This window comes from Streptacidiphilus sp. MAP5-3 (assembly GCF_041262505.1).
Classification (GTDB): domain Bacteria; phylum Actinomycetota; class Actinomycetes; order Streptomycetales; family Streptomycetaceae; genus Streptacidiphilus.
Map to the genome: position 1 here is coordinate 1 of NZ_JBGCCL010000013.1, position 57,671 is coordinate 57,671.

Genomic DNA, 57,671 nt, shown 5'->3' on the forward strand with positions numbered 1-57,671 from the left:
TGGTTGTCACCCCCGCCCGCGGGGGTGTGGGGGGGGGGGGGGGGGTGGGGCCCGCCACTGCCCCGGGGGGGGGGGGGGGGTTTGGGGGGCCCCCCCCCCGGGGGGGGGGGGGCGGGGGCCCCCCCCCCCACTGTTTCGGACAGCTCTGTTCAGCTCGTCGTCAGGTGACCGGGATCACCTCAGTGCTCGTCGGCTCCTGCAGTCGCCGGGGTGGACGTGAGGCGACCGCTCTCGTCCTGTATCTCAGCGGCGATCTTCTTCAGCTCCGGCTCGAACTTACGGCCGTGGTGAGCGCAGAAGAGCAGCTCGCCGCCGGATGCCAGCACGACCCGGAGGTACGCCTGGGCGCCGCAGCGGTCGCAGCGGTCGGCAGCGGTCAGCGGGGTCACGGGGGTGAGAACGTTAGTAGTCACGTCGCCTCTTCTCTAGCTCGACGAGCTGTCTTACCAGGGTCAACATCCAACCAGTCTGGATTCGTTCCCGCTCGGTCTTTCTTTTTCGCGAGCGGTGGTTCCGGGGCTTGGCGGGTGGAGACGGCGGTCGTCGGTGGTGATGCTGTCTCGTGTTGCGTTGTTGTAGTGGAGGACGTGCCCGGAGCGCGAACGGTTCATGCCTGCCGCCGTCAGTGACCTTTGCTTCACTCGAACGTGTTATCGAACGCTCGTGCGAGGTGCGCGTAGCATAAGCCACGACGAGTGGGACGCAATAGCCCCAGCCCACGCACCGGTAGCCTGCACTCCGGCAGCATTGTTGCCATGGTGCCTTGGCACACCCGGTGGAAGCCAGGGAATGTGTCTTTGTTCGCAGCCAGCAGAAGTCGAAAAAAGAAGACGCAGAGTAGAGGAGCACCACGCGCGTGACCGCCGAACCCACCGTGCCCGCCAGCGCTCAGAAGGACGGGTCCAACTACACCGCGCGGCACCTCCTCGTTCTCGAGGGCCTGGAGGCGGTCCGGAAGCGCCCCGGCATGTACATCGGGTCGACCGACAGCCGGGGCCTGATGCACTGCCTGTGGGAGATCATCGACAACTCGGTCGACGAGGCGCTGGCCGGTGTCTGTGACCGGATCGAGGTGCTGCTGCACGCCGACGGTTCGGTCGAGGTCCGTGACAATGGTCGAGGCATCCCGGTCGACATCGAGCCCAAGACGGGGCTGTCCGGCGTCGAGGTCGTGATGACCAAGCTGCATGCCGGCGGCAAGTTCGGCGGCGGCTCGTACGCCGCCTCCGGTGGTCTGCACGGCGTCGGCGCCTCCGTGGTGAACGCGCTGTCGGCGCGCCTGGACGTCGAGGTGGACCGCGGTGGCCACACCCATGCGATCAGCTTCCGGCGGGGCACCCCGGGCGAGTTCAAGGGCGACGGCCCCGACGTCGACTTCACCCCGGCCAACGGTCTGACCAAGGCCAAGAAGGTGCCGCGCGGTCGCACCGGCACGCGGATCCGCTACTGGGCGGACCGGCAGATCTTCCTCAAGGACGCCAAGCTCTCGCTGGAGAACCTGTACAGCCGGGCGCGGCAGACGGCCTTCCTGGTGCCCGGGCTGACCATCGTGGTCCGGGACGACCGGGCGGTCGACGGTGCGCCGGTCGACGAGCAGGTGTTCCACTTCGAGGGCGGCATCACGGAGTTCTGCGAGTTCCTGGCTCCGGACAAGCCGGTCTGTGACACGCTGCGGCTGAGTGGTCACGGTACGTTCAAGGAGACCGTGCCGGTCCTGGACGACCTGGGCCACATGACCCCGACGGAGGTCGTGCGCGAGCTCGGCGTCGAGATCGCGCTGCGCTGGGGCACGGGTTACGACACCACCATGCGCTCGTTCGTGAACATCATCGCCACCCCCAAGGGCGGCACCCACGTGGCCGGGTTCGAGCGGTCGATCACCAAGACGTTCAACGAGGCGCTCCGGGCCGCCAAGCTGCTGCGTGTCGCCGAGGACGACGTCGTCAAGGACGACGTCCTCGAGGGCCTGACCACCGTGGTCACCGTGCGGCTGGCGGAGCCGCAGTTCGAGGGGCAGACCAAGGAGGTGCTCGGCACCTCTGCCGCGCAGCGGATCGTCGCCGCCGTGGTGGCCAAGGAGCTGAAGGAGTTCCTGACCTCCACCAAGCGGGACGCCAAGGCCCAGGCCCGCACGGTGATGGAGAAGGTCGTTGCCGCAGCGCGGACGCGTGTGGCGGCGCGTCAGCACAAGGACGCGCAGCGCCGGAAGACGGCGCTGGAGACCTCGTCGCTGCCCGCCAAGCTGGCGGACTGCCGCAGCGACGACGTGGACCGCAGCGAGCTGTTCATCGTCGAGGGGGACTCGGCGCTCGGCACCGCGAAGGTCGCCCGGAACTCGGAGTTCCAGGCGCTGCTGCCGATCCGCGGCAAGATCCTGAACGTGCAGAAGGCGTCCGTCTCCGACATGCTCAAGAACGCCGAGTGTGCGGCGATCATCCAGGTCATAGGGGCCGGCTCGGGCCGCACCTTCGACATCGACCAGGCGCGCTACGGCAAGGTCATCATGATGGCCGACGCCGACGTCGACGGCTCGCACATCCGCACGCTGCTGCTCACCCTGATGCACCGTTACATGCGGCCGATGGTCGAGGCCGGGCGGGTGTTCGCGGCGGTGCCGCCGCTGCACCGGCTCGAACTGATCAACCCGCGCAAGGGCCAGGAGAAGTACGTCTACACGTACTCCGACAACGAGCTGCGGAACACCTCGCTGGAGCTGCAGCGCAAGGGTCAGCGCTGGAAGGAGCCGATCCAGCGCTACAAGGGTCTGGGCGAGATGGACGCCGACCAGCTGGCCGAGACGACCATGGACCCGCGCCACCGCATCCTGCGCCGGATCAACCTCGGCGACCTGGACGCGGCGGAGAAGACCTTCGACCTGCTCATGGGCAACGACGTCGCGCCCCGCAAGGAGTTCATCGTCGACTCCGCCGCGCTGCTGGACCGCTCCCGCATCGACGTCTGAGCAGGAGCGGGTGGGGACGCGATCCCACGTCCACCCGGGGGTGGAGAGGCGGCCGACGCCGCTTCTCCACCCCCGTCTCCATCCCTGCGCCGAGGTCCGACGGCCCGGTGATCCGTAGTTTCGGAGGTGTCAGCGGGACCCACCCGCAGCCGCCGGACAGGAGACGTGAGATGCCCGCCCTTGCGAACGTTGTCGTGATCATCGCGGTGGTCGGCTTCGTGCTGTTCCGCCAGTTCCAGCCCCGGCTGGTGAACAGCAACCCGCGCAAGCTGCTGATCATCCCGGCCGTCCTGGCCTACATGGCCCTGCGGGACCCGCACCTGCTCGACCCCCACCACCGGGCGCTGTCGGCGGGCTTCCTGATCGTCGGCGTGGTGCTGGAGATCGGTATGGGCGCCGCCTGGGGCTTCACCACCCGGATCTGGCGCGACGCCGACGGGTCGATCTGGGCCAAGGGCACCAAGGCCAGCTTCTTCGCCTGGATCGGCATGGTGGTCGTCCGGATCGCCCTCTTCGCCGGGGCCGCCGCGTTCGGCGTCTCGCAGGGACAGGCCGGGATCCTGCTGTCGCTGGCTGCGCTGCTGCTGGTCCGTGGCATGGTGGTGACCTGGCGGTCCCGGGAGTTCGGCGCGGCGTACGGTAGCCCCGTCGCGGCGCTGTGACCGCCCCGGTCGCGGCACGGGCCTGGGGATCCCGGTGGGCGTCCGCAGTCCGGACGTCCAAGGCCCGGCCCCTCGACGCCCGGACCGCCGACGGCCGGACCGTCGAGGCCCGGACTCCCCGAGCCCGGACCGCCGACGCCACGGAGAACAGGACACCTGACGTGGAAAGCTGGACCGACTGGCCCTCACGGGAGGCGATCTCCCGCGAGGGCCTCGCCACGGGTCGCCGCACAGTGGGGGTCGGCGCGCGCCTCCTGGGTTTCGGGTTCGCGCTCTGGTTCACCTTCCGGAACCCGGTCGAGCCGATGACGGCCGCCAGGGTCGTCACCATCGTCCTGGTGATACTGGCCGGTGGCCTGGGCTTCTGGGGCGCGGTCCAGTTCGCCAAGCGCAGGAACGCGGCGGGGACGCTGATCTGTCTCGCCGTCACCTTGGCACAGGCGATCGTCCTCTCCGTCGACGGGGCGCCCGTTCTGGGGCTGGTGACGATGTGCATCATCGCGATCCGGTCGGTGCAGCAGCTGCCGTTGATCTTCGCCGCGCCGATCGTGATCCTGGGCGGGTCGATCTTCGTCGTGGTCGCCCCTCTCGGGTACTCGAGCTGGGGCAACCTGATCACCGTCTTCGGCCTCGGCGTGCTCGGTTACGTCACCCGGCAGGACTGGGAGGCCCGGGCGCAGACCCAGCGCACGCTCGCCCAGGAGCGCGCGCTGCGCACCGTCGAGGCGGAGTCGGCGGCACTGGCCGAACGGAGCAGGATCGCCCGCGAGATCCACGACGTGCTGGCACACAGTCTCTCAGCCCAGCTGGTGCACCTGGAGGCGGCACGGCTGATGCTGGACAGCGGCGCGGAGCGCGACCAGGTGCGTGAACGGATCGTCGCCGCACGGCGGATGGCCCAGGACGGCCTGCTGGAGACCCGGGCCTCGCTCTCCGCGCTGCGCGGTGAGTTCACCCCCGTGGGCGAGTTCCTGGCCAAGCTGACCAAGGAGGAGTCCGCCCAGCTGGAGGTGGTCGGCACGCCGCGACCGCTCACCGCCGAGGCCGGCGTCGCCGTGCGGCGCACCGCGCAGGAGGCGCTGACCAACGTGCGGAAGCACGCGCCCGGTTCACGCTGCTCGGTCCGGTTGTCGTACCTGGAGGATATGGTCGAACTCGAGGTGGTGAACCTGCGCCGTCCGGGGCGCGGGGAGTTCGCGGCCGGTGGGACGGTCGACGGGGTGATGAGCTCCGAGCTTGCGTCGGAGCTGGCGGGGTCCGGCAGCGGGCTGGGGCTGCTGGGCATGCGCGAACGCGCGGAACTGCTGGGCGGGGAGCTGGAGGCAGGGCCTGTTCCGGGCGGGTTCCGGGTCCTGCTGCGGGTTCCGTGCTGACCGCTGCCTTCAGCGGCTGTTCACGCGATTCGTTCACACGGTCCGTTTACGATGGGGCAGATGGAGAGTCAGCCGGTCAGGGTCGTGGTCGTGGACGACCAACAGGTCGTGCGCGAGGGCATCGTCATGCTGCTGGGGTTGCTGCCCGGGATCGACGTCGTGGCAGCGGCGGCCGACGGCGAGGAGGCGGTCGCCCTGGTGGCGGAGCACACCCCCGAGGTCGTGCTGATGGACCTGCGGATGCCGCGGATGGACGGGGTCGAGGCCACCCGCCGGATCCGGGCCGAGCACCCGCAGACCGCGGTGATCGTGCTGACCACGTACGCGGACGACGACTCGCTCTTCCCGGCTCTCCAGGCGGGTGCGCGGGGCTATCTGACGAAGGACGCGGGCAGCGAGGAGATCGCCCGCGCGATCAAGGACGTCCGCTCGGGGGCGGCGGGTCTCTCGCCGCAGATCCAGGCGCGGCTGCTGGAGCGGCTCTCCACACCGGACGACGCTGCGACTGCCGCCCCCATGGGCCCGCCGACGACGGGTTCGCCGACGACGGGTTCGTCGACGACGGGCCCGGCGTCCGCTCATGACGCAGCGTCAACACAGCCGCAGACTCAGCGCGGCACCCAACCGGCCTCGCTCCCCGACGGGCTGACGGCGCGTGAGGCGGAGGTCCTGGGACTGATCGCGGCCGGGCTCTCCAACGCCGAGATCGCGGCCCGACTGTTCGTCAGCATGGCGACGGTGAAGACCCATATCAACAACCTCTTCGCCAAGACCGGCGTGCGCGACCGGGCCCAGGCGGTGGGTTACGCATACGAACACGGGCTTCATCACCTGATGGGGTGAACGTCCGTACACCGGACCACGCAACCGCGTTCGGCTGCCCATTCTTGTGGCGTGAGTCCTCAAGAACTGGCCGAACGTGAGTCGGCCGCACAAGCCGATCGCGCCGATCCGGCTGCCTCCACTGATGACGCCGAGCGCGTCCCGCCTGACCTCGCGCAGGAGCCCGCCCCTCCCGAGGAGCCCGTCCCTCCCGAGGAGCCGCCGGACGAGTCCGAGCCGGAGCACCGCGGGGGAGGTTTCGACTGGTGGGCGGCGACGCCCGAGGCCCGGGGGAAGCAGCAGGCGCGGCAGGCGCACGACGCCCGCGCCGAACGTGCTGCCTGGGCCGAACCCGTCGAACCCGTCGAGCCCGTCGCCCTCGCCGAGCCTGCCGAGGGGGACGTTCCGGGCCGGGCCGAGGCCGCCGCCGTCTACCGCGCGGCCCACGACAGCGCCGAGTTCCGGGCGATCCGCACCCGGTACCGCCGCTTCGTCTTCCCCGCGACGCTCGCGTTCCTGCTCTGGTACCTGCTCTACGTCGTGCTGGCCGTCACCGCACCGCAGCTGATGGCGCGTCCGATCGCCGGGCCGCTCAACACCGCCTGGTTGCTGGGCCTGCTCCAGTTCGTCAGCACCTTCCTGCTCACCTGGCTCTACGCCCGGCACGCCCGCAACCACCGTGATCGTGCCGCGCTCGGCCTCCGCTGGGAGACCCAGGACCGACTCCGGTGACGCCGCCCACCGGGTCTATCGCCCCCACGGCGTGCGCGCGTCCTCCGAAGGGGGATTGACCATGGCCGCAGGCCTCTTCGTGCTCGTCGTCCTGGTGACGTTGGGCATCACCCTCTGGGCCGGTCGCCGCAGCCGCGCCGCGGAGGACTTCTACGCCGGGGGACGGGAGTTCAGCCCTCTGCAGAACGGTTTCGCCATCAGCGGTGACTACATGTCGGCGGCCTCCTTCCTCGGCGTGACCGGCCTGATCGCGCTCTACGGCTACGACGGCCTGCTCTACACGATCGGGTTCCTGGTCGGCTGGCTCCTGGTGCTGATGCTGGTGGCCGAGCTGGTCCGGAACTGCGGCCGGTACACGCTGGCGGACGTGCTCTCGCTGCGGATGCGGCAGCGGCCGGTCCGGGCGGCGGCGGGGATCTCGTCGATCGTGGTCTCGCTCTTCTACCTGCTCGGACAGATGGTCGGGGCGGGCAGCCTGGTCGCGCTGCTGCTGCACCTGCACTCCGCGGCGTCCCGGGACTGGTCGATCGTCGGGATCGGGGTCCTGATGGTGGTCTACGTGACCGTCGGCGGGATGAAGGCCACCACCTGGATCCAGATCGTCAAGTGTGTGCTGCTGCTTGGCGGAACGCTTCTGCTGACGGTGCTGGTGCTGGTCCGCTTCCACGGCGACCTCGGTACGCTGATGCGCTCCGCCGCGCACGACAGCGGCCAGGGCAGCGCGTACCTCCTGCCGGGGCTGCACTTCGGGCACAGCCTCACCGACCAGCTCGACTTCATCAGTCTCGGCCTGGCCCTGGTCCTGGGCACGGGCGGGCTGCCGCACATCCTGGCCCGGTTCTACACGGTCCCGACGGCACGCGCCGCCAGGCGCTCGGCGATCTGGGCGATCGGCCTGGTCGGCAGCTTCTACCTGATGACCATCGTGCTCGGCCTCGGCGCTGCCGCGGTGATCGGTGGTCCCGCGCTGCGCGCCGCGAACGCCGCCGGGAACACGGCGGTGCCGCAGCTGGCCGGCGCCATGGGAGGAACGGTTCTCCTCGCGCTGACCTCGGCCGTCGCCTTCGCGACGATCCTCGCGGTGGTCGCCGGGCTGACCCTGGCGTCCTCGACGTCCTTCGCCCATGACCTGTGGGCGCGCGCCTTCCGTCACCCCGGGGAGCCACAGCCGAGCGAGCACCAGGAGGTCGTCGTCGCCCGGATCGCCGCCGTCGTGATCGGCGCGCTCGCCATCGTCCTCAGCCTGTACGCACAGAAGCTGAACGTGGCGGTGCTGGTCGGCATCGCCTTCGCGGTCGCCGCCTCGGCCAACCTGCCGGCGCTGATCTTCAACCTCTTCTGGCACCGGTTCACCACGCGCGGCGCGACCTGGGCGATCTACGGCGGGCTGATCCCGTGCCTGGCGCTGGTGGTCATCTCGCCGGTGGTCTCGGGTAACGCGGCGGCGATCTTCCCCACCGCGCACTTCGACTGGTTCCCGCTGCAGAACCCCGGCCTGGTCTCGGTGCCGTGCGGCTTCCTCTTCGGCTGGCTCGGCACGGTCACCTCGCGGAGGCATGCCGACCCCGACGCCTACGCCGAGCTGGAGGTGCGCGCGCTCACCGGCGCGGGAGCGGCGTAGCGGGGGTGGCCCGGGTGAGAAAACACAGGACCCCCGGGCGCGACGGGGGAGGCGCGCCCGGGGGCTGATTACCAGCGTAGTCCTCGGGCGGGGCGTGGGAGGGTTCTTCGCCATTTCCCGCATTTCTTGGCGTTCTGCTCATTCTGCGCAGCGAGACAGGGGTAGGCAAAGCCGTCCTCACCAGGCACAATCGCCGGGACGCGGGCGTGGCAACGGGGCTTTCGCCCCTGGATCACCCGGTGGAGGCCGACTTGTTCTCACGACGCAGGCTCTCCACCCGCATCCTGGTGGGCTCGTTGCTGATCCTGGCCGTGACCAGCGTGATCGGTTTCGTGCTGCTGGGCTTCGCGCAGCGTGACGAGATCGACTCACTGAGCGAGCATCGGGCCGCGTCGATCGCCGACATCGCAGCCACGGATCCGCAGATCGTGGCGGCGATGACCGCGGGCGACCCGCACGGGGGACCGGGCGGTGTGGTCCAGCAGGTCGCCCAGCGGATCGCGCTCGCCTCCGGCGCCAGCTTCGTCGTCGTGATCGACAGCAGGGGCGTGCGCCACTCGCACCCGTTCCCGTCGCTGATCGGGCAGCGGGTCACCGAGCCCATCGTCGCTCTGGACGGGCAGACCCACTTCCGGATCGACCCCGGTTCCACCGGCCGGTCCGCCAACGCGCGCGTGCCCCTCAAGGACAGCACCGGCCGCCACATCATCGGCGAGGTCTCCGTCGGCATCGCCGACAACCAGGTCGTCAAGCAGCTGATCGGTGAGCTCTCGATCTTCGCCCTCTACATCGGTGCCGCGCTGGGCGTCGGCGTGCTGGCCTCCTACGTCCTGGCCTGGCGACTCAAGCGCAGCACCTTCGGGCTGGAGCTGGAGGAGATCGCCGGGCTGCTCCAGGACCGGGAGGCGATGCTGCACGGCATCCGCGAGGGCGTGCTCGCCTTCGACCCGAGCGGGCGGGTCAGCGTCGTCAACGACGAGGCCCGACGGCTGCTGGGCCTCGGCACCGCCCTGGGTTCGCGGCTGGAGGACCTGCTGCCCGACGGCAGACTGCGCCGGGCGCTGGCCGGGGACCTCGGGCCGGACGAGATCCACGTCCTCACCGACAGCCACTGCCTGGCCGTCAATCGGATGCCGGTGGTGCTGCACGGCCGCGCGCTCGGCGCGGTGGTGACGGTCCGGGACCGCACGGAGCTAGTCGGCATGCTGCGCGAGCTCGACTCGGTCCGCGGCCTGACCGACGCGCTCCGCGCCCAGCAGCACGAGTTCGCCAACCGGATGCACACCCTCGCCGGGCTGCTGGAGCTCGGCGAGCAGCAGGAGGCGCTCGACTACGCCGTCGAGCTGGCCTCGGCCGACCGCTCCCGGGCCGAGGAGGTGCGCGAGCGGATCGGCAACTCGCTGATGGTCGGCCTGCTCGTGGCCAAGTGCACGGTCGCCGCCGAACGCGGCGTCGAGATCGTCCTCGACCCGGCCTCCAAGCTGGGCGCCGAGCCCGGCCATCTGCGCCGACTGCTGACGGTCGTCGGCAACCTGCTCGACAACGCGGTCGACGCGACGGCTGCCAGCCACCCGGCAGAGGTCCGGCTGCTGATCGCGGAGACGGAGAAGGCGATCAAGGTCCGGGTCGCCGACTCCGGTCCCGGTGTGCCGGAGGAGGCCGTGGCGCACATCTTCGAGGACGGCTTCTCGACCCGCCCCGACCGGGGCACCGCCCGACGCGGCCTCGGCCTGGCGATGGTGCATCGCCTGGTCACCCGGCATGGTGGGACGATCGACGTGAGCCACGGTCCGGGCGCGGTCTTCACCGTCGTGCTGCCGTTGCCCGACAACGACCCGGCCCCACTCGGGGCCGTCTTCACCGCGGCACCGCCGGTGCTCGCGTTCGACCCGCTCGACGGAGGAGGGAAGCGCTGGTGATCAGAACCCTCGTCGTTGACGACGACTTCCGGGTGAGCGGCATCCACGCCGCATATGTCGCCAAGGTGCCGGGCTTCGAGGTGGTCGGCCAGGTCGCCACGGTCGCGGCGGCGCTGGACGCGGTCCGCGGCCTGCGCCCGGACCTGCTGCTGCTCGACGTCTACCTGCCGGACGGCACCGGTCTCGACGTGCTGCGCCGCCTGGCGGCGACGGCGGCTCCTGCTGCGGCGGCGGGTGTCGCGGGCGTGGCGGGCGTCGGGGGCGCCGCGGGCATGGCGCGCACGGGGGACCTCGGGGACCTCGGGGCGGAGGGGGCTGAGGCGGACGCGGGGTACGGGCGTCCGGACGCGATCATGATCACGGCGGCTCGCGACGTCAGCTCGGTGCGTGAGGCAATGCAGCTCGGCGCGGTCGGCTACCTGGTCAAGCCGTTCGGCTTCGCCGCGCTCGAGCAGCGGCTGGGGGCGTATGCCGAGCTGCGGCAGCGGATGGCCGCGCTGGGCGACGCCGGTGAGACGGACCAGGCGGACGTGGACGCCCTCTTCAGCGTCGGCCGTTCGGCACCGCTCCCTTCGGTCCCGGCCAAGGGCCATTCCGCGCCGACCCTCGCGCTGGTCCGCGACGCGATGCGGACCGCGCGCCGCGACCTTTCCGCGGCGGAGGTCGCGGAGCTGACCGGGGTGTCCCGGGCGACGGCGCAGCGGTACCTGTCGTACCTGGTCAAGGAGGGCCAGGCCCGCCTGGAGCTGCGCTACGGCACGACGGGCCGCCCGGAACACCGCTACCGCGCGACGGCGTGAGGCTGTTCCACGAGGGAGTCGGTTGCACTACCTGGGGGGCGCGGGGCTCTGCTGATGCGCGGCTCCGCCGCCTGGGCGCGCCGAGCCACCCACGCAGGTAGAGCACCGAGCGTCCAGGGCCATTCGCGCACGATGGTTGTTCGCGCGCGCAGTTGATCAAGCAGAGCCTCGCGCCCCTGAAGGTGCAACTACCGGTCAGCGCACAGGTGTGAGGTTGACCACGTCGTAGCGGTCGGGGTTCGTCGGGGCCTTCAGGCAGCTCTCCGGCCGGGCCGGCTCGGAGGCCACGCGGTGGACGAGAGCGTCCCAGGCGCGGCCGTCGGTGTGGCTGACGCGGACGGTCCAGGCGTCCAGGTCTGCGTCCTTCGTCGTGCCGTCGGAGACCGGCTGCTGAACGACCGTCAGCGCGTCCGCGTCCTCCACGCCGTAGTTCTGACGAACAGTCAGCTCCGCTGCCTGGCCCGGGCGTTCCCAGAAGGAACGGCCGCGGCACCACTCCGCGACGACCGAGCCGGAGCGGGTCGCCTCCAGCACCTCCTTGGCGGTGTGAGTGGAGAGGCGGCCGTAGGTGTAGCCGTAGGGCAGCACCAGCATGGTGGGGGAGAAGCGGTGGCCGCCCAGGTGGGTGACCTCCCAGACCTGCGCGTGGCCGGAGGCGGCCAGCTCCGCCGCGAGCGGGCGGCCGAGGAGGGCGCAGCAGCGGTCACGGCGGCCGTTGGTGCAGACGAGAGCGAGCGGGTCGCCCTCGTACGCGGTGCCGAAACCGCCGTGCTCGCCCGCGCCCACCGCGGCGAAGTCGAGCGCGCGCAGCACGTGCGGGTCGTCCAGGTTCGCCTCGCGGACCCAGGAGCCACCGGGGGCGGTGTGGGCGAGGAAAACCGTGTGGGCCTTGGACGGCGGGCAGTCCGCGTGGCGTCCCGGGCGGCGGATCAGGGCGATCTCGACGCCGGTGCCCTTCGTCAACTGCAGCAGCTCGTGGCCGAGCTCCGGGTGGAAGTGGCTCTCGGTGAGCGCGCGGGGTCCCCACGGGCCCGACTGCTCGATCAGCAGCCAGGTGGTGGCCCGGGGCGCGGTGCCGGCGAGGGGCTCAGTCAGCTCCCTGGACGCGGTCGTACACATGCTCACGGAGGCAAGGGTAGCCTTACCAGCTCTGCGGCTGTCCACCGGAGGGGGCGAGCGGGTTGTCCGCGGTGGTCCATCGGTCGCCCGGGGTCGCCCCGTCGAGCCGCATCAGCGTGAGTGCCTTGAGCGGCAGTGGCTCGTGCAGCAGGGCGCGGCGGTCGGCGGGGTCGTGCAGTACCTGCGTCGCGGCTGCCCGTGCCTCGGCGGCGACCGTGTGCCAGAGCCGGGCCTCCACCGACCGGTCTCCGCCCCCGAAGCCGGACACCAGGCCGCCGAAGGCCCCGCCGACCAGTGAGCCGAACAGCTTGCGCCGCAGCTCCACCGGATCGTCGCTGACCACGTGCCCGGTGACGGGCGGGTGGTCGATCCCGGCGCGGGCGAGGCGGGCCGGGCTGACCCGGATGTCGGCGAGGTCCCGGTAGACCAGACGCCGTGGCCGGTCGGACCGGTCCAGCACCACGAGCAGGTTCTGGCCGTGCGCCTCAAGGGCGACGCCCCAGTCCAGCAGGCGGAGCAGCGCGGGCCAGGTGAGCCGGGCGAAGGCGGCCAGCCACTCGGCCGGATCGACGTCCGCCGGCGGACGCTCCGCCAACGCGGCCAGCGGCAGCACCCGCTCGCCGTCGCGCAGGCCTTCAGCCGGGGACTGACGGACGATCACCGCCAGCTCGGGGGCGGGCTCGGCGTCCAGCAGAGCGGCGCAGGACGCCAGGTTGCGGGTGATCCGCAGGCTGCCGCCGAGTCGGCCGACCACGGCGTCGAGCAGACCGGACACGGCGAGCGCGTTGCGTACCGACCCGCCGGAGATGTCGCGGATCGAGGAGGTCATGCGCAGTGACAGCGAGGTCTTGAGGTGCGGGCCTGCGGCGAGCGGCGCGAGGGTGCGCACCGACATCAGCGGCGCGGCGGTCAGGCGGCGACCGCTCGGGGCGAAGCCGAGCGGGTGCAGCACCGTCCTGGCCTGCCACGGGTGGGCCGGAAGCAGCAGCGTGCCGGAGGGGCGATCGCGCAGGGCTTCGGGCCAGGCCCCGACCAGCAGAGCGTCCTGCTCCGGCACAGCGATCAGCTCCAACTCGACGTCGGCACCGTGCTCCGGCGCGTAGGCGAGCTGGTCCGCGACGGAGAAGCCGGGCCTGCTGCGGCAGCACGGATGGTACGGATGACCGTCGACGATCGAACGCTCGGCAGCGATCAGTCCGGCGCCCGCGGAATCGATCGGTCCGATCGGTCCGATCGGTCCGATCGAATTGGTCGAACTGATCGGCTTTCGTTCGCTGTGCGCCCGCGCGCCTGCGCGGGAGAGCGCCAGCGAGACCACGCTGTGCTCGATCTCGCCGAGAAGCGCGTCCGCCCCGGGCAGCCGTACTGCCTCCAGCAGGGCAGCCGGGTGCGTGTACGCGGTGGTGCCCAGACGGACCGCGTAGCCGGGATCCGGCGCGCCGATGTCGTACGCGCGGCGGTCGGGACCGGACAGCCGTGGCCGGTCGACGGGGGAGAGCGGCAGCGGTTCCAGATGCAGCGCCCGCCACAGCCGGGCGAGCACGGCCGCGCGGGCACCCGGGAGCTCGGCGGCGAAGCCCGCGTCCAACTCCGGGCGGACCCGGTGCAGCTCGGCCGCGAACGCGGCCTCCGCGGGACGCGGCCCCGGACTGTCTGTTGCGCGCATGACGTTGAGGTACCCCGGACTGGGAGAGGATGCGTCTGGACAGATCATTCTCTGCCGTCACCGATGGGACAAACCGTCCCAACGGGCGGGGTACGGGTGCGGAGGCGGGCATGGACGGGATCTCCGGGACGGAAGCGGTCGTGCAGCACCGACGCGACGCGGCCGGCCAGAGTGTCGACGCCGGTGACCACGGCGGCGACGGCTGGGCGGGTTGGCGCCCGGAGGAGGCGACGGCGGCCACGGCGCTGCTCAACTGCCTCGTCAGGGAGCTGACCGAGCCCCGCCCCGGTGCCGCGTCCGGCTACCGCCTGACCGGGACCGGTCGCACCCTCACCACGGGCGCCGGACGTTGGCCGCAGCCGCCGCTCGCCGTGGACGGACTGACCCTCGACGGGTTCGACGCCCTGGTCGAGCTGGCCGAGGAGGAGGCGCGCGCCCGGACCGGCGTGGACAACGCCACCCTCGGCGCGGAGATGCGCGACAGCCGGGACGTCGTCGCGGCGCTGCTCGCTGCCCGCGCGGAGGCCGCCGCCAGGGACGAGAAGGTCGTCGCCGATCTCTACCTCCGCTCCGAGCAGGCGCTGTTGGCCGGGCACCGCTACCACCCCGCGCCCAAGACGCGCGGCGGCGCGGTGCCGGAGAGCTGGCTGCCGTACGCGGCCGAGGCGGGCGCCCGGTACCCGCTGACCCTGCTCGGGGTGCGCGAGGACCTTCTCGGCGGAGAGGGCGCGACCGGCGCGATCGACGCGCTCTGGGGCGACGCCGCACCCCCCGGCTACCGGGTGCTGCCCGCCCATCCGTGGCAGCTCGAACTCCTGTGCAGCCACCCGACGCTGGCCCCGGAGACGCTCACCGCCCTTGCCGACGGCCGAATCCGCGACCTTGGCCGGACCGAGGAGAAGGCCTGGGCGACCTCCTCGCTCCGCACGGTCTACCTGCCCGACGCCGACCTGTCGCTGAAGTTCAGCCTGGAGGTGCGGATCACCAACGACATCCGCCGCCTCTGGCTGCGCGACCTGCGCTGGTTGCAGCCTGTGGAGGAGGTGTTGGCGGCGCTGCCGCCCGCTCTCTCCTCGCTGGTCTTCGCCGACCAGGGCTACCGCACCCTCGCCGGGCACGGCGAGGAGGGCTGGGAGGCCTACGCGGTCCTGCAACGAGAGGGCTTCGCGCGCCGCGTCGCACCCGGACTGACGCCGCTGCTCGCGGCGGGCGTGAGCGAGGGCTTCGACGGCAACCCGCTCGACCGGCTCCCCGCCGACCAGGCGCTCGCCTGGTGGTGCCGCTACGTCGAACTCCTGGCCCCGCCCGCGCTGGACGCGCTGCGTGACCATGGCGTCGTGCTGGAGTGCCATCTGCAGAACGTCCTGGTCGCCGTCGACGCGGCCGGGCTCCCTGGACAGGTGCTGTTCCGGGACCATGAAGGCGTCAAGCTCACCACCGACCGCCACGCCTCCCGGCTGACCCGCTTCGGTCCCGAGGTCCCCGACCCGGGGGTGAGCCCCGAGTACGGCAGGGACCGGCTGCTGTACTGCCTGGTCGTCAACAACCTGACGGAGATGGCCGGAGCGATCGCCTCGCGCCACCCGCAGCTCGCCCCCGAGCTGTGGCCGACGGCCCGTCAGCTCCTGTCCGAGTACGAAGACCTCGTCGCGGTCCCGCACATCCCGGCCAAGACCAACCTGCTGCTGCGCTGGCTCGACGCGGACGGCGGCGACTCCACCTACATCCCGCTGCCCAACCCGCTTGCCCGGCCAGGGCGGTAGCACCGGAACCGAAATGCCTTGCACGACGGTGCAGGTGGATGCCAGAGTGACGCCGCCTGTGCAGGGCACAGCAGAGCGACGACAGAGGACTGACGCCAATGATCCCGGCGACCCGCAGCGGCCGCCGTCGGGGCTGAGCACCCGTGCACCTTCCGCGCGCCCGTGCGACCTGCCCCGTCCTGCGGTTCCACGACACCACACCATGCCCTGTGTCGCGCGGTCGTGCGCGTATTCACGTGAGGTCGTCATCACCCATGGACATCGATGTCCAGAGCTTTGCCGTCGCCCATCTCCGCCGCCGTCCCGAAGTCGTGGAGACGGGCGGGTTCGTGATCGGGATCGACCCGGCCACCACCAGTCCCTACGTCAACTACGCCACCCCGCTGCCCGGTTCCGATCCGACGGGCGCGGATGTGCGACAGCTGGTCGCCGCGTTCCGCGAGCGCGGGCTGCTGCCGCGCCTGGAGTTCGCCCCGGATGCGGCGCCCGCCGTCGAGCCTGCGCTGCGCGCTGTCGGGTTCACCACCGAGCAGGAACACGTCTACCTGGTCTGCACGCCGGGGACCCTGCTGGCGTCGGAGAGCCCCCGACCGGCGGTCGAGACGCCCGTCTCGGACACGGACTTCGCCGCCCTCGACTCCGCCCTCGCCGAGGCGTTCGGCAGGGAGTTCGAGCCGTCGCCGGAAGGCGCGGCCCGGCTCCGCCGCACCCAGGAGAACGGCGGTGCGGTCCGCTTCGTCCGTGCCCCGGACGGCAGTTGCGCCGGTGGCGCGCTCTGCTCCGCCCCGGCCGTGGGGACCGCCGAACTGGCGGGTGTGGGTACGCGACCCGCTTTCCGGGGTCGGGGGATCGCGCAGGCCGTGACCGAAGCCTTGGCGCGGGCCGCCTTCGCGCGGGGCGCCGCGTCGGCCTGGCTGGAGTTCTCCGGCGAGGGCTCCCGGCGCGTCTACGAGCGGGTGGGGTTCCGGCCGCAGGGGACCCGCCTCTACCTGTCGCTGCCGACCGAAGCCCATGACCTGCGCTGAGCTGAGCTGAGCTGTGCTGCTGAGCTGACCTGCGCTGAGGCATGGGACGCCGGTGGGGGTGCCGTCGGCAGTCCGCCGTCGACACCCCACCGGGTCATTCCTCAGCCGGGTCACTCCTCAGCCGGTCACACTGGACCGGCCACCGCGGCGATCTCCTTGGCCAGCGGCACGCCCGAACCGTCGCGCCGCGGGTCGCGGCCCGGGAGTTCGGCCGGGGAGCCGTTGGCGGTCGCGGCGCGCGCGGGCGTCGGACCGGCCCAGGCGAAGACGAGGCGGTCCTCGCCCTTGAGGAAGCGCTGGCAGCGCACGCCGCCGGTGGCGCGTCCCTTGCGCGGGTACTGCTCGAACGGCGTGGCCTTGGCGGTGCCCTGGCCCAGGCCGTCGAGCGCGTCCGACGCGCCCGAGACCGTGACCACGAGGGCGTCGGCGGCCGGGTCGACCGCCGTGAAGGAGAGGACCTTCACGCCGTCGGCGAGCTTGACGCCGGCCATGCCGCCCGCCGGGCGGCCCTGCGGACGGACCTGGGAGGCCGGGTAGCGGAGCAGTTGCGCGTCGGTGGTGATGAAGACCAGGTCCTCCTCGCCGGTGCGCAGCTCGACGGCTCCGACGACGCGGTCGCCGTCCTTGAGCGCGACGACCTCGAACTCGTCCTTGTTCTCCGGCCAGTCCGGCACGACGCGCTTGACCACGCCCTGCTCGGTGCCGAGGGCGATGCCGGGGGAGGACTCGTCCAGCGTGGTCAGCGCCAGGACGAGCTCGCCCGCGTCGAGCTTGAGGAACTCGCCGGCCTTGGCGCCGCCCGCCAGGACCGGCGCGTGGGCGCTCGGCGGCAGTTGCGGCAGGTCGATGACGGGCAGCCGCAGCACCCGGCCCGCGCTGGTGACCACGCCGATGTGGCCACGCGCCGTGGCCGGGACGGCGGAGACGATCACGTCGTGACGGGCGCGCTTGCCGCCGTCGTCCGCGGCCGGTTCGGGTTCGGGTGAGGCTGCGTCCGCGCCGGTGTCGGCCGTGCGGGCCAGCAGGCCCGTCGAGGAGAGCAGCACCCGGCACGGGTCGTCCGCGACCTCCAGCGGGACGGCGACGGAGGCGACCGACCCGGCCTCCAGCAGCACCGTCCGGCGCTCGGTGCCGAACTTCTTGGCCACTGCGGCCAGTTCGTCGGAGACGAGCTTGCGCAGCACCGAGTCCGACTCCAGGATCTCGGTCAGCTCGGCGATCTCGGCGTGCAGCTTGTCCTGCTCGGCCTCCAGCTCGACGCGGTCGAAGCGGGTGAGGCGGCGCAGCGGGGTGTCGAGGATGTACGCGGTCTGCGTGTCGCTCAGACCGAAACGCTCGATCAGTCGATCCTTCGCCTGTGTGGCGTTGTCGCTCGATCGAATGATCGCGATGACCTCGTCGATGTCGATCAGCGCGATCAGCAGACCCTCGACCAGGTGCAGCCGGTCCTGCCGCTTGCGGCGACGGAAGTCGGAGCGTCGCCGGACCACCTCGAAGCGGTGGTCGACGTAGACCTCGAGCAGCTCCTTCAGACCCAGCGTCAGCGGCTGGCCGTCGACCAGGGCGACGTTGTTGATGCCGAAGGTCTCCTCCATCGGCGTCAGCTTGTAGAGCTGCTCCAGCAGCGCCTCCGGCACGAAGCCGTTCTTGACCTCGATGACCAGGCGCAGGCCGTGGTTGCGGTCCGTCAGGTCCTTGACGTCGGCGATGCCCTGGATCTTCTTGGCGTTGACCAGGTCCTTGATCTTGGCGATGACCTTCTCCGGGCCGACCGTGAACGGCAGCTCGGTGACGACCAGGCCCTTGCGGCGCGGGGTGACGTCCTCGACCGAGACCCTGGCGCGGATCTTGAAGGTGCCGCGTCCCGTCTCGTAGGCGTCGCGGATGCCGCCGAGGCCGACCACCAGGCCGCCGGTCGGCAGGTCGGGGCCGGGGATGAAGCGCATCAGCGCGTCGAGATCGGCGCCCGGATGCCGGATCAGGTGGCGCGCGGCGGCCACGACCTCGCCCAGGTTGTGCGGCGGCATGTTGGTGGCCATGCCGACCGCGATCCCGGAGACGCCGTTGACCAGCAGGTTCGGGAAGGCCGCCGGCAGGACCTGCGGCTCCTGCTCGCTGCCGTCGTAGTTGGGCGCGAAGTCGACGGTGTCCTCGTCGATGGACTCGACCATCGACATCGCGGCGCTGGTGAGCCGGGCCTCGGTGTAACGCATGGCGGCCGGCGGGTCGTCGTTGCCGAGCGAACCGAAGTTGCCGTGGCCGTCGATCAGCGGCAGCCGCATGGAGAACGGCTGCGCCATGCGCACCAGCGTGTCGTAGATGGCGCTGTCACCGTGCGGGTGCAGCCGGCCCATCACCTCGCCGACGATGCGGGCGCTCTTGACGTGGGCGCGTTCGGGACGCAGGCCCATTTCGTTGGCCTGGTAGAGGACGCGCCGGTGCACCGGCTTGAGGCCGTCCCGCGCGTCGGGGATCGCCCGGGAGTAGATGACCGAGTAGGCGTACTCCAGGTAGGAGCTCTGCATCTCGTCCACCACGTCGATGTCGAGGATGCGCTCCTCGAAATCCTCGGGTGGTGGGGTCGGCGAACTGCGGCGGGCCATCGCGGCGGCGCTCCCTCGGACGGCATGCGGGCCCCCTGGAGGTTCCCGGGGGTGGCATGGGGCTGGCACGGTCGGGACCATTCTGGACCAGGCTGCTGACAAACCCGGCCACCGCGTCCCCTGCCGGTGCAGCACAATGGGGTTTCCCGGGACCTGTGCGGTGTTTTGGTGCGGTGTTTTCCGCACGGACGGCAGGCCCCGGCCCGACGGACAGTAGTGCAGCAGACCGACTGTGCGGCAGCAGTGCCGCAACCAGTTCCGCAACAGCGCAGCAACCGGAAGGAACGACGCGGATGGCCCAAGGATTCACCATCAGCGAGCACACGTTGGCCAACGGCCTGCGGGTGGTGCTCTCCGAGGACCACCTGACACCGGTCGCCGCCGTGTGCCTCTGGTACGACGTGGGTTCTCGTCACGAGGTGCCCGGACGTACGGGTCTGGCACACCTCTTCGAGCACCTGATGTTCCAGGGCTCGGCGCAGGTCCCCGGCAACGGCCACTTCGAGCTGGTCCAGGGCGCGGGCGGTTCGCTCAACGGCACCACCAGCTTCGAGCGCACCAACTACTTCGAGACCATGCCCGCCCACCAGTTGGAGCTGGCACTCTGGCTGGAGGCCGACCGGATGGGCAGCCTGCTCGCCGCGCTCGACCAGGAGAGCCTGGACAACCAGCGTGCCGTGGTCAAGAACGAGCGCCGTCAGCGCTACGACAACGTCCCCTACGGCACCGCCTTCGAGCGGCTGACCGCGATGGCGTTCCCGGACGGCCACCCGTACCACCACACCCCCATCGGTTCGATGGAGGACCTGGACGCCGCCACCCTGACGGACGCCCAGGACTTCTTCCGCACCTACTACGCGCCCAACAACGCGGTGCTGTCGGTGGTCGGCGACATCGACCTGGAGCAGACGCTGGCCTGGGTGGAGAAGTACTTCGGCTCCATCCCGGCGCACGACGGCAAGCGCCCGCCGCGGGACGGCACCACCGTGGTCCGCGACGGCTCCGTGCCGCTGCGCGACCACGTCGTCGCCGAAGTCCCCTCACGCGCGGTCATGCAGGCGTACCTGCTGCCGCTCGACGGCACCCGTGAGGCCGACGTGGCCGACCTCGCGCTGACGGTGCTGGGCTCGGGCGAGTCCAGCCGCCTCTACAACCGGCTGGTCCGGCACGACCGGTCGGCCGTGACCGCGGGCTTCGGCCTGCTGCGGCTCTCCGGCGCGCCCTCGCTGGGCTGGCTGGACGCCAAGACCTCCGGCGAGGCGACGGTCGAGGCCGTCGAGGCCGCGATCGACGACGAGTTGGCCCGTTTCGCGGCCGAGGGCCCGACGGCGGAGGAGCTGGAGCGCGCGCAGGCGCAGATCGAGCGCGAGTGGCTGGACCGGCTGGACACGGTCAGCGGGCGTGCCGACGAACTGTGCCGCTACTCCGTCCTGTTCGGCGATCCGAAGCTGTTGGACACCGCGCTGGCACGGGTGTTGGACGTGACCGCGGCCGAGGTCCAGGCCGTCGCGCAGAAGTACCTGACGCCCGACAACCGCGCGGTGCTGACCTATGAGCCGGTCTCCGGGACCGACGACGCCGACGCCGACGCTGCCGACTCCGCCGATGACGAGGAGGTGCAGGCATGACCATCGCCTCCACCATGACGTTCCACCCGCGTCCCGAGCCGGGGCAGCCGACGCCGTGGAACTTCCCGGCCCCGACCCGGTTCACGCTGCCCAACGGCCTGACCGTGCTGCGCTGCGACCGTCCCGGCCAGGCGCTGGTCGCGGCCGAACTGGTCCTCGACGTGCCGCTGGACGCCGAGCCGAAGACGCAGGAGGGCGTGTCGACCATCCTGGCGCGCGCCTTCTCCGAGGGCACCGAGTCCCTCACCGCGGAGCAGTTCGCCGCCGAACTGGAGCGCGCGGGTGCGACGTTGGACGCCCACGCCGACCACACGGTGCTGCGGGTCTCGCTCGAGGTCCCGGCCTCCCGGCTGGACCGCGGGCTCGGCCTGCTCGCCGACGCGGTCCGGGTCCCGGCCTTCCCCGAGCACGAGATCGAGCGGCTGGTCGCCAACCGCCTCGACGAGATCGTCCACGAGCTGGCCAACCCGGCCCGCCGCGCCGCGATCGCCTTCTACGGCGAGATGTTCGACGCGAGCGACCGACTGTCGCGTCCGCGCTCGGGCACGGCGGAAACGGTCAAGACGATCGATCGATCGGCCGTTTCTTCGTTCTACGCCGAGCATGTTCGCCCGTCGACCGCCACGCTCGTCGTCGTAGGCGACTTCTCCGGCGTGGACCTGGACGCGGTGCTGGCCGAGACCGTCGGGCAGTGGACCGGGGAGCCCGGTGAGCGCCGTCGCCCCGCGCCGGTGCGCGGCGACGACGCGGGCCGCGTGGTCGTGGTCGACCGTCCCGGCTCGGTGCAGACGCAGCTGCTGATCGGGCGGATCGGCCCCGACCGCCACGACGACAGCTGGGCGGCGCAGATCCTCGGCACCTACTGCCTGGGCGGCACGCTGACCTCCCGTCTGGACAAGGTGCTGCGCGAGGAGAAGGGCTACACCTACGGCGTGCGGGCCTTCGCCCAGCCGCTGCGCTCCGGCGCGGACGGGGAGGGCCGGGCGCTGCTGGCCATCTCCGGCTCGGTCGACACCGAGTCCACGGCCCCTGCGCTCGCCGACACCTGGCAGATCCTGCGCACCCTGGCCGCGGAGGGGCTGACCGACGAGGAGCGCGACATCGCCGTGCAGAACCTGGTCGGGGTCGCACCGCTCCGCTACGAGACCGCGTCGGCGGTCTGCGCCACATTGGCCGACCAGGTGGAGCAGGAGCTGCCCGACGCCTACCAGGCCGAGGTCTACCGCCGCCTCGCGGAGACGACGACGGCGGCGGCGACGGCCGCGGTCGTCGCCGGCTTCCCGCCGGAGCGGCTGGTCACCGTGCTGGTGGGCGACGCTGCGACGATCGCCGGCCCGCTGAAGGACCTGGGGATCGGCGAGGTCACCGTCATCCCCGCCTGAGGCCCCCTTCGCGGATTTGCGGCACAGCCGCTCCTCCAGCCCCCGTCGAGCTCCGGCCCGGCGGGGGCTGCGGCGTTGTGCCGCCCGCTGCACCCCGCTGCCCGCTGCACCACGCGCGCCTGCACGCCTACGCCGCGCCTACTCCGCGTGCGCCTTCCTCACGCAGAGAATTGTGACCCAGGTCACACTCGAATCCGGGATTTCCGGGGAGCGAGTCCCCGTTTAGCTGGGTGACACTGGAACCGGGGAACGCGTCCCCGTTTCTCGAGACCTGGAAGGAGCGCTCATGGTCAAGCTCAGCGACCCGCCCATCGGTGGCCCGTCGAGTGGCGTCAAGCCTGCCGTGGGCCTCCGGCGCCGCGCTGACGCGGCGCGGAACCGGGCCCGGATCCTGGACGCGGCGCAGGACGCCTTCGTCGAGTTCGGCGCGGACGTGCCGCTCGACGAGATCGCCCGTCGGGCGGGCGTCGGCAACGCCACCATCTACCGCCACTTCCCGGACCGCCGCAGCCTCGTGCACGGCGTGGTGCTGGAAGTGATGGAACGGGCGATCGCCGTCGCGGAACAGGCCTTCGCCGAGGAGGCGGACGCGTTCGACGCGTTGAGCCGCCTCGTCCACGACTCCGTCAACTGGAAGATCGGCGCCCTGTGTCCGATGCTCTCCGAGTGGACGGACCTGGAGGAGGCCGCGATCTTCGCGACGAAGGAGCGGCTGGACGCGGCAGTCCAGCGCATCCTCGACGCGGCTCAGGCGGCCGGCACCCTGCGTGACGACGTGACAAGTCCGGACGTGATGATGGCCGTGGCCCAGCTGGCCCGGCCGTTCCCGGGCGCGGGCTACAACAGCCTGCAGCCCTTCGTCCACCGCCACCTGCAGTTGCTGCTCGACGGCCTGCGTGCCCCGGCGCACACGCCGCTGCCAGGCAGCCCCCTGACCTTGGAGGACGTGCGTCGGGAGTGCATTCTCTCGGCCTCGCAGCGCGGTGGTCGGCAATGACGCCAGACCTGCGCGGCGGCTTCTCCGCCTCGAATCGACCGACTGAATGACCGAGTGATCGGCTGATCGACCGAACGATCTGATGCCGCGAAATCTCGCGACATTTCACTTGACCGACCGTCATGGTCCGTCAGCACCCAACCTTTGCACGCCCTCTTATGCCCGCATGCGCCCGCAATGCGACGAGGGCGGCACCGTCCGCCGCACCTTCTCCGGGGATACCCTCATGTCTGAATCCGCAGTATTCACGTCAGCCGCTCAGGCGACGCCACACCTCGACCCAAAGCGATGGAAGGCCCTGGTCTTCATCGCCATCGCCCAGCTGATGGTGGTGCTGGACGCCACTGTCGTGAACATCGCGCTGCCGCACGCGCAGCAGAGTCTGCACATCTCCGACGCCAACCGGCAATGGGTGATCACCGCCTACAGCCTGGCCTTCGGCGGTCTGCTGCTCTTCGGCGGTCGCGTGGCGGACCTCTGGGGGCGTAGGAAGGCCTTCATCGTCGGCCTGATCGGCTTCGCGCTCGCCTCCGCCCTCGGTGGCGCAGCGGTCAACGCCACAATGCTGCTCGGCGCTCGCGCCCTCCAGGGTGTCTTCGGCGCCCTGCTCGCGCCCGCCGCGCTCTCGCTGCTCGCGGTGACCTTCACCGAGGCCAAGGAGCGGGCCACCGCCTTCGGCATCTTCGGCGCGATCGCCGGCGCCGGCGGTGCCGTCGGCCTGCTGCTCGGCGGTGCGCTGACCGAGTACTTCAACTGGCGCTGGGCGCTCTACGTCAACATCATCTTCGCCATCATCGCCGTGATCGGCGCGACGGTCTTCATCGAGGAGCGCGACGACCAGCGCAACCGCAGCCGTCTGGACATCCCCGGCGTGCTGCTGGCCACGTCCGGCCTGGTCGCCCTGGTCTACGGCTTCACCAAGGCGGAGGAGTCCGGCTGGGGTTCGGCCACCACCATCGGTCTCTTCGTGGCCTCCGTGGTGCTGCTGGCCCTGTTCGTCCTGGTCGAGTCGCGGACCAAGGCCCCGCTGCTGCCGCTCCGCGTGGTGCTCGACCGCAACCGCGGTGGCGCCTACCTGGGCCTGGGCCTGGCGATCATCGGGATGTTCGGTCTCTTCCTCTTCATGACCTACTACCTGCAGGGCATCAAGCAGTACTCGCCGGTCATGACCGGCGTGGCGTTCCTGCCGATGGTGGTCGGCATGATCACCGGCTCGACCCAGATCGGCACCCGGCTGATGACCCGCATCCCCGCCCGCTGGCTGATGGGTCCGGGTCTGCTGGTCGCCTCGCTGGGCATGCTGATGCTCACTCAGATGAAGGTGGACAGCAACTACTGGACGCTGATCCTCCCCGCCGAGTTCCTGCTCGGACTGGGCATGGGTACCTCGTTCATGCCGGCCATGAGCCTGTCGACCCTCGGCATCCGGCCGCAGGACGCGGGCGTGGCCTCGGCGATGATCAACACCTCGCAGCAGGTCGGCGGTTCGATCGGCACCGCGCTGCTGAACACCATCGCCGCCAGCGCCACCACCAGCTGGCTGGTCGCCCACCATGTCGCCGACCCGCGCAACCCGCTCGCGCAGGTGCACGGCTACACGGTGGCGATCTGGTGGGCGGTGGGCCTCATGCTCGTCGCCTCGGCCCTGGTCTTCGTCCTGGTCAACGCCGGTCGCCCGGCCACCCACGCGGTCGCCGGCGGCGGCGCGGGTGCCGAGGAGGGCGCCGACGCGGTCCCGGTGGTCATGCACTGACCCGACCCCGTCCCCGGCGGCGTACGGACGACCACGGCCCCTGCACACCACTTCGGTGGCGTGCAGGGGCCGTTGTGCGCCCCGGATCTCCTCCGCCGCCCGCGTATTTCCGTTGCGGACCATGGTCGGAACATGGCTTGATAGGCACAGCGACCGGACGTGACAGGCCGGTCCCCGAGGTGGTGGAGAGGAGGCAGTCCCGATGCGGGTCGAGTTGCGACGCAGGCGCCACATCAGCGCCGCCGCCTCCCTGCGGCGACGCCCCTCCTCCACCGCCTGCGGCTTGCCGGGCTGACGCGCCCGGTTCCACGGCACCGGCCGTTCCTACCGCACCCCACGAACGGGATCTGCGGGAACGGGCCCTGCCGTCCTCAGACTTGTAGCCTGTTCCCAGGAGAACACTTCCATGTCGTACACCGAGTTCCCGGGCATCAACGTGCCCATCCGCATGTGGACCGACCCCGCGACGGTCGAGGGTCAGGCGCTGCAGCAGCTGCGCAACATCTCCTCGCTGCCGTGGATCCACGGTCTCGCGGTCATGCCCGACGTCCATCTGGGCAAGGGCGCCACGGTCGGTTCCGTGATCGCCATGAAGGGCGCCGTCTGCCCAGCCGCGGTCGGCGTCGACATCGGCTGCGGGATGAGCGCGGTGAAGACCACGCTCACCGCCCGCGACCTGCCCGACAACCTCTCCCGGCTGCGTTCGCGCATCGAGCGGGTCATCCCGGTCGGTCGTGGTCTGCACTCCGACCCGGTCGACCCGACCCGGATCCACGGCTTCACCTCGGGCGGCTGGGACGACTTCTGGTCCCGGTTCGACGAGTTGACCCCGGCGGTCAAGGCGCGGCGTGAGCGTGCCCTGCAGCAGATGGGGTCACTCGGCTCGGGCAACCACTTCGTCGAGGTCTGCCTCGACAAGTCCGGCTCGGTGTGGCTGATGCTGCACTCCGGTTCCCGCAACATCGGCAAGGAGCTCGCCGAGCACCACATGGGCGTCGCCCGCTCGCTCCCGCACAACCAGGGCCTGGTCGACCGCGACCTGGCGGTCTTCATCGCGGCCACGCCGCAGATGGAGGCCTACCGGTCCGACCTGTTCTGGGCGCAGGAGTACGCGCAGCGCAACCGCGCAGTGATGATGGCGCTGTTCCAGGACGCCGTCCGGAGCGAGTTCCCCAAGGCCAGGGTCGGATTCGAAGAAGTGATCAGCTGCCACCACAACTACGTGGCGGAGGAGCGCTACGACGGCGAGGACCTGCTCGTCACCCGCAAGGGCGCGATCCGCGCGGGCGCGGGAGACCACGGCATCATCCCGGGCTCGATGGGCACCGGCTCCTACATCGTGCGTGGCCTGGGAAACGCGGACGCGTTCAACTCGGCCTCGCACGGCGCGGGTCGGAAGATGTCCCGGACGGCGGCGAAGAAGCGCTTCGGCGTCCGCGACCTGGAGGAGCAGACCCGGGGGGTGGAGTGCCGCAAGGACTCCGGTGTGGTCGACGAGATCCCGGGCGCGTACAAGTCGATCGAGAAGGTCATGGCCCAACAGACCGACCTGGTCGAGGTCGTGGCCGAGTTGAAGCAGGTCGTCTGCGTCAAGGGTTGATGGGTGGCACGAGTACGGGTGCGGGCGCGAGCCGTGAAGGTTCGCGTCCGCATCCTCCTGGTCGGCGTCAGGACCAGGAGACATGAGCACCCGGGTCATCGGCGAGGAGGAGCCGCCCGAGCACCTCCGATTCGCCGACCACCTGCGAGCACTTGCAGAGGTGCGGGACGAGGACGAGCCCGGCCTGGTGACCACGGTTCTCACGGACCCGGACCTGGTGATGGCGCAGTCCGCGATCGTCCGGCACCTCGACAGGCGGGCAAGCGCCCTGCTGGAAAGCCCAGAGTACGCATCCTGGGCACAGGCCATGGCCGGGATCGTCGAACCGCGCCCCTTCCTGGTCCAGCGGCTTCACGAGTGGTCGCTGTTCAGGGCTGTTGCGCTGGCGCAGCCGTGGATTCCTAGTGCGCTGACCGACTCGTCGGACTGGCTGCAGCGCAAGATCGCCGAGAGCCTGGACTCCTCCGATGCTCTCGCCGTCCTGGCTGAGACCGGCCGCACCCGACGGGTCCGGAACACCGCCAGATCCGCTCTCACTCGGAGGCGTAGCCGCTGATATGTCATCCACGCCTTGAGGGATGGCAATTCCTCAAGCTGTGAGGGCGCCGTCTGAGCAAGATGACGAACCCGAGGGCGGCCGGGAACGGCATCTTGGCTGTGGGGCTGGGCTGAGCAATTGTCAAAACGTGTGGTTTGCAATGTTGATGATCTCCTGGCGGAGGCTGGGGTTGGTGAACAGAGCGGATGCAGTGGTGTCGGTGGACGGGGCGTCGGTGAGTCCGGCGTAGGTGCCGCCCGCTTCCTCGACGATGGGGACGAGCGCTGCGATGTCCCAGGGGCCGGCTCCGAGCAGGAGGAACGCGTCGAGTTGTCCCGTGGCGACCAGCAGGGCGCCGTGGCAGGTTCCGGTTCCGGTGGAGGGCTTGCGGATCGGGCCGGATGAACGTGTGGGGTCGGTCCAGTCCGCCTCTGGTCTGGTGCTACGGACGGCGGCGGCGATGCGGGCGGCGACGGTCAGATCGGCTGGACTCAAGCGCGCGGGCGGGGGCCAGATGCCGATGGCAGCGTCGCCGAGGTTGCTCGCGCCGGTGATGGTCACACGCTCAACGGGTGCGGAGGCGGCGGGATCCGTGGCTTGTGTCCATGCGCCGGTTCCTCGAGCTGCCCACCAGCGGCGGCGCAGGGCCGGTGCGGTGACCAACCCCAGCACAACGGTGCCGTCTTCTTCGAGTGCGATCAGGGTGCTCCATTCCGGCTCGCCGGCCAGGAAGCTGGCGGTGCCGTCGATGGCGTCGATGACCCAGCGACGTTGCCCGCACCCTGCGGCGCCGAATTCCTCGCCGAGCACGGCATCGCCGGGGCGTTCTCGCTGGATCAAGTTGCGCAGGGTGTGTTCGATCTGCTCGTCGGCGACGCTGACGGGGCTCCCATCGCTCTTGGCGCGCCACGCGGTGCCGCCAGAGCGGAAGCTCCGCAGTGCGATCGCGTCGGCGGCATCGGCCAGGCGGTGGGCGAATGCGGAGTCGGGATGAGTACAAGTCATGCCGTCACTTTGCCGCGCTCACCCCGGATGCCGTTCTCGAACCTCGCGCCGGAACGGACCGGGGCGACGAGGTGGGCTCCGCTGATCGCTCGCCAGCGGTCCTGGTTCATCCGTCGACAGGGGGACGGGTGAACCAGGACCGTCCGCATGTGCAGATCCCGTGTGTGGGGGGCACGACTTCCCCGGACACATACAGCTGGAGCCAGGTCGTCCGGATGCGTCGACGGAGGCGCCGCGCCGCAGTGGCCAGGGCCGCGCTGCCAAGGGTTTCCGCCGCACACATCCGCAGTCCGTCGGACCGTCAATTACGGGTGTGTGAACTGAATGAGACGGATCCTCAAGGGCGCGGGACGTTTCGTCGGGTGCATGCCGAGCCGATGATACGATCACCTCGCTTTGCGGAGCGGACGGGTCCACCCTGCGGGTGCGGGGGATTCGGCAGCCGGCCGTCAGTTGCCTGAAGAGAGTCTTATGACGGATTACTTGGAGAACCCGGTGCTCTGGGCTCTCGTCGTCGCCCTGCTCGTCGCGGTCGTGCTCGTCGTCCGCCAACGCACGTCGGCCGACGCGTTGCGGCAGCAGATCCACGGGCTCAGAGAGCACTACTCCGATCTGGAGCACCACTACGCGCAGTCCGTCGCCGCGGCCCAGGAGCAGGCCGAGGAAGCGACGAAGACCGTACTCAAGTCCGCCATGCGGACCCTGCAGGGCCTCGCCGCCGAGCAGCAGTTGATCCTCTCCCGGCTGCAGAGCAAGTACGGCGAGTCGGTCATCCTCCAGGACCTGATGGAGATCGACCACACCAACTCCCAGTTCGCCCGGCGCGCGCAGTCCATCGCGGTGCTCTGCGACGGCTGGTTGGGGCGTCACCGCGACGTGGCCTCGGTCTACGACGTGGTCCGCAGCGCCCAGGGCCGGGTGCGTCACTTCCGCCGGGTGGAGATCCTCTCCCAGGTGGACTTCGGCATCTCCAGCCGGGCCGTCGAGCCGGTGGCGCTCGCCCTGGCCGAGCTGCTCGACAACTCGACCAGCTACTCCAGCCCGGACACCGTCGTCGAGATCAACATCCGCACCGTGCCCAAGGGCGTGGTCATCGTCGTGGACGACGCCGGTGTCGGCATGAACGACGAGGAGCGGGCCCGCGCCGACCGACTGCTCAACACCGATCGGGTCTCGGGTGTCGCGGGTCTCGGCAATCCGCCGCAGTTCGGCCTGGCGGTCATCGGAGTGCTCTGCGAGCGCTTCGGCTTCGAGGTGTCGGTCGACTCCTCGTCCCCCTACGGAGGCGTGCGGGCGGTGGTCCTGCTGCCGCACGAACTGCTGACCAGCATGCCCGAGAAGAAGACACCCGCCCCGGCCGCGCCCGCCGCGGCCCCGGTCCCGCCGCCTGCCATGCTCCCCGAGCCCGGTCTGCCGGTCGGTGCGACCGCGGACGGCCTGCCGATGCGTCGGCGCAAGCGGCCGATGGCGATCGTGCCCACGGGCGAGCAGGGCCCGGCTTCCGCGCCGCGTTCCGGCGCGCAGACCGCCGCGATCATGGGCGCCTTCCAGCGGGGCACCCGGTCGGGCCGGGCTGTGCAACCGGACGGTGCGGACCAGACGAGCACCCTGCGTGGTGCAAGCAGTGAAGGGCATGACTTCTCGTGAACAACGATCTGTCTTGGATGCTCGACAGCGCCCTGGAGATTCCCGGGGCCCTGCACGCGGTCCTGATCTCCGCCGACGGTCTGCTGATGGCCCGGACGCAGGACTTCCACAAGGACAACGCGGACCGGGTCGCCGCCGCCATGAGCGGTGTGCAGTCGCTCAGTCGATCGCTCGGGTTCTTCTGTGAGGACTCGAGTCAGCAGTGGCGGCAGACCCTGGTCGAGTTCGACGGCGGCTGGGTGTTCCTGATCTCCGCCGGTGAGGGCGCCTACCTCGCCGTCTCCGCCACGCCGGAGGTCGACATGCAGGACATCACCTTCCGCATGCAGCAACTCGTCGGCCAGCTGGGCAAGTTCCTCGCCGCTCCGCCGCGCGAGAACCTCGGGGCGCATTCATGACCCGCCCCGAGGAGTGGGAGCCGGAGTCCGCCGCCTTAGTTCGGCCGTACGTCATCACCAAGGGACGCGGTCTGCCGGACGACGGCGATCTCTCCCTGATCACGCTGGTCACGGCGGCTCCCGACCAGGGGCAGCGGCCCACCCGGCTGTCGCCGGAGGAGCTGCGGCTGCTGGACCTCTGCTCCGCCGGCTACCTCTCGGTGGCCGAGATAGCGGGGCACACCCGGCTGCCGTTGGGCGTGGTCCGGATCGTGCTGGCGGCCCTCAAGGACGGTGGCTACGTGCTCACCCGCCCGCCGGTGGCCCGCGCCCGTCTTGCCGACAAGGAGCTCCTGGAGGAGGTGCTCAATGGCCTCCGAGCCAAGTTTGGATGAACGCCCGCGTCTTGACGCACGCCGGAACCTGGGCGAGGGCGACTACGTCTCCGCCGGGGCCACCCAGACGGCGGTGAAGATCCTCGTCGTCGGGCACTTCGCGGTGGGCAAGACCACGTTCATCGGGTCGATCTCCGAGATCGAGCCGTTGTCCACCGAGGAGACGATGACCCGGGCAGCCGAGGCCATCGACGACCTCAAGGGAGTCCGGGGGAAGACGACCACCACGGTCGCCATGGACTTCGGCCGACTCACCATCAGCGAACGCGTGGTGCTCTACCTCTTCGGCACGCCCGGCCAGATGCGGTTCGTGCAGATGTGGGAGGACATGGCCCGGGGCGCTCTCGGCGCGCTGGTCCTCGTCGACCCGGAGAGGCTCGCCGACTCGTTCGCCGTGATCGACCTGATCGAGCAGTACGGACTCGACTACGCGATCGCCGTCAACCACTTCGACGGCAATCCGGAGCGCGCCGAAGCCTCGCTGCGGGAGGCGCTGGACCTCCTCGACGACACCCCCGTCGTCACCTGCGACGCGCGCGACGAGCAGTCGTCGGCCGCCGCACTGACCACCCTCGTCAGCTATTTGCTGGCCCGCGCGGGCTAGGAGCCACACGCAGACATGGACGCTCGCTCTTCCACCCCGGTTCCCCCGCCCGGGTGCCCGGCGCACGCCCTGGGCGGCCGAGTGCCGCTGTACGGGCCGGAGTTCGCGGCCGACCCGCAGGCGTACTACTCCTACCTGCGCGGTTACGGGCCGACCGCCCCGGTCGAGCTCGCCCCGGGCGTCGAGGCCACCCTGGTCACCGACTACCAGGCCGCGTTGCGTCTGCTGCAGGACTCGGCGTCCTTCCGCAAGGACTCGCGCCGCTGGCGGGAGTTGAACGAGGGCAGGGTGCCGGCGGACAGCCCGGTGCTGCCGCTGCTCGCGTACCGGTCCAACTGCATGTTCACCGACGGCGCCGAGCATTTGAGGCTCCGTCAGGCGGTGACCGACAGCATGGCCCGGGTCGAGCAGCGACGCGTGACCCGCATCACCGAGCAGGCCTCCAACTACCTCATCTCCCAGTTCAGCAACCGGGGTTCGGTCGACCTGCTCGGCGACTACGCCAAGCAGCTGCCGCTCTTCGTCTTCAACGAGCTCTTCGGTTGCCCCGCCGACATCGGCGACCGCGTGATGTTCGGCATCACCGGGATATTCGACGGCATCAACGCCGAGCAGGCGGCCGGTGTGCTCTTCGGCGCAGTCGGGGAACTGGTCGCGCTCAAGCGCAGTCGGCCCGGCGACGACGTCGCCTCGTGGCTGATGCAGCATCACTCGCAGCTGAACGACGAGGAGCTGCTCCACCAGCTGGCGCTGCTGCTGGGCGCCGGCGTGGAGCCGCTGCGCAACCTCGTCGGAAACGTGCTGCACCGGGTGCTCACCGACGACGGCTACGCGCACAAGGGCGGGCCGATCGACGACGCGCTGGACGACACGCTGTGGGAGAACCCGCCCATGGCGAACTTCGCGGCGCACTATCCGGTGACCGACATGGAGTTCGCCGGCCAGCTGGTGCGGGCCGGGGAGCTGATGCTGGTCAGCCTCGCCGCCGCCAACACCAGCCCGGAGCTCTCCGCGGCGCGCGCGGCCAACAGCCGGGCCCACCTGGCCTGGAGCGCAGGCCCGCACGCCTGCCCGTCCAAGGAACCGGCCCGTCAGATCACGGTGACGGCCGTCGAGAACCTGCTCAACCAGCTCCCGGACCTCGAACTCGCCGTCCCTGAGCGGAGCCTGACATGGCGTCCCGGCAGCTTCAGTCGCGGGCTGAACTCCCTGCCTGCACGGTTCACCCCAGCCGAGATCACTCATCGGCCCGGCGCGCAGACGCAGCGTTCGGAGCCGTCGGCCCGGGTCGGGCGGAGCGTGCCGGAGGCCGGCAAGGTCGAAAAGGGCGGTCGTTGGAGCCAGTTCCTCGGCTGGCTGAAGGGGTGACCCGCCTCCGGCGCTGCTGATCTGCGGAGGGCAGAAAGCAGCGAGCAGCGAGTCGAGGGCAGTGAGTCGAGGGCAGAAAGCCGAGAGTAGAGAAACCCCCGCGGATCCTGGTGATCCGCGGGGGCTCGGTGCTTCTCCGGGCCGCCGGGTGGGCTGCGCCCGTCCTGGGCTCAGACGTTCTGCAGCTGCGTCAGTTCGACCAGTTCGCTCAGCGCACGCAGGGCGCTCAGTTCGCTCGTCGGACTGGTCCTGGCCGCTGCGCCGAGTTGGGCCAGGTACCCACCGAAGTCGACCTGGACCGAGCTGCCTTCGGAGAGCCCGTAGCGCTCCGCGATGCTGCCCAGGTACGCGTCGATCTCCCGGCGCATCTCCTCCGCCGGAGGAAGCTCGAACTCGCCCTCGACGATTCCGGCCACCCACTCGGCCTGGGCCTCCACGAGGCGGGTGATCGAGCCCACGGGGCGGATCAGGCCCACGAAGAGCAGCCCGGGCAGGTCCGGCGAGGCGATCCGGCGGTAGAGCCGGACCGGCCCCTCCGGGCTCAACGGGCAGTTGTCGGGCAGGAACGGGAAGTCCATGCGGAAGCCGGTGCAGTAGACGATCGCGTCCGCCGCCACCGAGGTGCCGTCGGTGAAGACGACCCGGTCGCCGTCCAGCGACGCGATGGCGGGCTTCGGCGTCACCGCGCCGTGGCGGATCCGGCTGAGGATCTCGTCCGAGATCGTGATGGCCGAGGAGAAGATCGGGTGGTCGGGCTCGGGCAGCCCGTAGTCGGACAGTTTGCCGCGCGCCACCAGCAGCGACTGCTCGATGAAGTGGACCTGCTCGGCGAGGGACATGTCGGTGAACAGGGGCGCGTCGGCGATGAGGTCCACGGGTGTGCCGTAGAGCTGTTTGGGCACGATGTGCAGGGCCCGGCGCACGGAGAGCACCGTCTGCTCGGTGTGTCGGGAGAGGTCGGCGGCGATGTCCACCGCGGACGCGCCCAGGCCCACCACCACGACCCGCTTTCCGGCGAAGTCCTGGCCGTCCATGTAGTCCATGGAGTGGAGAATTGTTCCTGCAAACGACTCGGCGCCCGGGGGTAACGGGTTCGGCAGCGCGGGCAGCGAGTGGTGTCCGGAGGCGACGACCACATGGTCGAAGCTCCGCCGTGTTTCCACCCCTTCGGCGTTCCGACTCGTGACCGTCCATCGCCCGTCGGGCTCCTGCTCGACGGCGACCACCTCGGTGCGCAGCTCGACATGGGGCGTCAGACCGGCCCAGTCGGCGAAGGACCGCAGGTAGGCGGCGACTTCGTGGTGCCGGGGATAGTGCGGCAGCTCGTCCGCCATCGGGAAGTCGGCGTAGCAGGTGAGCTGCTTGGCGGTGTTGAGGTGCAGCGCCTGGTACCCCGGACCCGGCTCACCGGCTCCCGGCATGCGCCAGATGCCGCCGACGTCCGCCGCCTTCTCCACGCAGACGAAGTCGACGCCCCTCCGTCTGAGCGCGTGTGCGGCTGCCAGTCCTGACAGACCCGCGCCTATCACGCACACGCTCAACGTTCCTCCCCAGGGGCACGGACAAATGCCGGACGTCGTCGAACTCTCACCCGAATTGACTGCCCAACGTATCTTCGCCTCACACCCCATCACATGACGCGGCGGGTGACACTGCGTTCACGGAACGTTCAGACACGGCACGTTGAGCCCGGTGTCGTGTCCTGCGTCACGGGCGGAGGTGTTTCCGGCCAACGGTCCGGAAACAACCCGTTGTCGTGGAACCGCGACTTCACGGGATCGGTACCAAAACGCGTGCCGCCGACCCGGCATGGGTGGGCGGTCCGATTGTTTCCGCAGCAGGTCTTGACGACATGTCAGGGACAGATCCACACTCGCACAGTCGCTGGGAACGTTACCAAGCGCCACCAGTGATCATCGACAAGTGATCAGTCGATCAGCCATCCGTGCTCAACGATCAGATCAGTGATCAGCAACCGACAGGCTCGACAACCCCGCCATCCCGGGAGGTCAGTCATGACGGAAACCGTGCCGCTGCTGGAGGCGCGCGGTGTGACCAAGCGCTTCGGGCAGGTGCAGGCCCTGGACGGAGCGGACTTCACCGCGTACCCCGGTGAGGTCGTCGCCTTGATCGGCGACAACGGCGCCGGCAAGAGCAGCCTGGTGAAGACCCTGTCCGGCGCAATGCGCCCGGACGGCGGATCGATCGTGGTCGACGGCCGGGAGGTGCAGCTCCACTCGCCCCAGGACGCGCGCCGTGTCGGCATCGAGACGGTCTATCAGGACCTGGCCCTCGCCCCGGACCTGGACGCGTCGGTCAACCTGCACCTCGGCCGGGAACTGCGACGCGGCGGTCTGCTGGGTCGGCTCGGCGTGCTCGACCGGGCCGCGATGCGGCGGGCGGCCGTCACCGCCTTCGCCGAGCTGGGCGTGGAGCTGCCGGACGTGTCGGTGTCCGTCGCCACGCTCTCCGGCGGCCAACGGCAGTCCGTCGCGGTGGCGCGGGCGGTGGCGTTCGCCCACCGGATCATCTTCATGGACGAGCCGACCGCAGCGCTCGGCGTGGTGCAGCGCGGGCGCGTGCTGGACACCATCCGCCGGGTCAGGGACCGGGGCATCACCGTCGTGCTGATCAGCCACAACATGCCGGAGGTGCTCAGCGTCTCCGACCGGATCGAGGTGCTGCGCCTCGGCAGGCGCGTGGCACGTTTCGACGCCGCGGGCACGTCCGTCGAGGAACTCGTCGGCGCGATGACCGGCGCGTTGGAACTCAGACCGGACTCCACGGACGTGGGGTCGACGGCGGTGGGGTCGACGGACGTGGGGCCGACAGGGCCGACCGACCTGAGGAAGCCCATGAGGCCGACGCCGGGGGAGACGGGGGAGGACGGATCGTGAACCTCTGGCTGCAACTGCGGCGGTTACGGGAGCCGTTGACGACGGTGGCCCGTAGGACCGGCCTGTCCCGGCTCGGGGCCTTCAACGAGACCTGGACCTTCCTGATCCTGGCCGTCCTGGTCCTCTACTTCACCCTGGCGGCACCGGGTAAGTTCCTCACCACCTACGACCTGACCCAGATCGCCACCAACGCCGCCATCTACCTGGTCCTCGGCGTCGGCATGACCTTCGTCATCATCACGGCGGGCATCGACCTCTCCGTCGGCTCGATACTCGTGCTCTCCGCAGTGCTCTCCGCCGAGTACACGGTCCACCACGGCGGAGCGAACTCCGGTTGGGGCGCGGTCGCGATCAGCTCGCTGATCGCGCTGGTGACCGGACTGCTCTGGGGAGCGCTCCAAGGCTGGCTGGTCGCCAAGGCGAAGGTGCCGCCGCTCATCGTCACGCTCGGCGGGTTCGGTGCGGCGCTCGGCATCGCCGAGATCGTCACCAAGGGGGAGGACCCGACCGGCGCGGTCTCGTCCAAGCTCCAGGAGTCGATCGGCTTCGGCAAGCTCTTCGGGCAGATCCCCTGGCTGGTCGTGATCGCCTTCGTCACCACGCTGGTGTTCGCCCTGATCCTGGCCCGGACCCGGTTCGGGCTGCACACCTACGCCATCGGCTCGAACCCTGAAGCGGCGCGGCGGGCCGGTGTCGCCGTCGACCGGCAGCTGATCACGGTCTACGCGCTCACAGGTCTGCTCTGCGGTCTGGGCGCGGTGATGTGGCTGGCCTACTTCGGCACCACCAGCATCGCCGGGCACGCGACCGACAACCTCACCGTGATCACGGCGGTCGTGCTGGGCGGCGCCAGCCTCTTCGGCGGGCGCGGCTCCGTGCTGGGCACGGTGATCGGCGTCTTCATCCCGGCGGTGCTCACCACCGGGCTGATCATCATCGGCGTGCAGCAGTACTGGCAGGACGTCACCATCGGCGCGGTGCTGGTCCTGGCCGTCTATCTGGACCAGCTGCGCCGTCGTCGACGCGAACACACCTGATCGATCACTTGATCACTCGGCCACTCGACTGATCGGACGCTCGACCACAACCACCATCACCCTCAACACCGGCGAGTGAAAGAGAAACGCCCACGGGAGGTTCCTCATGCGCAGACCGTCCGCGAAACTGATCGGCTGTGGTGCCGTGCTGGCTCTGGTCACCGCGACCGCCGCCTGCAGCAGCTCCGGGTCGTCGTCCGGCTCGTCGTCCGGAGGGAGTTCGGGTGGCACCGGTGCCAACTCCGGCGCGGGAAAGACCATGGAGCTGATCACCGGGGTCAAGAGCGACCCCTTCTACATCACCATGTCCTGTGCCGCCCAGCAGGAGGCCACCAGGCTCGGCGTGAAGCTGACCGTGGACGGCTCCGCCCAGTGGGACGTCTCGGTCCAGCGGCCGATCCTGGACTCCGTCGCCGCGACCCACCCCGACGGCCTGCTGATCTCGCCGGTCGACAGCACCGCGCTGACCCCGTCCCTGCAGCAGATCCAGGGCTCGGGCACCAAGGTGGTGCTGGTCGACACCTCGGTGACCGACCCGTCCGTCGGCGTCTCCCGGATCTCCTCCGACAACGAGGCGGGCGGGCGTCAGGCCGCCGACGCGCTGGCCCAGTTGATGGGGAACAAGGGATCGGCGATCGTGATCAGCGTCAAGCCGGGCGTCTCCACCACCGATGCCCGGATCAAGGGCTTCACCGAGGAGATGCAGGCCAAGCACCCGCAGATCACGCTGCTTCCGGTGCTCTACGACAACGACCTGCCGGCCACCGCGGCCTCGCAGATCCAGTCGACGCTCGCGGCCCACCCGGACCTCGGCGGCGTCTTCGCCGGGAACACCAACACCGCGCAGGGAATCTCCACCGGTCTCCAGGCCGCGGGCAAGCAGGGGAAGGTCAAGGTCGCCGCCTTCGACGCCGAGCCGGACGAGGTCACCGCGCTGAAGAACGGCACGCTCGACGTTCTGGTGGCGCAGAACCCGGCACAGATCGGTACCCAGGGCGTCGACCAGGCGCTGGCGGCGATCGAAGGAAAGCCGGTCCAGTCGTCGATCGCCACGACCATGGTGGCGATCACCCGGGCCACCATGAACGATCCTTCGTCCAGCAAGTACTTCTACAAGTCGGCATGCTGACGGGCGCTTCCCGCTCGCTTTTCCCGCTCACTTGCTCGTTCGCTCACCGGATGTCGTCGGCCCTGAAGGAGAGGGACATCCATGACGCAGGCACCCGGGCGGCGCCCGACGATGCGGGACGTCGCCCGGGAGGCGGGCGTCAGCCCGATGACCGTCTCCCGGGTCCTCTCCGGCGAGCCGGGCGTCTCGGCCGAGAAGGCGGCAAGCGTGGAGCGGGCCGTGCGGCGGCTCGGCTACCGCCGTAACGACCTCGCCCGGATGCTGCGCCGCAAGGGCGCGGGCAGCCGCACCATCGGGCTGGTCGTCGACGATCTGGCCAACCCCTTCTACGCGTTGATGGCCCGTTCGGTCGAGGACGCGGCCTACCGGCAGGGTTATGTGGTGCTGGTCGGCAGCACCAACGACGACCGCAGGCGGGAGCGCGAGGTGATCGCCGCCTTCTGCTCCCGCCAGGTGGACGGCCTGATCCTGGTCCCCACCTGCGGCAGCCACGGCTTCCTCCGGCCCTGGACCGAGACCGGCACCCGGGTGGTCTGCCTCGACCGGCCCGCGCGCGGGCTCGACGTGGACACCGTGACGGTGGACAACCGCGCGGGCGCCCGCGGCGCGGTGGAGCACCTGCTCGACCACGGTCACCGCCGGATCGCCTACCTCGGCGACCGCCTTGACATCTGGACCCAGCGGGAGCGCCATCTCGGCTACCGCGAGGCGCTGGCCGCACGCGGCGTCGCGGCCGTCCCCGAACTCCTTTGCCACGGCCTGCGCTCCCGCACGGAGGCGGCGTCGGCGGTGGCGGCGATGCTCGCGGCGGACGGTCCGCCGACGGCGCTCTTCGCAACAAACGGTCTGATCAGCGCGGGCGCGCTGGACGCCGTCCGCGCGGGAGCTGGAGCGGGCGCAGGCGCAGGCGGGAGCGCAGGCGACGGCGCTCCGGGCGCAGGTGACGACCCGGCGATCGTCGGCTTCGACGACCTTCCGTTTGCTGATCGACTCGATCAACCGCTCACCGTGGTCAACCAGGACCCCGCCGCGATCGGCGGCACGGGCGCGGCCCTGCTCTTCGCCCGCATCGAGGGGGACCGCTCCGCACCACGCTCGGTCGTCCTGCTCACCCGCCTCATCCCCCGCGGCTCAGGGGAACGCCCGCCGCTGGCGTGAGCCGTCGTTAGCATGCTGATCAGTGGGATCGACTGAGCGACTGAGATGAGCAGGTAAGTGATGCCAGAGGTACTGAAGGCTCTGCCGTACGGGGCTGGGGATCTGCTGCTCGACGTCCACCGGCCGAACGCGGCGCCGACCGGGACCGTGCTGCTCTGGCACGGGAGCGGTGCACAGGAGCGCGACGTGCTCGGAGCGTTGGCCCAGCAGGCCGCCGCGCGCGGGCTGCTGGTCCTGGTACCGGACTGGCGTCCGGACGCGGAGGACGCGGGCTGGTCCGACCTGCGCGCGTCGGCCGCTTTCCTGCGGCAGCGGGCGGGCGAGTGGGGCGGCGATCCGGAGCACGCGGTACTGGCGGGTTGGTCGCTGGGCGCCCGCGCCGCGATGGCGACCGTCCTTCGGCCCGCCGACGCCTTTGACGGGTGGCGTCCCGCCGCCGTCGTCGGGATCGCCGGCAACTACCTGACCTCGCACGACCCCCGGATGGGCCCGCCCGCCGTCGAGGATCTGGAGACCACCACGCAGCCCGCACTACCGGTCCACCTCGTCCACGGACGCGCGGACCCCGTCGTGGGCGTTCGCAACGCACGTGCGTTCCATGCCGCGTTGGAGCGGCACGCCTGGCCGGTCGCCTACGCCGAGACCGAGACCGACCACGCGGGTGTGGTGATGACCGAGTTCGTCCCGGAGTTGGGCCGATGCCGCCCGGTCCAGGAGGGGCACGCCTTCGCCGCGGGCCTGGCCACAGCCGACGCACTGGCGCTGGCGGCCTCGAGTCCTTCCGGCAGGGGTGCGTCGACGGCATCCTGATGCCATGTCGATCACGTCACAGTCGTCTGAGCAGCAGTCGTCCGAGCCTCAGCTGTCCAAGCAGCATCCGTCCGAGCCTCAGCCGTCCGCATCGCTCTCCCTCGACCTCGCCGAGAAACTGCTCGCCGACAACTTCGCGCCGTGGGTGCTGGATCTGGGCCTGCGCGTGGAGAGCGTCGGTGGGCGCGAGGCGGTGCTGCGACTGCCGTGGTCGGACCGGCTCGCGCGGGAAGGCGGTGGGATGTCGGGGCAGGCCTTGATGGCTGCCGCCGACACCGCCACGGTCGTCGCCGTCGCGGCGGCGCGCGGCGGCTTCGTGCCGATGACGACCGTCCAGTTGTCGACCTCGTTCCAGCGCGCGGTCGTCGGCGCGGACGTGCTCGTGCACGCTCGGATCACCAAGCTCGGCCGCTCCCTTGCCTTTGCGGACATCGTGATGGCCGCAGACGGGGCCCCCTCGGACAGTCCGGCAGCCCAGGCCACCGCCGTCTACGCGCTGCTCGGCTGAACGCCCGTCCGCCTGGCCCTACTTCTTCTCGTCGGGTCCCTGGCGGCGGACCTCCTGGACGTGGCGCAGCGCGTCGCGCAGGTCCGTCAGCCAGGTCTCGGTGTTCTCGCCGACCTGGCGGACGCACCAGGCCAGCGCCTCGCTGCGGCTGCGGGCGACGCCGCCGGCCACCAGCGTGTCCAGCACCTGCCGTTCGGGCTGCCGCAGCCGGGTCATCGCGGGGACGGCGAGGTGGGTGAACATCACCCGCCGGCCCTCGTGCAGCGCGCCCCAGGACACCTTCTTGCCGAAGCGCTCCTCCGCCGCGCGGGCCACCCGCATCCGCTCGCCGCGCGTGCGCTCGCGGTAGTCGCTGATCGGGTCGGACAGGTCGTCCCCACTGTCCCCGCCGTCCTCACCGTCTCCAACGGCACCGCCATCGGCCGGGATCGGGCCGACGACCGTGATCTCCTCACGGTCGACCACCACGACCGGCGTCTCCTCGAACAGTCCCTCGGGCAGATGGGCCGCGAACCACTCCGCGACCGACTCCCCGGTCTTGCCGAAGCCTGTCATGGTTCCAGGATTACACCATTACACGCTTACCGGAAGCGTTCGGAGGAGCGGCCGTACAACCCTTGCCCTTGACGGCGCACCTGAGGCCTGCGCACACTGTTCTTGTTAGAGAGCGCTGCTCTCGAAAGAGAGCGAAGGTCGCACATTCCGTCCGTGAGGAGCACGTGATGCTTGCCAAGCCTCTGCACCTGGTGAACGCGGCACTGGCCTTCGCCGTCGAGCTGGTCGCGCTCGGGGCGTTGCTCTGGTGGGGTTTCCACACCGGCACCGGACTGGCGCTGCACCTGCTGCTCGGGCTCGGCGCGCCGGTGCTCACGGCTTGGCTGTGGGGGATGTTCCTGGCGCCCCGGGCGAGCCACCCCTTGCCGGTGGGCGTGGCGTCGGCTGCCAAGCTGACGGTCTTCGTGGCGGCGGCCGTCGCGGCCTACGCGGTCGGGGCGCACGCTTTCGCGGTCGTCTACACCGTCGTGGCCGTCCTCAACACCGCTTATGTGACGGCCAACCGTGAGGCGATCACGCGCCGGCTCGCAGGTGGGCGCGACTGAGGCGGAGCGGCTCGGGCGCCGTCCGTCGCAGCCGCGCGTCCATGCACACGCGGTGTGGTCGGGGTGCAGGCTCAGCCCGTGAAGTCCTCCTCCCAGAACTCCAGCTCGCCACGCGCCGGTGCCTCCGGGCCGCCGTGCAGGTCGGCCTCACGGCCGCGCAGTTCGACGCGGCGGATCTTGCCCGAGACGGTCTTCGGCAGTTCGGCGAACTCCAGGCGGCGGACCCGCTTGTAGGGCGCGAGCCGCTCCCGCGCGAAGGCGAGCACCGAGCCGGCCGTCTCCCGGTCCGCGGTCGCGCCCGGAACCAGCACGACGAACGCCTTGGGAACCGACAGCCGGACCGGGTCCGGCGAGGGGACCACGGCCGCCTCCGCGACGCTGGGGTGCTCGATCAGCACGCTCTCCAGCTCGAACGGCGAGATCCGGTAGTCCGAAGACTTGAAGACGTCGTCCGTGCGACCCACATAGGTCAAGTAGCCGTCCGCGTCCCGGAATGCCACATCGCCGGTGTGGTAGAAGCCGCCGGCGGTCGCCTCCGCCTGGCGCTCGGGGTCCTGCTGATACCCGGTCATCAGGCCCAGCGGGGAGCTGTCCAGAGGCAGACAGAGCTCTCCCTCCGCGCCGGGCTCGGTGACCACCGCGCCGCTGACGGCGTCGACCAGGGCCACCTCGTAGCCGGGGAGCGGCACGCCCATCGAGCCGGGCTTGACCGGGAACTGCGGCGGGTTGCCCACCTGGGCCGTGGTCTCGGTCTGCCCGAAGCCGTCGCGCAGGGTCACCCCCCAGGCCTCCTGCACCCGTTCGATGATCTCCGGGTTCAACGGCTCGCCCGCGCCGACGAGTTCACGCAGTGACGGCTGCCAGTCGGAGAGCTTCTCCAGCACCAGCATCCGCCAGACCGTCGGCGGGGCGCAGAACGAGGTCACCTCGCAGCGGACCAAGGTGTCCAGCAACGGCCGCGCGGAGAAGCGTGGCTGATTGACAATCAGGATCTCCGCTCCGGCGTTCCAGGGCGCGAAGAAGTTGCTCCAGGCGTGCTTGGCCCAACCCGGCGAGGAGACGTTGAGGTGGACGTCGCCGGGCCGCAGACCGATCCAGTACATCGTCGACAGGTGGCCCACCGGGTAGGAGCGGTGGGTGTGTTGGACCAGCTTGGGGCGGCTGGTGGTGCCCGAGGTGAAGTAGAGCAGCAGCGGGTCGTCGGCCCGGGTGGGGCCGTCGGGGACGAAGCCTTCGGCGGGCAGCCGGTGGTCGGCCGACTCGGCGTAGCGGAGCCAGCCGGGCACCTGCGCGCCCACCGCGATCCGGGTCCAGTCGCCATCGATGCCCGCAAAGCCACCGGTGAGGCCGGACTCGGCGATGACATGGCGGACGTCGCCGCGCGCCACGCGGTCCGCGAGGTCCTCGGGCGCGAGCAGCGTGCTGGCCGGGATGACGACCGCGCCGAGCTTGATCGCCGCCAGCATCACCTCCCACAGCGCCACCTGGTTGCCGAGCAGCAGCAGGATCCGGTCGCCGCGCCGGACGCCCAGGCCCCGCAGCCAGTCGGCCACCTGGTCGGAGCGGTCGCTGAGTTGAGCGAACGTCAGGGCAGTCTCGGCGACCGTCGAGCCGTCCGGGGCGAGGTCGACCACGCGCAGCGCGACGGACCGGTTCTCGCCGCCCTCGGGCCTGGCCTCACGGTCGAACCAGTCGAGCGCCCAGTTGAAGTACTCGGCCTGCGGACGCGGGAAGCGGCGTGCGCCGTCAAGGTCGCCCCGGTGCCGCAGCAGATGGTCGCGCGCCGCGCGGAACTCCGCGTAGGCCCGCTCGGGGCTCTCGGGCGTGCCTGTCTGGTCCATCGCGGTCTCCTCCAAGGGGATCCAAGGTGAATCCGGTGCAGCCGACGACGAAGGCGCGGGGTGGGACCGCAGTTCGCCGGGGCCCCACGTTGTTCCACGTTCCACGGGTCGTGCCCCGTCCGGACCACACCGTTCCAGCCGTCCTGAAGCTGGTCAAGGAGGCGACGCGGCCCGGGAGGAGAGAGGCGACGCGGCCCGGGATTGGAGAGGTGGCGCGGCCCGGGACGGAGAGGTCGTGCGGCCCGGGATCCGGCCGGGGGAGGGGCCCGGCTGACGCACGGGGGCCGCGCCGCTTCGGGGGAAGGAAGCGGCGCGGCCCCGGGGGGGAAGTACTGCGGTTCGATCAGGCGGGGGGAAGCTCGTCCAGTCCCTCGGAGACCAGCTTCGCCAGGCGGTCCAGCGCGGCGTCGGCGCCGTCGGCGTCCGAGGCGAGCACGACCTCCTCGCCGGCCTGGGCGCCCAGGCCGAGCAGCGCCAGCATGGACGCGGCGTTGACAGGGTCGCCGCCGTTCTTGGCGATGGTGACGGGCACGCCGACCGAGCCCGCGGCGCGGACGAAGACGGAGGCGGGACGGGCGTGCAGGCCCTCGGGCCAGCCGATGGGGACGCGGCGCTCAGCCATGGTGCGTGCCTTTCGCGAAGTGCGCGGATCTTTCTGGACAATTCAGGATATTCAGCGGGGTTGATCCTGCGTTGTCTAGACCATTCTCGCACGGCCTCCGACGCATCGGGACGCTCCCACGTGCGTCGCCGGGCCGACGTTCGGAAATCCGCGCGACGCACGCCCGGCCGGGTGCCCGGCGGACGGCTAATCTGGCCTGGTGAGCGAGAGCGCGCCCGCCGCTGCGGGACCGGGCCACGACATCCACGCCGACCAGGCCCTGGCCGAGGACCGACCCGGTTACCCGGCCCACTGGGAGGCCGACATCGTGCTGCGGGACGGCGGCACCGCGCGCATCAGGCCCATCGTCCCCGCCGACGCCGACCGGCTGGTCGCCTTCTACCAGCACGTCTCCGACCGGTCGAAGTACTACCGCTTCTTCGCCCCGTATCCGCGCCTCTCCGCGCGGGACGTGCGGCACTTCACCCACCACGACTTCGTCGACCGGGTCGGCCTGGCCGCGCTGGTGCGCGACGAGTTCATCGCCACCGTCCGCTACGACCGGATCGACGCCCAGGGCCGGCCCTCCGGCTCCGGTACCGACGCCGAGGTCGCCTTCCTGGTCCAGGACGCCCACCAGGGACGCGGCGTGGCGTCCGCGCTGCTGGAGCACATCGCCGCGTCCGCACGCGAACGCGGCATCCGGCGCTTCATCGCGGAGGTGCTGCCGGAGAACCGGAAGATGGCGAAGGTCTTCACCGAGGCCGGGTACGTCCAGCACCGCAGCTTCACCGACGGAGTGCTCCACTACAAGCTGGACCTGGAGCCGACGGAGGACTCCCTCGCCGTCATGCGCGCTCGTGAGCACCGTGCCGAGGCACGATCGATGCAGCGGCTGCTCAGGCCGCGATCGGTCGCCGTGATCGGCGCCGGACGCAACCCGGTCGGCGTCGGACGCACGGTTCTTCGCAACCTGATCGACGCCGGTTTCACCGGTCGGCTGGATGCGATCAATCGATCGCCCGGCGTGATCGAACTCGACGGCGTGCCCGTGCACGCCTCGATCGCCGACGTGCCCGAGCCCGTCGACCTCGCCGTCATCGCGGTCCCGGCCGAGCAGGTGCCTGACGTCGTCGCGGACTGCGGCGCGGCCGGGGTGCGCGGGCTGGTGGTGATCACCGCGGGATACGCGGAGACCGGCGTCGACGGCCGCGCCCGGCAGCGCGAACTGGTGCGCCAGGCACGCGCAGCCGGTATGCGGGTCCTCGGCCCCAACGCGTTCGGGCTGATCAACACGGATCCGTCGGTGCGGCTGGACGCCTCGCTGGCCCCGGCGCTTCCCGACCACGGTCCGCTGGGGATCTTCACCCAGTCCGGCGCGATCGGCGCGGCCCTGCTGGAGGCCGCTCACCGGCGCGGAATCGGCATCTCCTCCTTCGCCTCCGTCGGCAACCGCGCGGACATCTCGGGCAACGACCTGCTCCAGTACTTCGAGGAGGACGACGCGACCGGCGTGGCCCTGCTCTACCTGGAGTCCTTCGGCAATCCGCGCAAGTTCAGCCGACTGGCGCGGCGGGTCGCCGCCCGCAAGCCGCTGGTCGTGGTCAAGGGCGGCCGGGACACCCGCAGCATCCCTGCCGGACACGCGGGCGCGGTCACGCGCATGGCCGACAGCACCGTCGACACGCTCTTCCAGCAGGCGGGCGTGATCCGGGTCGACACCATCACCGAGCTCTACGACACCGCCGATCTGCTGGCCCATCAGCCGATCCCGCCCGGCAACCGGATCGCCATCGTCGGCAACTCGGACTCCGTCGGCCTGCTCACCCACGACGCCGCGCTCAGCGCCGGGCTGCGACCGCTGCTGCCGCACGACCTCACCACCAGCGCCACGCCGGACGACTTCCGCCGCGGCCTGCGCGCGGCGGTCGACCGACCGGACAGCGACGCGGTGGTCGCCGTCGTGATCCCGCCTATCGGCGTGGGCGGCTTCCCCCGCTTCCCCGGCTCGGGCCTGCTCGCCAACGGCCACCGCGACGGTTCCGCCCTGGAGCTCGACACGGCCCCCTTCGCGGCCGCCCTCGCCGACGCCGCCGTGCTGGCCCGCGCGGCGGGCAAGCCGATGGTGATCGTCCACCTGGCGATGCCGGAACTGATCGACGAGGTCAACGCGCTGACCGTGGCACGGGCGCAAGGGGAGGCGGAGGCGGAGGTTCAGGCACAGGCCCGCGCACAGGCACAGGCACAGGCGGAGGTTCGGGCACAGGCGCACGCGCAGGCGGGTGCAAGTGCGGGTGCGGAAGAGTCGGCGACGGCGTCGCCGACGGCCGACGCCGAGGCGAGCGGCGCGGCGACCGGCGTGCTCCCGCATCTGCAGCGCGTGCCCGGCTATGCGCGCCCGGAGCGGGCGGTGCGCGCCTTCGCGCACGCCACCTTCTACGCGGCCTGGCGCGTCGAGGCCACCGCCCCGCGGACTTTCCCCGACTTCGAGGACCTGGCCGAGCAGCGCGCCGAGGAGATCGTCGCCGGCGCACTCGCCGACCGTCACGAGGCCCGACTCGACGCCGCGACCACCGCCGAACTGCTCGCCTGCTACGGCGTGCGCCTGGACGCACCGGCCGCCCCGCACCCCGCCGATCGGCCGGAGTACCCCGTCACCGAGGACGGTGCGGTCGAGACGACGATCTCCGCCAGCGTCGACCCGGCCGTCGGCGCGATCCTCTCCTTCGGCCTGGCCGGGGTCGCCTCCGAACTGCTGGGCGACGTGGCCCACCGCCTGATTCCGGCCACCGACGCCGAGGTCGCCTCCCTGGTCAGGGGGATCAAGGCAGCCCCGCTGCTGTTCGGCTGGCGCGGGTCCGAGCCCGTCGACACGGGCGCCCTGGAGGAACTGCTGCTCAGGATCTCGCAGCTGGTGGACGACCTGCCCGAGGTGGCCTCCCTCACCCTCGCCCCGGTGAGCGTCGCGTCGCGTGGCCTGCGGGTGCTGGGGGCGGAGGTCCGGCTGGCCCGGCTGCCCGCACGGACCGATCTGGGACCGCGCGCGCTGGCGTGAGAGTGCCCCGGATCGTGCCAGGATGGTAGCTATGGCGAAGACGGGAACGACCACCACCCAGGGGCTGCGCTCCGCGATCGAGCGCAGCGGCTACTACCCGACCCTCGTGTCCGAGGCCGTCGAGGCGGCGGTGGGCAGCGAGAGTGTCGACGCCTTCCTGGTCCACCAGGAGACCACCTTCGACGCCAACGAGGTGCGCCGCCACGTCACCGTGCTGGTGCTGACCGGGACCCGGTTCATCGTCAGCCACACCGACGAGCAGGGCGCCGACGACACCTCGCCCGTGCCGTACGCGACGACCTCGACGGAGAGCGTGAAGATCGGCCGGATCTCGTCGGTCGTGGTCAGCCGGGTCGTGGCCAACCCCGAGAAGTACACGCGCGGGCAGCTGCCGCGCGAGGTGGTGCTGACCATCGGATGGGGCGCCGTCTCCCGGATCGACCTGGAGCCCGCCGCCTGCGGCGACCCGAACTGTGACGCCGACCACGGCTACACCGGCTCCACCACCGCCGACGACCTCTCGCTCCGGGTCAGCGAGGCGGGCGACGGCCCGGAGACGGTGGCCCAGGCGCTGGCCTTCGCCCAGGCCCTGTCCGAGACGACGGCCCGGACGCCGGAGTAGCCGCCGGCCACGCCCGGCCCCGGATCGCGATCGGGAAGCGTTTCCGCAGCGCGCAGGCAGCGCGCAGGCAGCGCCCGCAGGCAGCGCCCGGAGGCAGGCGCGCGGCGGCACCATGCGACCAGGCAGCGCGCGGACCCGGCGGCAGAGACCGAGTGCGTACGGCCGACGGTGCGTGACCGGTGCGCGATGAGCGCAGGCCTGCGTCTCCCCTCGGCCTGCCTCGGTTAGGGTCACTACGCAACACTCGGCGCACGCACAGAAAAGACTGATGACTCTCCCTCACACCGCCGCCCCCGTCCCCGCCTACGGCACGGCGTCGCTCTCCGACGTGCTCCCGGCCGTCGCCGCGGGCCTCGGCCTGACCGCCGCCGACGGCGTCCCCGCGACCGGGCTGGTGCTGCCGCCCGCCGACCGGGTCTGCGTGTTCCTGGTCGACGGCCTCGGCTGGGAGCTGATCCGCAGCCACCCCGACGATGCGCCGTTCCTGACCTCGCTGCTGTCGACCTCGCTGGCGGGCAGCGGACGCCCGCTCACCGCCGGGTTCCCCTCGACGACCGCGACCAGCCTGGCGTCCTTCGGGACCGGCCGCCCTCCGGGCGAGCACGGACTGGCCGGGTACCTGGTGCGGATCCCGGGTGAGCGGCGGCTGATGAACCAGCTGCGCTGGATGCCGCATCAGACGCCGCGCACCTGGCAGCCGTATCCCACCGTCTTCGGGCGCACCCATGCCATGGGCGTCTCGACCTGCCAAGTCTCCTCGCCGTTGTTCGAGTTCACCCCGCTGACCGAGGTGGCGTTGTCGGGCGGCCAGTTCCTCGGGCGGCTGACCGGCGAGGAGCGGATGGACCTGGCCGCAGAGCGGCTCGCCGCCGCCGACCGGGCTCTGGTCTACACGTACTACAGCGAGCTCGACGGCATGGGTCACCGGCACGGTGTCCACTCCGACGCCTGGCGTGGACAGCTGATGGCCGTCGACCGCCTCGCCCAGCGGCTCGCCGAGCAGTTGCCGCCGCGCTCGGCGCTCTACATCACCGCCGACCACGGCATGGTCGACATCGCCCCCGAGGCGCGCATCGACTTCGACGCGCCCGAGCAGGAGGACCTGCGCGCGGGCGTGCTGCTGCTCGGCGGCGAGGGCCGGGCCCGTCACGTCTACGCCAAGCCGGGCGCGGAGGCCGACGTCCATGCCGCCTGGCGGGAGCGGCTCGGCGACCGCTTCTGGATCGCCACCCGCGAGGAGGCCGTGGCGGCGGGCTGGTTCGGGCCGGTGGTCGAGGAGCGCGTGCTGGGCCGGATCGGCGACGTGGTCGCGGTCGCGGCCGACGACACCGCGGTGATCGCGACCCGCCGCGAGCCGGGCGAGTCGGCGATGGTCGGTCTGCACGGGTCGATGCACCCGGCGGAGCAGCTGGTGCCGCTGCTGGAGGTGCGTCGTGGCTGAACTGGTCTTCTTCAGCGGGACCATGGACTGCGGCAAGTCGACGCTGGCGCTGCAGATGGACCACAACCACCAGGCGCGCGGCCGTCGCGGGATAATCTTCACCCGCAACGACCGCGCCGGCGCGGCGATCCTCTCCAGCCGACTGGGCCTCAGTACCGAGGCCGTCGAGGTCGACGACGCGCTCGACTTCCACGCCCACGTGGTGAGGCTGCTCTCCGCCGGTGCCCGGATCGACTACCTGATCTGCGACGAGGCCCAGTTCTTCCGCGCCGAGCAGGTGGACCAGTTGGCCCGGATCGCGGACGACCTCGCCATCGACGTCTTCACCTTCGGCATCACCACGGACTTCCGCACCCGGCTCTTCCCGGGCTCGGCCCGGCTGATCGAGCTGGCGGACCGGGTCGAGGTGCTCCAGGTCGAGGCGCTGTGCTGGTGCGGCTCGCGGGCCACGCACAACGCCCGGACCGTCGGCGGCGTGATGGTCGTCGAGGGCGCCCAGGTGGTCGTCGGCGATGTCGCCGTCACCGAGGACCAGGTCGGCTACGAGGTCCTCTGCCGTCGCCACCACCGCAAGCGGATGACCGCCGCGACCGCCCGCGCGGGCGCGCTCTCCCCGGACGTGCTCCCTTTCGAGGGCACGTCGGGGCGCTGAGCGCCGATTCCTGAGGGCTACTGGGCTTCTGGCGTGACGTCAGAAATCGCAGCGGGCTGCCTCGGCAGGGCCGAGGTCCGGCGCGTCGCGCAGCTCCAGCTTGGCACCCGGCTGGTGCAGCTCCAGCACCACGACCTCGTTGCGGCCCGTGCGCCACAGCGGGGCCGGGGCGTAGAGGGTGCGTTGCGGGCCGATCTCCCAGTAGCGGCCGAGGCAGAAGCCGTTGAGCCAGACGACGCCCTTGGTCCAGCCGGGTAGGGCGAGGAACCCGTCCGCAGCCTCGTGGATGTCCAACTCGAAGCGGTGGAACGCCGGGTGTCCGACCATCCTGTCGGCGTCGGCGTCGGCGAACGGCAGCTCCAGCAGATCCGGCAGCGGATCGAGCGGCAACGGCCGGATCTCCCAGCCGAACTGGTACTGGCCGTCCAGCCGGACACCGCCGGTGATGCCTTTGCGGTCGGCAAAGCGCGGACCGTAGTTGATCCGGCCCTGGTTCTCCACCAGCAGCTCCAGCTCCGCGCCGCCGTCCGGAACGCTCAACGTGATCGAACGATCGGGGTGGTTGCGTTCGAGCACGCCGATCGCTTCACCGTCCAGGAAGACCTGCGCACGATCGGCCAGTCCGTCGATCCGCAGCTTGGTCCGGGCCAGCGGGCCGCGCAGCCGAGTGCGGTAGTGGATCAGGCCGAGTGACTGGCCGACCGTCTCCATCGGCTCCGGCTCCAGCCATTGGCTGGGCTTGCCGTGGCTCGACTCTGCGAGCATGTCCAGACAGTCGCGCAGGGCGACGCGTCCCAGCGGGCGCACCGACTGCGGTGCGAGACGCGGCGGCAGCTCCGGCAGCGGGTGCGGGACGGGCCCGATCCGGCGCTCGATCACCGCGCGGAAGGCGTGGAACTTGGCCGTCAGCTCGCCCGCCTCGCCGACCGGCGCGTCGTAGTCGTAGCTGGTCGACGTCGGCAGGTAGGCGGTTCCGTCGTGGTTGGCGCCGTTCCACCAGCCGAAGTTGGTGCCGCCGTGGCCCATGTAGATGTTGACGGACGCGCCTGCGGCCAGCAGCGCGTCCAACGCCTGCGCAGCGTCCTCGGCGTCGCGGACCCGGTGCCGTTCGCCCCAGTGGTCGAACCAGCCGATCCAGAACTCCGCACAGACCAGCGGCCCTTGGGGCTGGTGCCGACGCAGGCAGGCCAACGCCTGCTCCGGCCGGGAGCCGAAGGTGCCCGTGGTCAGCACGCCGGGCAGCCTGCCGCCGAGCTGGAATCCGTCCTCCGCTCCGTCGGCGGTGAACAGCAGACAGGTCACCCCACGTGCGAGCAGGCCTTCGTGCAGATGGGTCAGGTACGCGGTGTCGTTGCCGTAGCTGCCGTACTCGTTCTCGACGCCCATGGCCACGATCGGCCCGCTGCAGTCGTCCTGAAGCGGCGTCAGCCGGGGCAGCAGCTCGTCGAACCACGCGTCGACGGCGGCCAGGAAGGCGGTGTCGGTGCGCCGCAGCCGCAGGGACCGGTCGGCGAGCAGCCAGGCGGGCAGCCCGCCGAACTCCCATTCCGCGCAGACGTAGGGGCCGGGGCGGACGATCACGTCCAGCCCGAGCTCCCCGGCCAGCCGGACGAACCCGACCACGTCCTGCGCACCGTCGAAGTCGAAGCGGCCGCGCTCGCGTTCGTGGACGTTCCAGGCGACGTAGGTCTCAACGGTGTTGACACCCATCGCGCGCAGCCGCAGCAGCCGGTCGCGCCACTGCTCCGGGCGGATCCGGAAGTAGTGCACCGCAGCCGAGACGATCTGGTGCGGAACGCCGTTGCGCAGGAAGCCGGTTCGCGAGTCGGTCAGGGTCAGGGTCAGTGTCACGGCGACGGCTCCAGCTCCTGCGTGCCGGTGAGGTAGGTATAGTGACACTCCGTCAGTGTGCGGAGTGTCTCCTCGCCGGGTGTGTCCCAGACCTCCTGGTTGAAGATCTCGACCTCGGTCCACCCCTGGTAGCCCGCCTCCGCCACCAGCCGGGCGAGGCGCGGGATGTCGATCGAACCGTCGCCGACGTGCCCGCGTCCGAGCAGTGCGTCGGCGGGCAGCGGCAGCAGCCAGTCGCAGACCTGGAACGCGTGGATCATCCCGGCCGTCCCGGCGCGCGCGATCTGCCGCTCGACCTCCGGGTCCCACCACACGTGGTAGGTGTCGACGACCACGCCGGTGCCGTGACCGGCCTGTTCGGCAAGGTCGACCGCCTGGCCGAGCGTCGAGACGACCGCACGGTCCGCGCAGAACATCGGGTGCAGCGGCTCGATCGCCAGCCGCACCCCGTGCGCCTCGGCGTAGGGAGCCAGCGCCGCGATGCCGTCGGCGACCGAACGTCGGGCGGCGGGCAGGTCCTTGCTGCCGGACGGCAGCCCGCCGCAGACCAGGACCAGGGTGTCGGTGCCGAGCGCGGCGGCCTCGTCGACCGCGCGCCGATTGTCTGCGGCGATGTCCTCGGCGGAGTCCGGGCCGGTGAAGAAACCGCCCCGGCAGAGACTGGTGACGGTCAGTCCGGCCTCGCGGACCAACCGGGCGGCCTGGTCCAGGCCCGCTTCGGCGACCCGGTCCCGCCACAGTCCGATCCCGGCGATGCCTGCCGCCGTGCAGCCGGCGACGGCCTCGGCCAGTGTCCACTGCTTCGTCGTCGCGGTGTTGAGCGAGAGCCGCTCCAGCCCGGGGGCAGGGTTGGCCCTTGACTGCATCCTTGACCGGGTCCTTGACCGCATCGCTTCGGGTGTCATTGGTCGAATCCCTTCGTGGCGAGGAAGGTCCGCATGCGGGCGGCGGCCAGCTCCGGGTCGGGCAACGCACCCGCCTCGGCGGCGAGGACGAAGAGCCGGGCCAGATGCGCCACCTCACGGTTCTCCTGCGCGCCGCCGACCATGGTGAAGTGGTCCTGATGACCGGCCAGGTGGGCCAGGAAGACCACACCGGTCTTGTAGTGGCGGGTCGGCGTGGCGAAGATGTGCCTGGCCAGCGGCACGGTCGGCTCCAGGACCGCGCGGTACCGGTCGGTGTCACCCCGGTCCAGCGCGGCCAACGCCGCTGCGGCGTGCCGGGCGAGCGGGTCGAAGACGCCCAGCAGCGCGTGGCTGAAGCCCTGCGCGCCGCCGCTGCTGTGCTGGTCTCCAAGAATGAGCTCGGGGTAGTGGAAGTCGTCACCGGTGTAGAGGCGGACCCCGTCCGGCAGCGCCCGACGCAGCGCGATCTCCCGGTCGGCGTCGAGCAGCGAGACCTTGATGCCGTCGACCTTGTCGGCGTGGTCGCGGATCAGCGCCAGCACGTGCTCGGCGGCGGTGTCGAGGTCGCCTGCGCCCCAGTACCCGGCCAGCGCCGGGTCGAAGGGCGTGCCGAGCCAGTGCAGGATCACCGGCTCGGCGGACTGGGCCAGCAGCCTGCCGTAGACCTCCGCGTAGTCGTCCGGTCCGGACGCGGTACGGGCCAGCGCGCGACTGGCCATCAGGACCACCTGCGCCCCCGCCTCCTCGACCACCTGCCACTGTTCTTCGTAAGCAGCGGTGATCGATGTGAGCGAATGACCGTCTCCGACCGACGTCGCGCCCAACTGATCGGTGCCGACCCCGCAGGCGAGCCGGCCACCGACGGCACGCGCCTCCGCGCCGCTGCGGCGGATCAACTCGCGCGTCGCGGGCCAGTCCAGGCCCATCCCGCGCTGGGCCGTGTCCATCGCGTCGGCGATGCCGAGGCCGAGGGACCACAGGTGGTGCCGAAAGGCGAGCGTCGCCTCCCAGTCCACGCCGGCGGGCAGCCCGGGACCGTTGGGCTGCCGGGGGTCGGCGACGACATGCGCCGCCGCGAACACCGTCCGGCTGCGGGCGGGCTCGCTGCGCGAGGGGAGTTGCGCCAGTAGGTCGGCGGTGTCGGGCAGCCGGTAGCGGGTGGCGATCCCGTCGAGCGGAAGCAGGATCGAGCCGGACGTCGAGGAGGCGGGGGAGGCCGAGGCGGCCGAGGAGGCAGGGGAGGCTTGGGAGGCTGGAAAGGAGGGCACGGCAGGGCTCCTGGGGCTGAGGGGGACGCTGGTCGTGGCCGTCAGAGGGCTAGTTCCGGGATGTCCAGGCGACGGCCCTCGCGCGACGAGCGCAGCCCGAGCTCCGCCAACTGCACGCCCTTGGCGCCGGAGAGCAGGTCGTAGGGGAAGGGCTCGTCCGCGACGACGTGCGCCAGGAACTGCTCCCACTGCACCTTGAAGCCGTTGTCGAACTCCTGGTTGTCCGGCACCGGCTGCCACTGCGCGCGGAACGGCTCGGTGGCCGGCAGGTCCGGGTTCCACACCGGCTTGGGCGTGGCTCCCCGGTGCTGGATCCGGCAGTTGCGCAGTCCGGCGACCGCGCTGCCCTCGGTCCCGTCGACGTGGAACTCGACCAGCTCGTCCCGGTCCACGCGGGTGGCCCAGGAGGAGTTGATCTGCGCGATCACCCCGCCGTCCAGCTCGAAGACGCCGTAGGCCGCGTCGTCGGCCGTCGCCCGGTAGGCGAGACCGCGTTCGTCGCGGCGCTCCGGGATGTGCGTCCAGGCCTGCGCGTAGACGGAGCGGACCGGCGCGAAGATCCGCTCCAGCACGTAGTGCCAGTGCGGGAACATGTCCAGCACCACTCCGCCGCCGTCCTCGGCCCGGTAGTTCCACGACGGCCGCTGCGCCGACTGCCAGTCGCCCTCGAACACCCAGTAGCCGAACTCGCCCCGGACGGACAGGATCTGGCCGAAGAAGCCGCCGTCGACCAGGCGCTTCAGCTTGAGCAGTCCCGGCAGGAACAGCTTGTCCTGCACCACGCCGTTCTTGACCCCGGCGTCGCGCGCCGCGCGGGCCAGCGAGAGCGCGGCGTCGACCGAGTCGGCGCTCGGCTTCTCGGTGTAGATGTGCTTGCCCGCGGCGATCGCGGCGCGCAGCGCCTTCTCGCGGACCTGGGTGAGCTGGGCGTCGAAGTAGATCTCGTTCGCCGGATCGGCGAGCGCGGCGTCGAGGTCGGTGGTCCAGCGGGTGAGGCCGTGGCGGTCGGCGATGGCCCGCAGCTTCTCCTCGTTGCGGCCGACCAGCACGGGCTCGGGCAGCACCCTGGTGCCGTCGGCCAGTTCGAGCCCGCCCTGCTCGCGCAGCGCGAGGACGGAGCGGACGAGGTGCTGGCGGTATCCCATACGGCCGGTGACGCCGTTCATGACGATGCCGATGGTCCTCTGAGGCATGGAGGTCTCGCTTCTCTTGGCGGGGAGTCTCTTGGTGGTGAGTCGCTTGGTGGGGAGCCTCTTGGGCGGAGCGCAGACGGGGGTGCAGGGCAGTCGGGTCGGTGCTGGACCGGACCCGGTGCGGGACCGGACCCGGCGCGTTGACGTGCGCGGTCCCCGGCCGACTTCGGCGTCGCGGGATGCCAGGAGCCGTGGGAAAGCGCTTTCCAAGAGGTACGTTACGAGCATGGCGAATCCACGGTCAAGGACCCGACCCGCACGGACCGGCAGCGGTGTGACCCTGCAGCAGGTGGCCGAGCACGCGGGAGTGTCCCTGGCCACGGCCTCCCGCGTGCTGCACGGCAGCGGCACCCGGACCGTCGGTGAGGAGCTGCGCCGCCGCGTCGAGTCCGCGGCCGAGGAGCTCCGCTACATCTCCAACGCCCCGGCCCAGGCGCTGGCCCGCTCGACCAGCGCGGTCGTCGGCCTGATCGTCCACGACGTCGCCGACCCGTACTTCGGCGCGATCGCGGCCGGCGCGATGCGGGCCGCCCGCGAGCACCGGCTGATGGTGATGATCGCCGCGACCTTCCGCGAACCCGGCCTGGAGCTGGAGTACCTGCGCGGTCTGCGCGCCCAGCGCGCCCGTGCCGTGATCCTGGCGGGCAGCGGCACCACGGACGCGGCGGCGACCGCGCGCCTGGCGGAGGAGATCGCCGGGTTCGAGGCCGACGGCGGCCGGGTCGTCTGCATCGGCGAACGCGGACCCGAGGTCGACACGGTGGCAATGGCCAACCATGCGGGCGGTGGCCTTGCCGCGCGCGGACTGTGGGAGCTGGGTCACCGCCGCATCGGCGTCGTCTCCGGCCCGGAGGAACTGCTGACGGTCCGTCAACGTCTGGACGGTGCGCGGGATGCACTGCACTCTCTCGGCGCCGGGCTCGATCCGGCGGACGTGCGCACCGGCGACTTCACCCGCGAGGGCGGCCGGGCGACAGCTGTCCGCCTGCTCACCGAACGGCCGGACCTGACTGGCGTGTTGGTGCTCAACGACGTGATGGCGGCGGGCGCGCTCGCCGGACTCCGCGACGACCTCGGCCTCTCCGTCCCGGACCGGGTCTCCGTTGTCGGCTTCGACGACGTCCCGTTCGCGGCCGACCTCCGTCCGTCGCTGAGCACGGTCCGGCTGCCGCTGGAATCCGCGGGGGAGGCGGCCCTCCGGTTGCTCCTCGACCCTGCGGCGGACGCCCCGCGCCGGATCCCGCTCGACGCGGAGCTGATCCTGCGCGGCAGCACGGCGGCTCCGCCGCGGGCGTGAGACGCGCGGCGCGGCGCGAGCAGGGGTGCGGCGCGGTGCGAGCGGGCGGAGCGCGGCAGGAGCGCGGTGGGGTGCGGCAGGAGCGCGGTGGGGTGCGCCCACCCGGCTCCCTTGACTATGGTGGAGGCGGGCCGTGACTGGCGCTGAGGTGGCATACCACCGGGGAGCGGCCTGACGATGTGTCAATGCCGTGCGCCTGGGCGAACCTTCGTGGAGCTCAGGAGTGCAGCATGGTGGAGACCCAGGCTCAGTCGGAAACGCAGACCGCTCGGCTGATGGACGGCACCGCCCTCGCCGAGCGCATCAGCCGTGAGACCTCGGCCGCCGCGGCCGACATCCTGCACCGTTCCGGGACCTCGCCCTGTCTGGCGACGGTGCTGGTCGGCGAGGACCCGGCGTCGGTGACGTACGTGCGGATGAAGCAGGCCAGGTGCGCGAAGGCCGGGATCGTGTCGCGGCACGTGACCCTGCCGGCGTCCACCAGCACCTCCGCGGTGGTGGAGACGATCACCGGGCTGTCCCAGGACCCGGCTGTGCACGGGATCCTGCTCCAGCATCCCGTGGGGCCGCACATCGACGAGCGCGCCGCGTTCGAGGCGATCGCCCCGGAGAAGGACGTGGACGGGGTGACCATGCACTCCTTCGCCGCCATGGGCTTCGGCTTGGCCGGATTCGCCTCCTGCACCCCGGGCGGGATCATGCGGCTGCTGGACTCGTACGAGGTCGACCTCACCGGCAAGCACGCCGTGGTCGTCGGCCGCAGCGCCATCCTCGGCAAGCCCGTCGGCATGCTCCTCCTCGGCCGCGACGCCACGGTGACGTACTGCCACTCGCGGACGGTCGGCCTGGCGTCGATCGTTCGGCAGGCGGACGTGCTGGTCGCCGCCGTCGGCAGGCCCCGGTTCATCCGGGGGCAGGACGTCAAGCCCGGCGCCGTGGTGGTGGACGCCGGGTACAACCCCGGCAACGTCGGGGACGTGGACTTCGACGGCGCCCGGCACCGGGCGAGTCTGATCACTCCGGTGCCAGGCGGTGTCGGTCCGATGACCATCGCGGTCCTGCTGGAGCAGACGGTTCAGGCGGCGGCCCGGCAGCTGGGGCTGTTCTGACCGCCGTTCCTGACCGCCGTTCCTCACTCCTGTGGCGTAGCCGTCACGACCACAGGGCGGAACAGCAGGCTGAACTCCGCCTTGCTGGGCCGGAGTCGGTGCTCCGGCAGCGCGCCGGGGCCGCAGGAGGCGGTGCCGAGGCCGTCGTGGGCGAGGTCGAGGTGCAGGTGGAGGATGCCGTCCGGGGTGAGTTCGTGCGGGTGGGGTGCGGCGGCCAACGCCGCGTCGCTCCAGGGGCGGGCGGCGAAGTCGAAGGTCGGCAGGCCTTCGACGCGCAGCCCGTGGCCGTCGGAGCCGGTCAACTCCGCCCAGCGGGCGGCGGAGCGGTTGCCGTTCTCCTGCGGGCGGACGTAGGGGGTCTGCAGCTCCGGCACCGACAGCGACCAGCGACCGATCCGAACTGCCGCGCGGCTGTCGCGGTAGGACTCGCCAGGCCCGAGGCCGAACCACGCGACCTGCGTCAGCGAAGCGGGCAGCGCGAGGTGGAGGCCGAGCCGAGGCAGCGTCAGGTCGCCCCAGTGGGCCGGTTCGCCGTCGGGTTCGACAGCGAGGTCCAGGCGCAGGCCACCGTCCGTCTCGCGCCAGCGGTAGGTGGCCAGCAGGCCCAGGTCGGACGCGGCCGCAGCGGCCCGGGTGCGGACGGTACGGACGCCGGACTCGGTGGAGTCGTCGATCGTCCGGTGCCGCATCCGGTGCAGGCCCGCCTGCGCCCACCGGTTGGCGAGTGAACGCGTGCCGCCGCCACGGTCGTTGTCGGTGGGCGCACGCCAGACGTGCAGGCGGGCGGCGGTGACGGCATCGCGCAGCCCGGCGGGCCACGGGGAGGAGGCCGACGA

Annotated in this window: 48 protein-coding genes and 1 riboswitch (1 of these 49 running past the window's edge); of the genes, 34 read left to right on the top strand and 14 right to left on the bottom strand. The window is 71.3% G+C overall.

What is annotated here, in order from left to right; genetic code table 11:
- Positions 1-179: 179 nt before the first annotated feature.
- Positions 180-413, bottom strand: coding sequence for a hypothetical protein (locus ABH928_RS20120; RefSeq protein ID WP_370068350.1), 234 nt, complete (start codon positions 411-413; stop codon positions 180-182).
- Positions 414-856: 443 nt separating this feature from the next.
- On the opposite strand from ABH928_RS20120, the gene ABH928_RS20125 reads away from it, so the two are divergent.
- From ABH928_RS20125 to ABH928_RS20160, 8 genes are all read left to right on the top strand, one after another.
- Complete coding sequence (locus ABH928_RS20125; RefSeq protein WP_370068352.1) at positions 857-2,962, top strand: type IIA DNA topoisomerase subunit B; 2,106 nt, start codon at positions 857-859, stop codon at positions 2,960-2,962.
- Between the two features lie 170 nt (positions 2,963-3,132).
- Positions 3,133-3,624, top strand: a complete 492-nt coding sequence (locus ABH928_RS20130; protein WP_370068354.1) for a DUF1453 domain-containing protein — start codon at positions 3,133-3,135, stop codon at positions 3,622-3,624.
- A 161-nt stretch (positions 3,625-3,785) separates the two neighbouring features.
- On the top strand, positions 3,786-4,997 hold the full coding sequence (locus ABH928_RS20135; RefSeq protein WP_370068356.1) for a sensor histidine kinase: 1,212 nt from the start codon (positions 3,786-3,788) through the stop codon (positions 4,995-4,997).
- A 60-nt stretch (positions 4,998-5,057) separates the two neighbouring features.
- Positions 5,058-5,840 (top strand): response regulator, encoded by a 783-nt coding sequence (locus tag ABH928_RS20140; protein WP_370068358.1) that lies wholly within the window; start codon positions 5,058-5,060, stop codon positions 5,838-5,840.
- A 51-nt stretch (positions 5,841-5,891) separates the two neighbouring features.
- Complete coding sequence (locus tag ABH928_RS20145; protein ID WP_370068360.1) at positions 5,892-6,551, top strand: DUF485 domain-containing protein; 660 nt, start codon at positions 5,892-5,894, stop codon at positions 6,549-6,551.
- Between the two features lie 61 nt (positions 6,552-6,612).
- Entirely contained in the window at positions 6,613-8,172 is a 1,560-nt protein-coding gene (locus ABH928_RS20150; RefSeq protein WP_370068362.1) for a cation acetate symporter, read from the top strand.
- Between the two features lie 239 nt (positions 8,173-8,411).
- A complete protein-coding gene (locus ABH928_RS20155) occupies positions 8,412-10,091 on the top strand; it encodes an ATP-binding protein (protein ID WP_370068364.1) in 1,680 nt (559 codons plus the stop codon).
- On the top strand, positions 10,088-10,891 hold the full coding sequence (locus tag ABH928_RS20160) for a response regulator (RefSeq protein ID WP_370068366.1): 804 nt from the start codon (positions 10,088-10,090) through the stop codon (positions 10,889-10,891). The genes ABH928_RS20155 and ABH928_RS20160 overlap by 4 nt, the downstream gene beginning before the upstream one ends.
- Positions 10,892-11,086: 195 nt before the next feature.
- Here the strand turns inward: ABH928_RS20160 and ABH928_RS20165 are convergent, their stop codons facing one another.
- Together ABH928_RS20165 and ABH928_RS20170 are read right to left on the bottom strand one after the other, a co-directional pair.
- Entirely contained in the window at positions 11,087-12,016 is a 930-nt protein-coding gene (locus tag ABH928_RS20165; protein ID WP_370068368.1) for a sucrase ferredoxin, read from the bottom strand.
- Between the two features lie 16 nt (positions 12,017-12,032).
- Positions 12,033-13,676, bottom strand: a complete 1,644-nt coding sequence (locus ABH928_RS20170; RefSeq protein WP_370068370.1) for an IucA/IucC family protein — start codon at positions 13,674-13,676, stop codon at positions 12,033-12,035.
- Between the two features lie 110 nt (positions 13,677-13,786).
- Here ABH928_RS20170 and ABH928_RS20175 point away from each other — a divergent pair, with 110 nt between their 5' ends.
- Positions 13,787-15,439 (top strand): IucA/IucC family protein, encoded by a 1,653-nt coding sequence (locus tag ABH928_RS20175; protein ID WP_370068372.1) that lies wholly within the window; start codon positions 13,787-13,789, stop codon positions 15,437-15,439.
- Positions 15,440-15,693: 254 nt separating this feature from the next.
- A complete protein-coding gene (locus tag ABH928_RS20180) occupies positions 15,694-16,464 on the top strand; it encodes a GNAT family N-acetyltransferase (RefSeq protein ID WP_370068374.1) in 771 nt (256 codons plus the stop codon).
- Between the two features lie 125 nt (positions 16,465-16,589).
- On the opposite strand, the gene ABH928_RS20185 is transcribed toward ABH928_RS20180, so the two are convergent.
- The gene (locus tag ABH928_RS20185; RefSeq protein ID WP_370068376.1) at positions 16,590-19,067 is read right to left on the bottom strand and encodes a DNA topoisomerase (ATP-hydrolyzing) subunit A; all 2,478 of its coding nucleotides are present in this window, start codon (positions 19,065-19,067) and stop codon (positions 16,590-16,592) included.
- A gap of 293 nt (positions 19,068-19,360) precedes the next feature.
- Between ABH928_RS20185 and ABH928_RS20190 the strand changes: the two genes are divergently transcribed.
- From ABH928_RS20190 to ABH928_RS20215, 6 genes are all read left to right on the top strand, one after another.
- Complete coding sequence (locus ABH928_RS20190; protein ID WP_370068378.1) at positions 19,361-20,695, top strand: M16 family metallopeptidase; 1,335 nt, start codon at positions 19,361-19,363, stop codon at positions 20,693-20,695.
- Positions 20,692-22,077 (top strand): M16 family metallopeptidase, encoded by a 1,386-nt coding sequence (locus ABH928_RS20195; RefSeq protein ID WP_370068380.1) that lies wholly within the window; start codon positions 20,692-20,694, stop codon positions 22,075-22,077. The genes ABH928_RS20190 and ABH928_RS20195 overlap by 4 nt, the downstream gene beginning before the upstream one ends.
- Before the next feature lie 286 nt (positions 22,078-22,363).
- Positions 22,364-23,074 (top strand): TetR/AcrR family transcriptional regulator, encoded by a 711-nt coding sequence (locus ABH928_RS20200; protein ID WP_370068382.1) that lies wholly within the window; start codon positions 22,364-22,366, stop codon positions 23,072-23,074.
- Positions 23,075-23,300: 226 nt separating this feature from the next.
- Positions 23,301-24,827: an MFS transporter gene (locus ABH928_RS20205; protein ID WP_370068384.1), complete on the top strand. Its 1,527-nt coding sequence runs from the start codon at positions 23,301-23,303 to the stop codon at positions 24,825-24,827.
- A gap of 406 nt (positions 24,828-25,233) precedes the next feature.
- On the top strand, positions 25,234-26,427 hold the full coding sequence (locus ABH928_RS20210; RefSeq protein ID WP_370068386.1) for an RtcB family protein: 1,194 nt from the start codon (positions 25,234-25,236) through the stop codon (positions 26,425-26,427).
- An 82-nt stretch (positions 26,428-26,509) separates the two neighbouring features.
- A complete protein-coding gene (locus ABH928_RS20215; RefSeq protein ID WP_370068388.1) occupies positions 26,510-26,983 on the top strand; it encodes a hypothetical protein in 474 nt (157 codons plus the stop codon).
- Positions 26,984-27,106: 123 nt separating this feature from the next.
- Here the strand turns inward: ABH928_RS20215 and ABH928_RS20220 are convergent, their stop codons facing one another.
- Positions 27,107-27,970, bottom strand: a complete 864-nt coding sequence (locus ABH928_RS20220; RefSeq protein ID WP_370068390.1) for an inositol monophosphatase — start codon at positions 27,968-27,970, stop codon at positions 27,107-27,109.
- A 471-nt stretch (positions 27,971-28,441) separates the two neighbouring features.
- Here ABH928_RS20220 and ABH928_RS20225 point away from each other — a divergent pair, with 471 nt between their 5' ends.
- From ABH928_RS20225 to ABH928_RS20245, 5 genes are read left to right on the top strand one after another with little or no spacing between them, the layout of a single operon-like run.
- Positions 28,442-29,617 (top strand): ATP-binding protein, encoded by a 1,176-nt coding sequence (locus ABH928_RS20225; RefSeq protein ID WP_370068392.1) that lies wholly within the window; start codon positions 28,442-28,444, stop codon positions 29,615-29,617.
- Complete coding sequence (locus ABH928_RS20230) at positions 29,614-30,015, top strand: roadblock/LC7 domain-containing protein (RefSeq protein ID WP_370068394.1); 402 nt, start codon at positions 29,614-29,616, stop codon at positions 30,013-30,015. The genes ABH928_RS20225 and ABH928_RS20230 overlap by 4 nt, the downstream gene beginning before the upstream one ends.
- The gene (locus ABH928_RS20235; protein ID WP_370068396.1) at positions 30,012-30,389 is read left to right on the top strand and encodes a DUF742 domain-containing protein; all 378 of its coding nucleotides are present in this window, start codon (positions 30,012-30,014) and stop codon (positions 30,387-30,389) included. Before ABH928_RS20230 ends, ABH928_RS20235 begins: the two co-directional genes overlap by 4 nt.
- Positions 30,364-30,993 carry an ATP/GTP-binding protein gene (locus ABH928_RS20240; protein ID WP_370068398.1) on the top strand — a complete coding sequence of 210 codons (630 nt, stop codon included), beginning with the start codon at positions 30,364-30,366 and terminating at the stop codon, positions 30,991-30,993. The genes ABH928_RS20235 and ABH928_RS20240 overlap by 26 nt, the downstream gene beginning before the upstream one ends.
- 15 nt (positions 30,994-31,008) lie before the next feature.
- Entirely contained in the window at positions 31,009-32,361 is a 1,353-nt protein-coding gene (locus tag ABH928_RS20245) for a cytochrome P450 (RefSeq protein ID WP_370068400.1), read from the top strand.
- A gap of 170 nt (positions 32,362-32,531) precedes the next feature.
- On the opposite strand, the gene ABH928_RS20250 is transcribed toward ABH928_RS20245, so the two are convergent.
- A complete protein-coding gene (locus ABH928_RS20250; protein ID WP_370068402.1) occupies positions 32,532-33,902 on the bottom strand; it encodes a flavin-containing monooxygenase in 1,371 nt (456 codons plus the stop codon).
- Positions 33,903-34,376: 474 nt separating this feature from the next.
- Here ABH928_RS20250 and ABH928_RS20255 point away from each other — a divergent pair, with 474 nt between their 5' ends.
- The 6 genes from ABH928_RS20255 (at position 34,377) to ABH928_RS20280 (ending at position 39,900) form a co-directional block, all read left to right on the top strand.
- Entirely contained in the window at positions 34,377-35,258 is an 882-nt protein-coding gene (locus ABH928_RS20255) for an ATP-binding cassette domain-containing protein (protein WP_370068404.1), read from the top strand.
- The gene (locus tag ABH928_RS20260) at positions 35,255-36,295 is read left to right on the top strand and encodes an ABC transporter permease (RefSeq protein WP_370068406.1); all 1,041 of its coding nucleotides are present in this window, start codon (positions 35,255-35,257) and stop codon (positions 36,293-36,295) included. The genes ABH928_RS20255 and ABH928_RS20260 overlap by 4 nt, the downstream gene beginning before the upstream one ends.
- Positions 36,296-36,401: 106 nt before the next feature.
- A complete protein-coding gene (locus ABH928_RS20265; protein WP_370068408.1) occupies positions 36,402-37,424 on the top strand; it encodes an ABC transporter substrate-binding protein in 1,023 nt (340 codons plus the stop codon).
- Between the two features lie 81 nt (positions 37,425-37,505).
- Positions 37,506-38,582, top strand: a complete 1,077-nt coding sequence (locus ABH928_RS20270; protein WP_370068410.1) for a LacI family DNA-binding transcriptional regulator — start codon at positions 37,506-37,508, stop codon at positions 38,580-38,582.
- Positions 38,583-38,642: 60 nt separating this feature from the next.
- A complete protein-coding gene (locus ABH928_RS20275) occupies positions 38,643-39,392 on the top strand; it encodes an alpha/beta hydrolase (protein WP_370068412.1) in 750 nt (249 codons plus the stop codon).
- Between the two features lie 10 nt (positions 39,393-39,402).
- The gene (locus tag ABH928_RS20280; protein ID WP_370068667.1) at positions 39,403-39,900 is read left to right on the top strand and encodes a PaaI family thioesterase; all 498 of its coding nucleotides are present in this window, start codon (positions 39,403-39,405) and stop codon (positions 39,898-39,900) included.
- Between the two features lie 18 nt (positions 39,901-39,918).
- Here ABH928_RS20280 and ABH928_RS20285 read toward each other — a convergent pair whose 3' ends face one another.
- On the bottom strand, positions 39,919-40,455 hold the full coding sequence (locus ABH928_RS20285) for a hypothetical protein (RefSeq protein WP_370068414.1): 537 nt from the start codon (positions 40,453-40,455) through the stop codon (positions 39,919-39,921).
- Between the two features lie 167 nt (positions 40,456-40,622).
- Here ABH928_RS20285 and ABH928_RS20290 point away from each other — a divergent pair, with 167 nt between their 5' ends.
- Positions 40,623-41,000 (top strand): YrdB family protein, encoded by a 378-nt coding sequence (locus ABH928_RS20290; RefSeq protein ID WP_370068416.1) that lies wholly within the window; start codon positions 40,623-40,625, stop codon positions 40,998-41,000.
- 71 nt (positions 41,001-41,071) lie between these two features.
- Here the strand turns inward: ABH928_RS20290 and ABH928_RS20295 are convergent, their stop codons facing one another.
- Complete coding sequence (locus ABH928_RS20295; RefSeq protein WP_370068418.1) at positions 41,072-42,841, bottom strand: AMP-binding protein; 1,770 nt, start codon at positions 42,839-42,841, stop codon at positions 41,072-41,074.
- A 343-nt stretch (positions 42,842-43,184) separates the two neighbouring features.
- Complete coding sequence (locus ABH928_RS20300; protein WP_370068420.1) at positions 43,185-43,463, bottom strand: HPr family phosphocarrier protein; 279 nt, start codon at positions 43,461-43,463, stop codon at positions 43,185-43,187.
- Between the two features lie 259 nt (positions 43,464-43,722).
- Between ABH928_RS20300 and ABH928_RS20305 the strand changes: the two genes are divergently transcribed.
- The 4 genes from ABH928_RS20305 to ABH928_RS20320 all read left to right on the top strand — a co-directional run bounded on the left by ABH928_RS20305 (position 43,723) and on the right by ABH928_RS20320 (position 49,212).
- On the top strand, positions 43,723-46,497 hold the full coding sequence (locus tag ABH928_RS20305) for a GNAT family N-acetyltransferase (protein WP_370068669.1): 2,775 nt from the start codon (positions 43,723-43,725) through the stop codon (positions 46,495-46,497).
- A 22-nt stretch (positions 46,498-46,519) separates the two neighbouring features.
- Positions 46,520-47,119 (top strand): DUF5998 family protein, encoded by a 600-nt coding sequence (locus tag ABH928_RS20310; RefSeq protein ID WP_370068422.1) that lies wholly within the window; start codon positions 46,520-46,522, stop codon positions 47,117-47,119.
- Between the two features lie 268 nt (positions 47,120-47,387).
- Positions 47,388-48,560: an alkaline phosphatase family protein gene (locus ABH928_RS20315; RefSeq protein WP_370068424.1), complete on the top strand. Its 1,173-nt coding sequence runs from the start codon at positions 47,388-47,390 to the stop codon at positions 48,558-48,560.
- Positions 48,553-49,212: a thymidine kinase gene (locus ABH928_RS20320; RefSeq protein ID WP_370068426.1), complete on the top strand. Its 660-nt coding sequence runs from the start codon at positions 48,553-48,555 to the stop codon at positions 49,210-49,212. Before ABH928_RS20315 ends, ABH928_RS20320 begins: the two co-directional genes overlap by 8 nt.
- Positions 49,213-49,251: 39 nt before the next feature.
- On the opposite strand, the gene ABH928_RS20325 is transcribed toward ABH928_RS20320, so the two are convergent.
- The 4 genes from ABH928_RS20325 to ABH928_RS20340 all read right to left on the bottom strand — a co-directional run bounded on the left by ABH928_RS20325 (position 49,252) and on the right by ABH928_RS20340 (position 54,429).
- On the bottom strand, positions 49,252-51,063 hold the full coding sequence (locus ABH928_RS20325; protein WP_370068428.1) for a beta-galactosidase family protein: 1,812 nt from the start codon (positions 51,061-51,063) through the stop codon (positions 49,252-49,254).
- The gene (locus tag ABH928_RS20330) at positions 51,060-51,929 is read right to left on the bottom strand and encodes a sugar phosphate isomerase/epimerase family protein (RefSeq protein WP_370068430.1); all 870 of its coding nucleotides are present in this window, start codon (positions 51,927-51,929) and stop codon (positions 51,060-51,062) included. Before ABH928_RS20330 ends, ABH928_RS20325 begins: the two co-directional genes overlap by 4 nt.
- A gap of 35 nt (positions 51,930-51,964) precedes the next feature.
- A complete protein-coding gene (locus tag ABH928_RS20335; protein WP_370068671.1) occupies positions 51,965-53,134 on the bottom strand; it encodes a dihydrodipicolinate synthase family protein in 1,170 nt (389 codons plus the stop codon).
- 143 nt (positions 53,135-53,277) lie between these two features.
- A complete protein-coding gene (locus ABH928_RS20340) occupies positions 53,278-54,429 on the bottom strand; it encodes a Gfo/Idh/MocA family protein (protein ID WP_370068432.1) in 1,152 nt (383 codons plus the stop codon).
- 274 nt (positions 54,430-54,703) lie between these two features.
- Here ABH928_RS20340 and ABH928_RS20345 point away from each other — a divergent pair, with 274 nt between their 5' ends.
- Positions 54,704-55,726, top strand: coding sequence for a LacI family DNA-binding transcriptional regulator (locus tag ABH928_RS20345; RefSeq protein ID WP_370068434.1), 1,023 nt, complete (start codon positions 54,704-54,706; stop codon positions 55,724-55,726).
- A 123-nt stretch (positions 55,727-55,849) separates the two neighbouring features.
- Positions 55,850-55,935: riboswitch (ZMP/ZTP riboswitch) on the top strand.
- Positions 55,936-55,956: 21 nt separating this feature from the next.
- On the top strand, positions 55,957-56,835 hold the full coding sequence (locus tag ABH928_RS20350) for a bifunctional 5,10-methylenetetrahydrofolate dehydrogenase/5,10-methenyltetrahydrofolate cyclohydrolase (protein ID WP_370068436.1): 879 nt from the start codon (positions 55,957-55,959) through the stop codon (positions 56,833-56,835).
- Positions 56,836-56,858: 23 nt separating this feature from the next.
- Here the strand turns inward: ABH928_RS20350 and ABH928_RS20355 are convergent, their stop codons facing one another.
- A protein-coding gene (locus ABH928_RS20355) for a glycoside hydrolase family 2 TIM barrel-domain containing protein (RefSeq protein WP_370068438.1) crosses the window boundary here: on the bottom strand, positions 56,859-57,671 show its final stretch. It continues 2,130 nt past the right edge of the window; 813 of the gene's 2,943 nt are visible here — the last part of the coding sequence; its start codon lies beyond the right edge, outside the window; the stop codon is at positions 56,859-56,861.

What these genes read in the sequence shown, in the direction of transcription:
- ABH928_RS20130 (WP_370068354.1), top strand. Translation starts at nt 3,133, where the DNA reads ATGCCCGCCCTTGCGAACGTTGTCGTGATCATCGCGGTGGTCGGCTTC.
- ABH928_RS20140 (WP_370068358.1), top strand. Translation starts at nt 5,058, where the DNA reads ATGGAGAGTCAGCCGGTCAGGGTCGTGGTCGTGGACGACCAACAGGTC.
- ABH928_RS20150 (WP_370068362.1), top strand. Translation starts at nt 6,613, where the DNA reads ATGGCCGCAGGCCTCTTCGTGCTCGTCGTCCTGGTGACGTTGGGCATC.
- ABH928_RS20170 (WP_370068370.1), bottom strand. Translation starts at nt 13,676, where the DNA reads ATGCGCGCAACAGACAGTCCGGGGCCGCGTCCCGCGGAGGCCGCGTTC.
- ABH928_RS20175 (WP_370068372.1), top strand. Translation starts at nt 13,787, where the DNA reads ATGGACGGGATCTCCGGGACGGAAGCGGTCGTGCAGCACCGACGCGAC.
- ABH928_RS20180 (WP_370068374.1), top strand. Translation starts at nt 15,694, where the DNA reads ATGGACATCGATGTCCAGAGCTTTGCCGTCGCCCATCTCCGCCGCCGT.
- ABH928_RS20185 (WP_370068376.1), bottom strand. Translation starts at nt 19,067, where the DNA reads ATGGCCCGCCGCAGTTCGCCGACCCCACCACCCGAGGATTTCGAGGAG.
- ABH928_RS20190 (WP_370068378.1), top strand. Translation starts at nt 19,361, where the DNA reads ATGGCCCAAGGATTCACCATCAGCGAGCACACGTTGGCCAACGGCCTG.
- ABH928_RS20195 (WP_370068380.1), top strand. Translation starts at nt 20,692, where the DNA reads ATGACCATCGCCTCCACCATGACGTTCCACCCGCGTCCCGAGCCGGGG.
- ABH928_RS20200 (WP_370068382.1), top strand. Translation starts at nt 22,364, where the DNA reads ATGGTCAAGCTCAGCGACCCGCCCATCGGTGGCCCGTCGAGTGGCGTC.
- ABH928_RS20205 (WP_370068384.1), top strand. Translation starts at nt 23,301, where the DNA reads ATGTCTGAATCCGCAGTATTCACGTCAGCCGCTCAGGCGACGCCACAC.
- ABH928_RS20210 (WP_370068386.1), top strand. Translation starts at nt 25,234, where the DNA reads ATGTCGTACACCGAGTTCCCGGGCATCAACGTGCCCATCCGCATGTGG.
- ABH928_RS20215 (WP_370068388.1), top strand. Translation starts at nt 26,510, where the DNA reads ATGAGCACCCGGGTCATCGGCGAGGAGGAGCCGCCCGAGCACCTCCGA.
- ABH928_RS20220 (WP_370068390.1), bottom strand. Translation starts at nt 27,970, where the DNA reads ATGACTTGTACTCATCCCGACTCCGCATTCGCCCACCGCCTGGCCGAT.
- ABH928_RS20225 (WP_370068392.1), top strand. Translation starts at nt 28,442, where the DNA reads ATGACGGATTACTTGGAGAACCCGGTGCTCTGGGCTCTCGTCGTCGCC.
- ABH928_RS20235 (WP_370068396.1), top strand. Translation starts at nt 30,012, where the DNA reads ATGACCCGCCCCGAGGAGTGGGAGCCGGAGTCCGCCGCCTTAGTTCGG.
- ABH928_RS20240 (WP_370068398.1), top strand. Translation starts at nt 30,364, where the DNA reads ATGGCCTCCGAGCCAAGTTTGGATGAACGCCCGCGTCTTGACGCACGC.
- ABH928_RS20245 (WP_370068400.1), top strand. Translation starts at nt 31,009, where the DNA reads ATGGACGCTCGCTCTTCCACCCCGGTTCCCCCGCCCGGGTGCCCGGCG.
- ABH928_RS20255 (WP_370068404.1), top strand. Translation starts at nt 34,377, where the DNA reads ATGACGGAAACCGTGCCGCTGCTGGAGGCGCGCGGTGTGACCAAGCGC.
- ABH928_RS20265 (WP_370068408.1), top strand. Translation starts at nt 36,402, where the DNA reads ATGCGCAGACCGTCCGCGAAACTGATCGGCTGTGGTGCCGTGCTGGCT.
- ABH928_RS20270 (WP_370068410.1), top strand. Translation starts at nt 37,506, where the DNA reads ATGACGCAGGCACCCGGGCGGCGCCCGACGATGCGGGACGTCGCCCGG.
- ABH928_RS20275 (WP_370068412.1), top strand. Translation starts at nt 38,643, where the DNA reads ATGCCAGAGGTACTGAAGGCTCTGCCGTACGGGGCTGGGGATCTGCTG.
- ABH928_RS20285 (WP_370068414.1), bottom strand. Translation starts at nt 40,455, where the DNA reads ATGACAGGCTTCGGCAAGACCGGGGAGTCGGTCGCGGAGTGGTTCGCG.
- ABH928_RS20290 (WP_370068416.1), top strand. Translation starts at nt 40,623, where the DNA reads ATGCTTGCCAAGCCTCTGCACCTGGTGAACGCGGCACTGGCCTTCGCC.
- ABH928_RS20295 (WP_370068418.1), bottom strand. Translation starts at nt 42,841, where the DNA reads ATGGACCAGACAGGCACGCCCGAGAGCCCCGAGCGGGCCTACGCGGAG.
- ABH928_RS20300 (WP_370068420.1), bottom strand. Translation starts at nt 43,463, where the DNA reads ATGGCTGAGCGCCGCGTCCCCATCGGCTGGCCCGAGGGCCTGCACGCC.
- ABH928_RS20310 (WP_370068422.1), top strand. Translation starts at nt 46,520, where the DNA reads ATGGTAGCTATGGCGAAGACGGGAACGACCACCACCCAGGGGCTGCGC.
- ABH928_RS20315 (WP_370068424.1), top strand. Translation starts at nt 47,388, where the DNA reads ATGACTCTCCCTCACACCGCCGCCCCCGTCCCCGCCTACGGCACGGCG.
- ABH928_RS20330 (WP_370068430.1), bottom strand. Translation starts at nt 51,929, where the DNA reads ATGCAGTCAAGGGCCAACCCTGCCCCCGGGCTGGAGCGGCTCTCGCTC.
- ABH928_RS20340 (WP_370068432.1), bottom strand. Translation starts at nt 54,429, where the DNA reads ATGCCTCAGAGGACCATCGGCATCGTCATGAACGGCGTCACCGGCCGT.
- ABH928_RS20350 (WP_370068436.1), top strand. Translation starts at nt 55,957, where the DNA reads ATGGTGGAGACCCAGGCTCAGTCGGAAACGCAGACCGCTCGGCTGATG.